Raw genomic sequence first — 41,349 nt, forward strand, 5'->3', positions numbered from 1 at the left:
GGCCCTTGGCTACAGTGAAAATCAAGCACTTGGTGTGCTGCGGGTTTCCACGGGTTTGGAAACTACCGTAGAAGATATTGATGCTTTTCTTTCGGCACTTCCCGCCGCAATCCGAGCGGGACAGGCATTGGATGAACGAGACAGGATGGATGCATGAGGGTTCTTGCGGCTCTATCGGGTGGAGTGGACTCTGCAGTCGCGGCAGCGAAGGCTGTAGAGGCCGGACACGAGGTCGTAGGAGTGCATATGGCCCTATCGTCTCAACCTCAAGAATGCCGTTTGGGTTCTCGCGGCTGCTGTTCGGTTGAAGATGCTGCTGATGCTGCTCGTGCTGCCGAAATCATGGGGATTCCATTTTATGTGTGGGATCTTGCCGAAGAATTTGAGCAGACAGTCATCACTGACTTCGTTGAGCAGTACAAGGCCGGACATACTCCGAATCCTTGTGTTCGTTGCAACGAATTCGTCAAGTTTAGGGAGCTTGCCCAGCGTGCGCGGGCACTGGGATTTGATGCGGTTTGTACGGGCCACTACGCGCGTATTGTTCAGACAGATTTGGGTCCTCAGCTCCATCGTGGACGTGACGAGGCAAAAGATCAGTCCTATGTGCTTGCAATTATGGGACCCGAAGAACTTCCACGTGTAATTTTCCCCCTGGGAGATGCTCCATCGAAATCATGGGTGCGTTCTGAAGCGGAAAGAATGGGGCTCGGAGTATCAAATAAGCCAGATTCTTACGATATCTGCTTCATTCCTGATGGAGATACGCAGGGCTTTTTACGTTCACACCTCGGGAGCAACCCGGGTGACATTGTTGATACTGAAGGTCATGTTGTAGGTCGTCACGATGGCTACTGGAATTTCACCGTTGGTCAGCGACGAGGGTTGAACTTGGGCAACCCGGCAGCCGACGGGCGGCCTCGATATGTCGTTGAGACGAAGCCTCAGCTCAACCAGGTTGTTGTTGGCGCTTCTGAATTGCTCTCTGTCGACCATATTGATTGTTCTGAACTTGTGTGGCTCGCACCTGATGATTCGGGAGAGATCAATGAGGGTGCCACACGCGAGTTTGGCCCAAGTCTTGGCCAGCGCTGCCTGAATGAAGTCGATGAGGGAGTTGTAACAGCTCAGATTCGTGCACATGGGGTGCCCAGCGTCGTGACGGAGCTTGTTCGAGAGAATGATGAAGACGGAAGCTCACGGCTGTCCGTGGCTTTGGCGCAGCCAATCCGCGGTGTCGCTGCTGGGCAATCTTTGGTCCTGTACCGGGGGACTCGAGTGATTGCCGAAGCGACAATCGAGCGCGCGTATCGCGGGTAGGCAGGTGCGGCCTCGTAGGGGCAAAGGAATTTATCAGTGCGCAAGATGGGACTCGAACCCACACGTCAAAGACACTGGAACCTAAATCCAGCGCGTCTACCAATTCCGCCACTCGCGCAACAGCACAGAGTTTACCTTATTGGAAGGGGTAAATGCTGAGGATCTATCTTGGATGGGCGCGCCGATGGAACCCCAGCTAAGCTCAGCTTATGACTCAACTTCAGGTGGGGGAGAAAGCTCCCGATTTTACTCTTGAAACAACTCACGGCACGCTTTCCTTGCACGATCTGCTGGGACAGGCGAAGTCAGGTGTGGTTGTTTATTTCTACCCCAAGGCATCGACCCCCGGGTGCACGAAAGAAGCATGCGATTTTCGCGACAGCCTCAACTCGCTTAAAGGCGCAGGGTATTCGGTAATCGGCATTAGTGCCGATTCGATGACTGCTCTTGAGAACTTTGCGTCGCGTCAAGATCTGAATTTCCCCTTGGCTTCGGATCCCGAAAAGGAAGTTCTCACCACGTGGGGCGCCTTTGGTGAAAAGAAGAACTATGGAAGGGTTTTTCAAGGGATTATCCGCTCCACAGTTGTCCTTGACCCCTCTGGAACCGTCACCCACGCCCTGTATAACGTGAAAGCAACGGGGCATGTCGCACGTGTGCGGAAGCTGCTGGGATTGGATCAATAACGCTGCTTAACAGGGAATCGGGCCAAACCGCTTCATTGCGATTTGGCCCGATTACTCTGTGGTGTCGGGATAATCTTTGGGGACCTCTGATAATCCGCGAAGTAGCTTCCCAATCAGTGAAAAAACACTTGCTGTGAAGCTGGAGCTTTCGCTTATAGAGAGGTCGCCTGAATCTCCGGATCGAAAAGCGGCACCGGTGAAGGACGACGTTCCTCTGCGGTAGCAAAGGCTTCAGCTGCGCCGACTATGGTGTGTAGATCGTGCCCATCGAGCATCCACTGTGCCGGAGTTGCTTGCTCTAAGACCTCGATCGGACGCTGGAACCATGTTGCCGCAGTTAATTGATGCACGCGTCCACGCAGGCGCCCGAGCACTTCGGACATTTCATCGATAACCGAGTGGTTGGCCATGAGCTGCCAGGTGGGGTAGTACCACATAGTGGTGGGCGACTGAACTGCAAGAATACGGTTTGTTCGCACGGCCTTGTTGATGCCCTGACGCGAGATACCCAGCCAGGCAACGATGTCTGAGGTGGTACATACGGGGCCAACGAGCTCGTGAAGACCCGGACGCGGGTCTGTCATAGAACGGATCAGGTGAGTCGCTTGTTCGACGATATCTGGGGTAATCACCGTGCGGCGACGGGCGCTGAGCTGTTGTTCAATCGATGCGAGCAGATCTTTCTCAGAAGAAGTAAGACGACGCATAAGAAGCTCCGAGGATAGTAGGGCACGAATACTCATAGTCGTATCCGACCATTGGCGCCGCCTCGGCAATGGGTGCGTCATGGGGGACTTGAACCCTCAACCCGCTGATTAAGAGTCAGCTGCTCTGCCAATTGAGCTAATGACGCTTGGGTTATGTGTTTACAGTAGCACATCTATCAACATGCTGCGTGCGTCATGAGGGAATTGAACCCCCAACCCGCTGATTAAGAGTCAGCTGCTCTGCCAATTGAGCTAATGACGCGTGTCCTTGGGACAGGAGAAAACAATACATACGTTTTGGGTAGTTCGCAAATTCGCTCTGCCTTTCTCAAGTCTCAAGGCGGTAGGCTAGGGGAGTGCAAGCAGCTGACATTTTTATGAGCGATAGTCGTTCAGTACGTGAGAATGCCGTTACTCAGGACTATCTCAAGACGATCTGGAGCGCTGAAGAGAACGGACAAGCCGGTATTGCGGTCCGTCTCCTTGCTTCGCGTGTCGGCGTTGCTGTCTCCACGGCCTCGGAGAAGGTCAAGCGTTTGGTTACTGAAGGGCTTGCTTTCCACGAGCCCTATGGAAAAGTGACCTTGACTGAGCAAGGACGCCGACGCGCACTGGAAGTGGTCAGGCGCCATCGCTTACTCGAAACCTATCTGCATGATGCGCTCGGTTTTGAGTGGGATGAAGTTCACGAAGAAGCGGAAATCCTTGAGCATGCGATCTCAGACCGCCTGCTCAATCGAATCGATGAACGCTTGGGTCACCCGGTGCGCGACCCACATGGAGACCCTATTCCTTCTGCCGACGGTAGTGTCGAGCTCGTAGCAATGATTCCTCTTGTTGAGGTCATCCCGGGGAACAGAGTGTGTATCGCGCGTTTTAGCGACAGCGACGCAGCGAGCTTGCGTTCGATTGAAAATAAAGGGCTTGGTCTTGACGACCAGGTTGAAGTTCGTGAACGTGGTGAAAATGGGGAGCTTGTGCTCAGCGTTTATCCGCCTAAAACTCGCAGTGGGGCCCAAGAAAAAGAGCGACGCCTTGAGCTGAGTGCCCAAGAAGCCGCACTTATTTCTGTCGTGGGAACGCTTCCTAAGTAGCGTTTGTGAATTGTATGAGGCTAGTTCAGCGTGTTCATCGACGCTGGTACCTGTGAGCCGTAGCCCTCATTGATCAGCTCTTGACGAAGCTTATCCATGGCCTCGTGAAGCTCGGTATCACTGGCCGGAGCAGCATTGCTGAGTAGGACGTCGCTTTCTTGACGCAGGGGAATGACGTGGAGGTGGGTGTGTGGCACCTCAAATCCGGCAATCACCAGGCCGGAGCGCTGTACTTCAAAAGCGGCTTCTTGGGCACGTCCAATAAGCTGCGCAACCTTCATGAGATGCTCGCACGTTGACGTATTCAAGGCTGTCCATGAAGGGACGGGCTCGCGCGGAACAACTAGGACGTGCCCGGGACTTGTCGGCTCGATTGTCGCGAATGCGACGCAGATGTCATCGGCCCACACAAAGCGTCCGGAGAATTCTCCGGAGATGATTTTTTCAAAAACGGTACTCATAGCTCTATTGTCTAGCCCCCGGCTGGTTTTGCCTAGTGGGAATAAACAGGCAAATTCGCGCCAATGCACTAACCTATATAAGGCATAGAACGAGCCTGAAGATAGTGAATTTTCAGGGTAAATGGAGGCAAGGATGAGCGAGATCTCGACAGGCGAGCCCAATTTCCGTTATACGGCACAGTTGGCCGGTGAGATCGAAAACAAGTGGCAGGACCTATGGGACGAGCGAGGGACCTTCTTTGCAGATAATCCTGAAGGAGATCTTGCTGGAGACCTTGCCTCGCGTGATCCTTTCTTCCTCCTCGATATGTTCCCCTACCCCTCAGGTAAGGGCCTGCATGTTGGGCACCCGCTGGGCTATATCGCGACTGATACGGTTGCTCGTTTCCACCGCATGCGTGGCGAAAATGTTCTCTACACAATGGGATATGACGCATTCGGTCTTCCTGCCGAGCAATTCGCTGTTCAAACCGGTCAACACCCGCGTGTGACGACCGAAGAAAATATCGCCAACATGCGACGCCAGCTGCGTCGTCTGGGCCTTTCTCATGATCGTCGTCGTTCGTTTGCAACCACTGATGTCGACTACGTTCACTGGACTCAGTGGATCTTCCTGCAGGTCTTTAATTCGTGGTTTGATCCCCAGGCACCCCGTCGCGATGGCCGAGGCCTGGGTGCTGCGCGCCCGATTTCCGAGCTTGTTGCGCAGTTTGAGTCGGGAGAGCGTGAGCTTCCAGAAGAATTCTCCGCTCGATCATGGAATGAGCTGAGTCCGCGTGAGCGTGCGCGCGTTATTGACTCCTACCGACTGGCCTACATTTCTGAGGCTCCTGTTAACTGGTGCCCCGGTCTGGGTACTGTCTTGGCGAATGAAGAAGTCACCGCTGAAGGACGTTCAGAGCGCGGTAACTACCCGGTCTTTAAGCGCTCGCTGCGCCAGTGGATGATGCGCATTACTGCTTACGGCGATCGCCTGATCGAAGACTTGGACACCATTGATTGGCCTGAAAAGGTGCGCACCATGCAGCGCAATTGGATCGGGCGCTCGCACGGTGCAGAGGTCGATTTCCGCGCCGTGGGTGATGGCGTGTCAGATAGCGAGTTCACCGTTTACACGACACGTCCCGATACGCTCTTTGGAGCGACCTTCGTGGTCTGGTCTCCCGAGCACCCCCTGCTTGGTGGAACCACTCCCGGTTCATCCTCTGACCAGGCTGCGCTTAAACTTCCCGCATCTTGGCCGCAAGGAACGCGCCCCGAGTGGAGTGCGGGCTATGCAACTCCTGCAGAGGCAGTGGCGGATTACCGTGCACAGGCTGCTGCAAAGACCCCGGAACAGCGCGCAGAGGATGCGGGAGAGAAGACTGGTGTCTTCACTGGGCTGTGGGCAATTAACCCTGTGAACCAGAAGCGTATCCCTGTCTTTATCGCTGACTACGTTTTGATGGATTATGGAACCGGCGCCATCATGGCGGTTCCTGCGCACGATGATCGTGACTGGGAGTTTGCGCGTCGTTTCCAGCTGGACATCATTCGCACGATCGGTGATGCTGAGGACCCCACTGCCCACGATCTGACTCAGAGCGCCTATACCGGTGATGGTGTTGCTGTCGACTCAGCCAATGAGGAAATTAGCCTCAATGGCCTCGATAAGGACGCTGCAAAGGCAGCGATGACGAAGTGGCTGGAATCCAAGGGCCTGGGGCGCGCCGCAACAACCTATCGCCTGCGCGACTGGCTCTTTAGCCGTCAGCGTTACTGGGGTGAGCCTTTCCCGATCGTGTGGGATGAGGATGGCGTTGCGCACTCACTTCCCGAAGATATGCTTCCCATTGAGCTTCCTGAAATCAGTGATTATTCACCGCGTACCTTCGACCCTGACGACGCGGATAGTGAACCCGAGGCTCCTCTGGGACGCGCTCAGGAGTGGGTCAATGTCACCCTCGATTTGGGCGATGGTCCCAAGCAGTACCGCCGTGAGACAAACACCATGCCTCAGTGGGCAGGTTCGTGCTGGTACGAAATGCGCTATACCGATCCGACTAACCCCACGACCTTCGCCGGTGCAGAAAATCTGAGCTATTGGATGGGGCCGCGTGAGGGCAAGATCAGTGGTGGAACTGATCTGTACATTGGCGGTGTCGAGCACGCTGTGCTCCACCTACTCTATGCGCGCTTCTGGCAGAAGGTTCTTTTCGATCTGGGATTTGTTCCCGATAGCGAGCCCTACCACACGCTGTTTAACCAGGGCTACGTGCAGGCTTATGCGTACACCGATGCTCGCGGGCAGTACGTTCCGGCTGACGAGGTCGAAGGCGAGGAGACAAGCGGCTTTACCTGGAAGGGACAGCCTGTCAATCGCGAATACGGCAAGATGGGCAAGTCGCTCAAGAATATCGTGACGCCTGACGAGATGTACGACGCCTACGGTGCGGATGTCTTCCGTGTCTACGAAATGAGCATGGGGCCCCTGGATGTTTCGCGTCCCTGGGATACGCGTGCAGTCGTCGGCTCGCAGCGCTTCCTTCAGCGCTTGTGGCGCAATGTCCTTGATGAAGAGACGGGTGAGGTCACCGTTAGCGATGAGCCGATGGATAAGAAGACGGCGCGTCTGCTGGCACGTACGATCAGCGAGGTCACCGTTGAATACGAGAACCTGCGTATCAACACGGCTATCGCCAAGCTGATCGTTCTGAACAACCACCTGACCTCTTTTGATCGCGTCCCTCGCGTTGCCGTTGAGGCCCTCATTCTCATGCTCTCTCCTGTTGCTCCGCACATTTGTGAGGAACTGTGGCAGAAGTTGGGGCATGAAGAATCGCTTGCTCGAGTACCTTTCCCGGTCGTGGAAGACGAGTCCTTGCTTGAAGACGACACCGTGACCGCGATCGTTCAGGCTAATGGCAAGCTCCGCGCGAAGCTCGAGGTTCCCGTGTCGATTAGCGAAGATGATTTGCGTACCCTTGCCCTTGAACAAGCTCCGATCGTCAAGCTTCTTGATGGACGCGAGCCCTTAAAGGTCATTGTGCGTGCTCCGCAGCTGGTCAACATCGTTCTTCCGAAGTAACCATGCCTGAAGGAGATGCGATCCATCGGATCGCCAACACGTTTTCTGTTCTCTTCCAGGGCAGTGAGGTCGAAACTTCGTCACCGCAGGGGCGTTTTGCCTCATCCGCACAGTTGATTAACCACCATAAGGTTGTTGCTGTGCGGGCGGTGGGCAAGCATATGTTTGTCGGTTTTATGCCAGCTGAGGCTGCTGACTCTTGTGCTGAGCAAGCGAAGTCTGCGGAGGCTGAGTTTGCCGCTCACTTGGGCAGTCCCGAGGCCGAGGCCGCATTGCCCTTTACAGGATCATCGCCGCTGTGGGGAGAGCAGGCTTTCCCCTGTGATGAGCAGCTCCAGTGGCTCCATATTCACTTGGGCCTGTATGGGTCATGGCGTTTTGATGCGGATGAGCATGCTTTTGATGTCCCATCCTCCATTGGTGCACCACGCACGAATTGGGTGGCGACAAAAGGGCACCGACATGCGGCTCTGAAGTGGGCGAGCTACGCGGAAGACACTCTGTACGTCGAAGATAATTTGGCGTCTGGAAATATCCAAAAGCGCGGTGAAGAATGGAATGCTCCCGATCCTGTTGGGCAGGTTCGCCTGCGGGTATTGTCGGAGCATGCAGTCGCTGATGTCACCGGTCCGAATCGGTGCGAGCTCATTTCCGATGAGGATAGACGTGTTGTCGAATCCAAGTTGGGGTGTGATCCACTTCAGCCGGGTGCCGCGCAAGATCCAGCGACCCGTAGGCGTTTCATTGAAATGATCCGCGGACGTAAACGTCCAATCGGTGAGCTCTTAATGGACCAGTCGATCGCTGCTGGAGTGGGGAACATCTATCGAGCGGAAGCGTTGTTCCTGGCTGGTATTTCACCGATGAGGGCTGGAAATCGCCTCTCTGTGCAGCGTGTTGGCCACCTGTGGGACACCGTGTGCGAACTGATGATACGAGGCCTAGAGATTGGACGTATCGATACGATTCGTCCCGAGGATCAGCCTGATCCAATTCCTGAAGGTGATGAAGAATTGGCGCGATGGTATATCTACCATCGCAGTGGACGGCCATGTATTAAATGCGGGACGACGATCAGTGAAAAGCTCATGCAAAATCGCCGTCTTTTCTGGTGCTCGAATTGTCAGAACTAAGGCAGTAGGAAAAGCCTCGCGTGAGAGGGGATAGCGCAGCTATTCGCAGTTCAGCATTCCCTGCGCTTTAAAGCAATTCTGCTTAGCTTGCGGGGGATTTGTCGCTTTCTTGGAAGATGTCGTAGATCTGAGGAAGGTGAACATTTGCCTCGTCAATTCTGACGACAAGGGAAGATGCTCCCCAGTCTTTACAGCGACGTGCGCACTCTGCGACCAATGCGGTAGCAATTCCGCGGCCCCGGAACTTCGGGTGAACCATCAGGTCGATGACCTGTGGAAGTCCACTGGGTTCTTCAACGGGGGGATCGACAACGACGATAATCGCGGCGATTAGCTCTCCTTCGATCCAACCACCTAGGAAGGATCCCTCCAATGGGGTGCCGAAAACCCCGTCAAAGCACAGCCGCATCTCGTCTGTTGCTTCAATATGTGCCTCGATAGTTGGGCGGATACCGTATGCGGCTAAAGAAAGCTCAGCAAGTTCCGGGATATCGAAGCGCGTCAGTACGCCGATCTCACACTCTGTTGCACCGTGAAGGCGCGTCAGTGCGTCAATCTGTGCTTGTAGAGAATGCCTGTCCATAAGGACAGAATATGTGATCTGTTACACGGGTGGCGGCACGTGAGAAGGTGTGCGAACTCACAGAGTTATTTTTGGGAGTTTGTTCGAAAGCTTGACAAATGCGAGGAACTTAGATGTACCAAGTCGGATCATCTTCCCAGCAATTTGGATCGATGATGAGGTCGCGATCATCCTCCATCATTCGTTCTTCCGGTTTCTGACGTAACTTTGCTGGGACGCCGATTGCAACAGCATCTTCGGGGACATCCTTGGTGACGACGGCATTGGCTCCAACTTTGGCGCCATCGCCAACTGTGATGGGGCCAAGAATCTTTGCGCCAGCACCGATCATGACGTGATTACCGATGGATGGATGCCGTTTCCCGGGGTTCATAGCGACGCCACCCAAGGTCACCCCGTGGAAGATTACAACGTCTTCACCGACCTCGGCTGTTTGCCCAATGACGACCCCCGTCGCGTGGTCAATGAATACACGGCGCCCGATAGTAGCCTCGGGATGGATGTCAACCCCTGTCGCCATCCTTGCAATTGAGGAAAGGACGCGAGCGGGCGTGCGTAGCGCGGGGTGAGACCACATTGCGTGTGTTACTCGATGAGTCCACAGCGCATGGACGCCGGGATAGGCGAGTGCGACTTCAAGAGTTGAACGGGCCGCGGGATCGCGCCGTTTTGCCGTTCGAAGATCCTCGGCAAGAAGCTGAATGATCTTGCGTGGAGACGAGGCCATGGGTAGTTCTCCGTCAGTCGCTTGTGGGTAGTTGTGCACTGTTATGCGGGTGAAGTGCTCGTGGGTTTTGATTGTCCTGTGCGCTCTCATCCAAGGACGCAGAAATGGGGTGGATGAGCATGTATCTCATCCACCCCAGACCTGTCAGTCGCGCAGGTTTTCGAAGAGCGCTGTCGAAAGGTAACGCTCACCGGTATCGGGGAGGACCACGACGATTCGCTTACCTTCGTTTTCAGGGCGCTGCGCCACCTGGATTGCAGCGGCAAGTGCTGCGCCTGAAGAAATACCAACAAGCAGGCCTTCTTCCGCGGCTGCTCGCCGCGAAGTTTCCAGTGCTAGTGGAGTTTCAATATCGATTACTTCGTCAACAACGCTGGGATCGTAGGTCTGAGCAACGAAGTTTGGGCCGAGTCCCTGGATACCGTGCGGGCCAGCCTCGCCACCGGTAAGAAGCGGGGACTCTGCCGGTTGAACCGCGATGACCTTGACGTTGGGCTTGAGTTCCTTGAGGACAGCACCCACACCAGATACTGTTCCACCCGTACCGACACCAGCAATGAAGATATCAACGTTCTCGTCGGTATCGCGAAGAATCTCTTCTGCGGTCGTACGGCGGTGCACGGCGGGATTTGCGGGGTTGGTGAACTGGGAGGCGATGATGGACCCGGGACGCGAATCACGGATGCGCTCAGCTTCTGCGACAGCGGCGGTCACTCCACCCTTGGGGTCGGTAAGGACCAGTTCCGCACCAAAGGCGCGAATAAGAATGCGGCGCTCGAGGCTCATCGAGGAAGGCATGACAATGACAACCTTGTAACCGCGTGCTGCACCAACCATTGAGAGTGCAACGCCGGTATTTCCTGAGGTGGCTTCGATAATAGTCCCGCCTGGCTTGAGTTCCCCGGAAGCCTCTGCGGCATCAACGATGGAACGAGCAATACGATCCTTGACGGAAGAAGCAGGGTTGAAAGCCTCGACTTTCGCGACGATTTCCGCGCCACCTTCGTTCAGGCGGTTAATTCGAACCAGGGGAGTGCCACCGATGAGGTCGGTGACATCTGTTGCGATGTTGGTCATGATGTCTCCTAGATGTCGCTTCGTGCCATGCACGTAACTGCAACTCTATGGGGAGCCGGATTATTCCGCGATTTCTATGTAACGTTGTCCCAGAGGGCGAAAAACATACTGGCCTGAACTGAGCGTGGCGAGCAGATTTTCAGCTATTTTCAGCTGCTGTGGACTCATTGCCACGGTGAGTAATACAGTGGATCCCCACTGAGCATCGACTACGTGCCCGCCTAAACGACGTAACTCGCCTTCAATTCGTCCAGCATCAACGGGAGCGAGTTCAGTCTTGACAACTGACAGCGCCTCCAAGCGCGCGAAAGGAGCCTGAGCAAGCGCCTCGCTGGTTGCGCTTGAATACGCCCGCACGAGGCCACCGGCTCCCAAGAGAATTCCCCCAAAGTAGCGCGTCACAACGACTGTCACATTCCATAGCTCATTGCGCTTAAGAACATCCAACATGGGAGTTCCAGCGGTGCCTGAAGGCTCTCCGTCATCCGAAGAATGTTGAGAAGGTGAATGGCCTTCTTCCGCGATCATCCATGCTGAGCAGTTGTGGCGTGCCTGCGGATGAGCGTCTTTGACTGAATTAATGAACTCACGGGCTTCTTCGGGTGTATCCGTCCTCGCGATCGATGCAAGAAAGCGCGACCGTTTAATTTCAATCTCATGGGACAGGCGTGTGCCTGAAGCAAGCACTCGAAGAGAGGACATAGTGCCTTCATTGTTGCATGAGTGTTTGTGAGGCTGGGAATGAGACGAGCTTCGCACGAATAATTCCTTTGGAATATGCGTACTTTTGGCCCGTCGTGCTACAGTGGTCAGGTTGTCGAAAGTCATATGTCTATGGCTGCGTGTCTGAAAGATACGCATCGACGCGGTAAAAACGTCAGAACTAGAAGAGGAGCGGTAGGGTCATGGCAGTTCCCAAGCGCAAGATGTCCCGAGCAAACACCCGCACTCGCCGGTCCGCATGGAAGGCCGATCTCACTGAGCTGAACACCATCAAGGTGGGCGGCCGTGAGGTGCGTGTTCCCCGTCGTCTGGCGAAGGCGTACAAGAACGGCCTGCTGGACGTCGAGGACTGATTCCTCCGTTCGCAAGTTTTTGTGGGGTCCGGTACCAACAGGTACCGGACCCCACACTGTTATCAGTTAGTCCGTGTTCTATTGTTGATTTATGTGGCACGAACTCATCCTTGACGCGCACTCGATTTTCCGACTTTTCATCGGTATCGTGATTATCTCTGCTCACCTCACTCTGACAAAGAAACAGAGCCTTACCCAATTCACTTCTATTGACTTCATCGGAAACTTTATTCTCGGTGGGATCATCGGCGGTATTATCTACAACCATTCGGTTTCGACTTTCTCCTACGTTGTACTGCTGCTTGCAACTGTGGGCATGATTTCGTTTTTCAACTTCATTGCCTCCCGCTTTATGCCCGCGCGGCAAATCCTCAAGGGCAAAGCGGTGACCATCATCAATCACGGCCACTTCGTCATTGATTCTCTCGATGATGAAAGCAGTAATTTTGACATCATTAATTTCACCGAAGAGCTTCGCTCGCGCGGGATCTTTTCAGTTGAAGATGTTGAGTTTGCACAGTATGGATCCAATGGCTCTTTGACCGTTGTCAAGAAGAGCGATGGAAGCATGAGCTACGTCTTAGTCTCGAAGGGGCAGATTGTTCAGGATCAACTTGAAGCCTCTGGTCAGAGCGAGGAATGGCTGACGAAGGAACTCGAACACCAGGGAATTAAGCTCGAAGACATTTTCTTTGCTGAGCTCGAGGGGCGCGAGAAACTTTATGTCGTGATGAATGATATGACGGCTCGTTCTTTCGCATTCAGCCTTGAGAACTCGCAGGAAAATGCGGAGCAAAAAATGGATTAGGCGACTTCGTTAAGTCAGCTCTTTGCTTCTCCTTTGAACAAGGAAAGTTAAGTGGTGGGGCGGTCCTTTCGGAACCTCCCCACCACTTAATTACACAGTGTCAGTCGTGTACTGCTTAGTGTGCGATGATCACTCGCAGGTGGCGAGGACCGTGAACGCCATTGACACGAACCAATTCGATATCCGAAGTTGCAGAACCACCGGCGATCCAGGTTGTTGGGCGCTCGGGATGCTCGCCTAAGATATCGACGGCCTGTGGCACGGTTGGAACGATTGCAGAGCGTTCCAGAATTGCCACATGAGTATCGGGAACAAGAGTGATCGCACGGCGTCCTTGATCAGGTTCACCGTCCAAGATAATCGTTCCCGAGATGGAAATCCCGACGCGAGTGCGAGTCACGACGGCATCGATTGCATCCAATTCCAATGTCGGAATAGCGTTCTCGCGCGAATCCTCACGTACCTTTCGCTTATCGCGTCCAGCCGCCTTCTTGAACTGATCATCGAGGCCTGTGGGAACGACAACCGAGGAAGCCTTGGCCTCGGAAAGGAACGTTGCAATCGCATCTTCGATTGCCTGATCATCGCGTGCCTCGACAACCTGCGCTGAGTAGTCCTCAAGCTTCTCAATCATCTCAGCAACGACTTCATCCGAACCGGGGGCATGTTGGCCTTCGCGGATGTAGTTACGAGGAATCTCGCGGACGGGACGTCCCTCTTGCGAACGCTCAATGGCCTCGCGCGCACGGGCGAGGATAGCGGTCTTCGCATCCATAACCATCTCAGGCCTCCTCAGTATTCGTGTGAGTAGTCATTCCGTGCTCACTTGCCAAAGGGATATCCTTTGCCGGCGCATCGGAGCGTGGAGCCGAGGCATCTGAGTCGGGGTGAGTACGCCGCCACCACTGGCGGAATGTTTCCTTCGGAGCGACCGGAAGATCGCGGGCAGTAGTCCACAGCGATGCCGGGAAGGGAAGAGCGCCGATCTTTCCCTTCTTCTTGGCAATGCGAGTTGCCTTGACGCCGGTCGTAGCCAGCTCCCATGCCTTTGAATTGGACATGACAGGGGCTGAAGAATCCATCGCCAAATCCCAGATATCAGGCACGATGTTGTGCTTAACGTCCACGGTGCGGGCACGCATATGGATCAGAATGTTCGGAATCTTGATCTTGACCGGGCAGACCTCACCACACGCACCGCACAGAGAAGACGCGAAGGGAAGGGTGTGGACAGGATCCTTCTCATCCAAGCCTTGAGTCAGCTGCGGCGTGAGGATAGCGCCGATGGGGCCGGGGTAGACCGAACCGTAGGCGTGACCCGAAGTGTGTTGGTAGACGGGGCAGATGTTCATGCAGGAACCGCAACGGATGCATGCAAGGGCTTCGCGGCCAATGGGATCAGCAAGAGTCTTGGTGCGTCCGTTATCCATCAGGATCAGGTGGAATTCCTGCGGGCCATCACCCGGAGTCACGCCCGTCCACATCGAGGTGTAGGGGTTCATGCGCTCACCCGTAGCAGAGCGGGGGAGAAGCTGGGAGAAGACCTCGATATCTTGGTAACGAGGAACCAGCTTTTCGATACCCATCAATGTGATGAGCGTATCGGGAAGGGTCAGGCACATACGTCCGTTACCCTCCGATTCGAAGACCGACACTGTTCCAGTTTCAGCGACACCCATGTTGGTGCCTGAAACCGCAACCTTGGCGTGTAGGAACTTCTTACGAAGGTGTGCGCGTGCGGCGGCAGTCAATTCCTGAGGATCATCAGAAAGATCACGCGGCGCATCTTCCATTCGATCGAGGAAAATGCCACGAACCTCGGAACGGTTACGGTGAATCGCAGGAACGACAATGTGGCTGGGCATATCGTCAGCAAGCTGAACGATCATTTCTGCCAGGTCGGTCTCGCGTGCGGAAATACCTTCGTCCTTCAGGAATTCGTTGAGGTTCGTTTCCTGGGTTGCCATCGACTTAATCTTGACGACTTCGTCGACGCCCTTGGACTTAATGATGTCCGCGATGATGCGATTCGCTTCATGCTTATCTCGTGCCCAGTGAACGATGCCTCCACGTGCGGTGACATTGCGCTCGAATTCTTCCAGAAGTTCAGGGAGTCGGGATTCGACCTCAAACTTGATCGCTTCTGCAGCGTCACGCAGATCTTCCCAGTCGGGCATTTCTGCGACGCGCTGACCACGCTTAGCGCGAATAGTGCGGGTAGCGTGGCCCAGATTGCGACGCATCTGGGTGTTTGCAAGGGTCTTATGCGCGGCCTCGGGGAAAGTAGGACCCCAGCGAAGAGTGTCTTCGGGGATCTCAACTGTCGTTCGCCATCCTCCGGTGTGAACCGCAGCATTGGACTCATCGCTCGAGGCTACCCCGGGCATACCGATGAAGGTCTCAGACATTTCAGATCACCTGTGCGCTTTCTGGAGCGAATGAAATGTTGCCAAGGAAAGGCTTGTCCTTGGTGGATGCAAGAATCTCTGCGAGGTGCATCGGGCGGATACCCGAGTTCAGTCGAGACAGGCCGCCACCGACGTGCATCAAGCAGGAGTAATCACCCATGACGAGGACCTCGGCGTGCGTTGACATAACATTCGAGACCTTGTCGGCAAGCATCGCAGTCGAGGTTTCGGAGTTCTTCATGGAGAAGGTGCCACCAAAGCCACAGCAAACCTCAGCGTCGGGAAGGTCAACAAGGGTGAGACCTTCCACTGCGCGAAGCAGGCGGTAAGGGCGATCTCCCACTCGTGCGATGCGCAGAGAGTGACAGGTTGGATGATATGTCACGGTGTGGGGGAAGTATGCGCCGACATCTTCCAGGCCCAAGACATCGGTGATGAGCTCGGTGAGATCGTAGGTGTGTGCGGCAATCTGCTGGGAGCGCTTTGCGAGCTGATCGTCGCCAACGTGCTCAGCGACGAGTTTTTGCTCGTGTCGGGCGGCACCCGTGCAAGAGCCAGAAGGAACCACAATTGCGTCCCATTCGCCGTCAAGGACGGGTTCGAAGGTTCGAACGTGGTTGCGAGTGATCTTGGCGGCATCTTCGAAGTAGCCGGTGTTGGCATGCATCTGGCCGCAGCAGACCTGACCTTCCGGGAAGACAACTTCGTGGCCCAGTCGTTCAAGCAGCGTGACCGTTGCTTGCGCGGCCTGGGGGAACATAGTGTCTGCAAGGCAGGTCGCAAATAGTGCGATTCGCAAGGTAGGACCTCCGTCCGTGTGACTTTTGTCCTCACTGTATTGATAAGAGACAGCCCCGTCAGGTAAAAGAAGTAAAACTGCGAAATAACGCAGAAAACTCCGTGTCTGACGGGGCGCCCAATTGGGCTGAAACTTGGTTAATTCGTCATATTCGTATGATCGAATTAGCGAAGACGCTCCCAAATTGGGGTTGATTTAGTTTGCAAAACTGGCCGGGTCAGGCATATACGAACCGAGGTACCCCTGCGATGCAAGGAAAATAAGAATGCAGAGGATAACTAGGAGAGCGATCGAGTATGGCGCTGCCTTCTTGAGGATCTCCGCTTCGCTTCCGGGTTCGTTAATTGCAGTTGCTGCAATCGTGAGGTTCTGGGGGGAAACAATCTTGCCGATGCCGCCACCGATAGTGTTGCCAGCTAGCAAAGTTGCAGGGTCCAGGCCCGCGATTTGAGCGGCGGTGGATTGCAGGTTTGCGAAGAGCGCACCAGCGCTTGTTGCCGAACCAGCGACCGCCGTTCCCAACCACCCTAAGATCGGGGAAAGGAAAGCGAAGAGAATACCCGTCGTCGCAAGCGCCGCACCGATTGCACCGGTCTGGCCAGACATATTCATGACGTACGCAAGCCCCATTACCAAGCAGATTGTGAGGATTGAAATCTTCAAGGTTGAGATCGTCTTGAAGAGGGTCGCAATCCCCTTTCCGAAGGTCATCGGGAAGCGTCCACCAGAGCTGGTCCTTCCATAAATGAAAGCAACGGCAATCGCGGTGACAAAAATCCATGTTCCGGGGTTGGAAAGGAATTGGAAGGTGTAGATGGTAGAGGACACAGCCTGGCCTTTGGCGTCGACGAGGACGCCGTGTAATCCGGGAACAGGGATTTTAATGTCGGTTGCCTTAAAGACGCTGTCGATATCAACCCCGATCTTCCACAGTTTGGTCAGTGCAATAACGACAACGACGAGGACGTAGGGGAGAAGCGCCAGAGTGATGCGGGAGCCATCGGGGCGGTCTTCCTGAGCGTCATCGGAACGATATTCGTCCGGAGTCTTTGGGGTCCAGACCAGAAGGAATACGTAAGAAGCCGCAAGACCAATCAATGAAGCCAAAACCGCGGTGAGTTCGTAGGAGAAACCGGTCGTGACAAAATGCCCCACGGCGGTTGCGATTCCTGAAATTAATGCCAGTGGCCACAATTGGGCGACGCCACGGCCGCCATCGAGAATCCACAGCAGGATCAGAGGCACGAAGCAGGCGATGATCCACGAAAGGTGGCCCATGTCAGCGGCAACAAGCAGGGGGTTTTGTCCGCCCAGTCGGCCGGCAGTAGTTGCGGGAATAGCCATAGCGCCGAAACCGACATTGATCGCGTTACCGACGATCGTTACGACAGCCGCCTTGACGGGGCGAAGGCCTAGAGAAACGAGCATTGCGGCGACGATCGCGACGGGGGCACCGAATCCGGCTAAGCCCTCAAGAAGACCACAGAAAGAGAAAGCAACGATGAGAGCCTGAACTCGAATGTCGCCCTTGCCGATCGTATTGAAGACAGCACGGAGATCTTTAGAACGTCCCGAAACCTCGGTGAGGTTGTACAACCACACCGCGGCAATGATGATGTAGATGATCGGGATGAGCGCGAAGACAATTCCTTGCCCCGCAGCAAGAAGGCTTAGAGTGACGGGCATCTTGAAGCCAACAACTGCGATCAAAATGGCAGCAATCAATGAGATCAGAGCACACCAGTGCGTTTTCACCTTGAATGCGCCAAGAAGGACAAAGAACAGCAGGAGGGGGAGGATCCCGGCAAGTGCTGTCATAAAAACATTTGAGCCAATCGCCGTTGTCGACGGTGTAAAACTTGCGCTCACTGATAAGAACATGGCTACTCCTGCATCGGTGCCTGTGGGGGTCCGTAGCCAGATTGTAGGCCTAAAATCCTATACAGGTAGGAAATTTAAAAGAATTTCATTGTGCGCCCCCGACAGGATTCGAACCTGCAACCTCGGGATTAGAAGGCCCTTGCTCTATCCATTGAGCTACGGAGGCATGCCTGCCGCAGTGCGATCAGACCTTCATAGTGTACATGTCGTCGCCCGTCACACTTTCCCAAGTTGTGGGCCGCGTGTGCGCAAACGTGGGAAACACTAGATAATGGCTTCATGCTTGAAAGAATGTCTGGCCTTGGAGGCCCCGTGGGGTCAATTCGCTCACGAATGTGCAACTGAACCGTAATCAGCTGCCGGGGCGCGTATAGCGCCAATCTTTCAAGGAAATGTATGTCTCAGCCTTCTGACTGTTCTTCTGATCTGACCACTCTGTCTTTCGAGGTCATGCCGCCTCGCAAAGAGAGCCTCGTTAAGCCGTTTTGGCAAACCGTTGAGCGCTTGCTGTCAGTCTCTCCCGATTTTCTTTCGGTGACCTATGGTGCTGCAGGTCAGGATCGCGACAGTGCGCGAGGCGTTGTGCGTAAGCTTGTGAAGGACAGCCCGGTTCAACCAATCGCTCACCTTACCTGTGTGGGAACGACTCCCAGTGAAGTGAGCGAAGTCGTCACCGATTATCTCAATGCAGGTGTTCGAACCTTCCTTGCTCTTCGTGGTGATCCGCCGGTGGGGCGTCCAGATTGGCAGCCCTCTCCCGGGGGAGTATCCTCGGCAACTGAGCTTGTGACCTTGATTCGTTCGATTGAGGCTGCTCGCTGTGCGCAGTATCCCGGTGCAGCCTTGCGCGCCGCTTTCAAACCTTTGACGATTGCGGTTGCCACTTTTCCCGCGGGTAATCCCGCGGCAGGAACTTCGCCGACCCAAGAGGTTGAGCGCCTTCTGGTGAAGCAATCTGCGGGTGCCTCCTTTGCGATCACTCAACTTTTCTGGGAAGTCGACCCCTATGTGAACTTCCTTGAGAAGGCACGTTCCAATGGCGTGACGATTCCCATCGTGCCGGGAATTTTGCCGCCAACCGATATTCGGCGAGTAAACCGCATGACCGAACTGACCGGAGTTGTATTCCCCGAATACCTTCGTCGCAAGCTCGAGTCAGCATCCTCACCACAAGAAATGTATTCCATGGGAGTCGAAATCGGAGGTCGTCTTGCTCGCGACCTGCATGATTCTGGTGCTCCCGGAATCCACATGTATACCTTCAATAAAGCGGCTCCTGCACTCGATGTGCTCGATGCTGCAGGCCTTGTTTCTGCAAGCCAGTGTTGACCCGTCCATTTCACGATGAAAAAGGATAACTAAATGACTCAATTCCCTACGGCGACCATCTTGGGTTACCCGCGCATCGGTCGTGGCCGCGAGCTGAAGAAGGCGCTCGAAGCCTACTGGGCGGGCCGTATCTCCGCCGATGAGCTCCGCGCGACGGAAGCCCAGCTCCGCAAGACGACGCATGACCGCCTCGCCCAGCTCGGCCTCGGCAAAGATGATGCGTCGATCCCTGAAACTTTCGCGCTCTACGACCAGGTTCTGGATGCGATTACGCTTCTGGGCGCGGTTCCCGAGCGCTACCGTTCCTTCGAAGGACTGGATCTGCACTTTGCCCTGGCTCGCGGCAATGCGCAGGTTGCCCCGCTGGAAATGACCAAGTGGTTCGATACGAACTACCACCACTTGGTTCCTGAGATTGGCCCCGATACGCCGATTTCTTTCGCTGATCACACCATCGTCGATCGTTTCCTTTCAGCAAAGGAAGAGGGCACCATCGTTCGCCCGGTTCTCGTTGGTCCCGTGACCTTCCTTGCTGTTGCGAAGGCTGATGAGGCGACTCCGGATTACAACCCCTTCGAACGCCTTGATGACGTCGTTGCGGCCTACTCTGAGGTTCTTGCCCAGCTTGCCGAGGCAGGAGCACCTTGGGTCCAGATCGATGAGCATGCGCTTGCTTCCGATAACCTCCACGTTGAGCGCGCGACTCTTATTGAGTACTCGACTCGCGTTTTTGCTGCCCTTGCCAAGCTCGAGAAGCGTCCCGCAATCTTCGCGGCCATCGGTTATGGCAATGGCGCACAGGCTGCAGCCGCTCTTGCCTCCACCGGCATCGAGGCCCTGGGACTGGATCTGTGCCGTGGTTCTCTTCCCGAGGCCGGCTCAGTTGACCTGTCCAAGGTCGCTCTGGTTGCTGGTGTTGTTGACGGCCGTAACATCTGGCGAACCGATTTGGAGAGCGCGATCGCTCGCCTTGATGCAGCCAAAGCATTGAATCCCGCATCGCTCGCCGTTTCGACCTCGACCTCTTTGCAGCACGTACCCCATGACACCGCACTGGAGAAGTGGGATGACCCCGTACTCGACGCGAACCTTCACGCATGGCTGGCCTTCGCAGACCAGAAGGTCGGGGAGGTTGTCACCCTCGCTCGCGGTGTGAACAATGGCTGGGATTCTATTTCCGAGGCCGTTGAAGCAACCCGAGAGGTTCTTGCTCAGCGAGCAGCTGCACCCGGCGTGGTTCGCCCCGAGTTGCGTGAGCGCGTCGCGCGCTTGACCGAGGCCGATCGTGAGCGTGAAGACTTTGCAGTCCGCGATGAGCTTCAGCGCGAGCGTCTTGGTCTGCCCCTCATTCCGACCACTACTATTGGTTCCTTCCCTCAGACGAAGGAAATTCGTCGTGCCCGTGCCGCTTGGGCCAAGGGTGAGCTCTCTGACGAAGACTACGCGCAGCGTATGCGTGAAGAGATTGAGTCAGTGATTCGCCTTCAGGAAAACCTTGGGCTGGATGTTCTGGTCCACGGCGAAGCAGAGCGTAACGATATGGTTCAGTACTTTGCTGAACAGCTTGAAGGTTTCGCCGCAACGAAGAACGGTTGGGTCCAGTCTTATGGTTCGCGATGCACCCGTCCGTCGATCCTGTGGGGGGATGTTGTCCGTCCTCACGCCATGACTGTTGAATGGGCGCGTTACGCGCAGTCGCTGACTGATCACCCGGTAAAGGGCATGTTGACTGGTCCCGTCACGATCATCGCATGGTCCTTCCCGCGCAATGATTTGCCCTTGGCGGAGGTTGCTGATCAGATCGGTCTGGCTCTGCGCGACGAGGTCACCGATCTTCAGGACGCCGGAATTGCTGTTGTTCAGGTCGATGAGCCAGCACTGCGTGAACTGCTTCCTTTGGATCAGGCCCGTCACGCTGATTACCTCAAGTGGGCTGTGGACTCCTTCCGTCTAGCAACTGCCGGAGTGCGTCCTGATACTCAGATTCACACTCACCTGTGCTACTCGGAGTTTGGTCAAATTCTTGATGCGATCTTGGGACTGGATGCGGATGTCACCTCAATTGAGGCTGCACGTTCGCGCATGGAGGTCCTTCCTGAGCTTGCAGAACAAGGCTTCAGCCATGGCGTTGGACCCGGTGTCTGGGATATCCACTCGCCACGTGTGCCTTCGGTTGAGGAACTCACCGAGCTCTTGACCTTGGCTGCTGACTCGATTGAGCTGCGTAACTTGTGGTCGAACCCTGACTGTGGCCTGAAGACCCGAGGCTATGCGGAGACCGAAGAGTCCTTGAAGAACCTTGTTGAGGCGACTCGGATTGTTCGTCAGCAGCTTGCGAACTGAGTAGTCTGCCTGTGTGTGAGGGTGGAAATGCGGGTGTGGTTCCCGTGTTTCCACCCTCACATTCTTTCGTTTTGACACATCTGTATCATTCGATAGACTGAAGCCATGACTTTTCACGCGACCATGACCTGCCGCCCCATGTGCGGCTCCATGTGCTCGCGAATGTGTATGTGATTGACCTTTCAACCCGTCAATCGCTACCGCTTAAGGAACCACGCTGACTGTGGTATGTGCGGTACCAAAATAGTTTGGATACATCATGGCTCTTGTTTACACCCCTGAAACCGTCACTTCGTCTGCTTCCACTTCTTTCGAGGAATTCCTCAATATTTTGGCAGGACTGAAGCTCTCACCGGCATCAACGCATATCGATCTTGATCACCGTCGCCTAGAGGTGTACGGGAATTCGGTCAAGCTCTCCAACAGGGAATACGAACTCTTGGCCTACCTTGCAGCACATGCCGATGAAATCGTTTCCCGAGAAGAACTGCTGGAATCGGTATGGTACGGCGAAGGTCTTGAATCCCAAACTCGCACTATCGATGCGCACATCCGTCGCCTTCGTACCAAGCTTCCGGAAGCTGATCTCATCTCGACCTTGCGTGGCCAGGGCTATCGCTTCAACTCGACTCCTAGCGTCCGCGTCAGCAATACCCGAGTCCATACCCTTGCAGCATAAAAACACCCGGCTAGGAGGGTGTTTCCCTGAGATCCTGCCGGGTGTTGAGGGTGTAATGCTTAGATCACCAAACGATAAATTTCAGAGTCGGGACGCAGCTCTTCAACGTGGAGGGGAGAAGCCTCCATGCGTGCACGCAAACCTGTAATATCTTCTCGATCAGCCAAGTCGATGCCGACCAATGCCGGTCCCGAATCACGGTTGTTTTTCTTCGTGTACTCGAAGTGAACAATGTCGTCTCCAGGCCCCAAAACATCTTCGAGGAAGCTGCGAAGCGCACCGGGCTGTTGGGGGAAAGTGACGAGGAAGTAGTGACGCAGGCCCTCATGTCGCAGTGAACGTTCCATGATTTCCGCGTAGCGCGTCATATCGTTATTTCCACCGGAAACAATTGCGACAATCGCTCCTTCTTTTCCTCCCAAAAGTTCATTGCGTTGCTCTGCATCGGAGAAATACATGCGTGCCGCAGCAGAGGCCAATGCGCCTGCCGGTTCCGCGATCACGCCGTCGGAATGGTACAGATCAAGCATCTCCGTACAGACAGCCCCTTCGGGAACAACCAAAATATCGTCGACCAGCTCCTTAACAATCGAGTACGGAAGCTCGCCAGCACGCCCAACGGCGGTTCCGTCAACGAATGGATCAACAGTGGGCAAGGAGATAATTTGGTCCGCTTCCATTGCTGCGGCCATAGAGGCGGCTCCTGTAGGCTCAACGCCGTAGATCTTGATATCGGGGAAACGTGAACGGATCCATGTTGCGATACCCGAGAGCAAGCCACCGCCACCGACTGGGACCAAAACTGCCGCTGCCTCGGAAAGCACCTGCTCTTCCAATTCAACAGCGATTGTGCCCTGACCGGCAATGGTGCAGGGGTCATCGTAGGGATGTACGTAGGTGCGTCCCGAATGACGCGCGGCCTCTTGAGCCTGCGCATTGGCACGGTCGAATGTTCCATCGACAATGACTTGTTCCACCCAGTCGCCACCAATGGTTTCAATGCGCTGGCGCTTCTGCTTGGGTGTGTTCGAGGGAAGGTAGATGGTTCCTCGCACCTTGAGCTGCGCGCACGCATAGGCCAGGCCTTGTGCGTGATTACCTGCGGATGCGCAGACAACACCTCTGCGGCGTTCTTCTTCGCTCAGGGTACTCATTCGGAAATAGGCGCCGCGTACCTTAAAAGAACGGCACTTTTGCATATCCTCGCGCTTGAGGTAGACCGATACGCCGATAAGGTCGCTGAGTCGCTCTGAAAGCATGACCGGTGTTTTCTCTACGACCTCACTCAGAATGTCTGAAGCCTGAGCGATGAGATCAGGAGAAAGAGGAAACTGGTCCGTTGTCATGCGTACTCCTAGTGTCGTAGTCAGGTTTATCGTAGCTCAGTGAAGTGGTGCGGACTTTGAGAAGCCGGACAGTGAAATCCTATTCATGCGCTTACACTTAAAGCTGTGAGTGATTTGAAAGAACCATTGGTATGGATCGATTGCGAGATGACTGGATTGGATGTCACTCGTGATGCTTTGATCGAAGTAGCAGTTGTGATTACCGATGCGGATCTCAATATTGTCGATCCCGGTATTGACGTCTTGATTACCCCTCCGGCTGAAGCCTTGGAGGGAATGAATGATTTTGTTCGCCAGATGCACACGTCATCCGGCCTCTTGGATGAGCTCCCTTCCGGAACCACTATGGAGGATGCTCAGAAGCAGGTTCTTGACTATATCCGACGTTTTGTTCCCACCCCGAAAAAGGCACTGCTTGCAGGAAACTCAGTGGGGACAGACAAGATGTTCCTTGAAGCCAATATGCCCTTGGTGATTGATCACCTCCACTACCGTCTGGTTGATGTTTCCTCGATTAAGGAATTGGCTAAGCGCTGGTATCGAAAGGCTTTTGAGGAAGCTCCCGTCAAGCACGGCGGACACCGCGCCTTGGCAGACATCCTTGAGTCAATCCAAGAACTTGAATACTATCGCCGAGTTCTTTTCCCGCATGAGCCAATTACTCGCGAACACGCACGTGAGGTTGCGCATGAAGTGGTTGAACTTGGGATTCCAAAGGTTGGCGAAAAAGAGGACTAATCACCAAAGTTATCCACAGAATGTGCCGGTATCGGCGTTTTCCACAGACGCTGCTACCGGTCTTTCTTTAGCTCCTCTTCCCCTGCACAGTGGATGCATCCCCATGTTGGGGGCTATAAGGAAAGGACAAATAATGGATAACCAAGGAAGCGTTGTTCTTCGAGGTCGGATCGGCTCGGATCTGAGCAGTATGAGTGCGCAAAATGGAACTAAAGGCTTGCGCTTTCGGATGGCTGCTCCGCAGTGGCGCATCACGGATGCAGGCCAATACGAAGAGCGTGAGCCGAAGTGGTACACAGTGTGTGTATGGGATCGTTTAGCGCAAAATATTGCGCGAAGTGTCCAGAAGGGGACTCCCGTGATTGTGTGTGGGCGACCCAGTGCTCGCGGGTGGTTAGGTCCAGATCAGCAGGTCCGGAGCGAACTGGTCATTAACGCCAGTTTTATGGGGATCGATTTGGTGTTCGGTCCGGCTGTTGCCCTCAAACCTCAACATCCAAGTAACAATGTCACCGAGTCTTCAACTGCTCCAGCACAAGAGTTTGCGGCGGATACCGAAGAATCAGAGCAGGTTTCTCCTGAAAGTCAACATATTCTGGCACAAGACGATGATCTGACTCATGATCGCTGGGAGAACTTGCAATCAGCCGATGAAAGCGACGCAGCATAGTCTTCGTAGATGTCAAAAACACGCGCCGTGCCTTAGCATTAAGGGGTCTGCCGCATAGCCGGCGTTATGTCACGTGATCCTGAACGGAGTATCCATGGCGGAGTTCATCTACCAAATGATTAAGGCTCGTAAAGCCATTGGTGACAAAGTCATCCTTGACGATGTCACCATGGCTTTCTACCCGGGTGCGAAGATCGGTATGGTCGGACCTAACGGTGCCGGCAAATCCTCGATCCTCAAAATTATGGCTGGCTTGGATGAGCCCAGTAATGGCGAGGCGCGCCTGAGCCCCGGTTACACCGTCGGAATCCTCATGCAGGAGCCCGAATTGGATGATTCCAAGACTGTTCTTGAGAACGTGCGTATGGGTGCGGCTGATACCTTTGCCAAGCTCGCCCGTTTCAATGAAATCTCTGAAGAAATGGCCAATCCCGACGCCGATTTCGATGCCCTCATGGAAGAGATGGGCAAGCTTCAAACAGAAATTGATGCTCTCAATGCGTGGGATATCGATTCTCAGCTCGAGCAAGCGATGGATGCATTGCGATGCCCGCCGCCGGATCAGCCTGTCAGTGTCCTTTCCGGTGGTGAACGACGCCGAGTAGCTCTGTGTCGTTTGCTTATCGAGGCTCCCGATCTTCTGCTTCTTGACGAACCAACAAACCACCTGGATGCCGAGTCAGTGCTCTGGTTGGAAAAGCACCTGTCGACCTACCCGGGCGCAGTGATCGCTGTGACCCACGATCGCTACTTCCTCGACCACGTTGCACAGTGGATTGCTGAAGTTGACCGCGGTCACCTGTACCCCTACGAAGGTAACTACTCGACGTACTTGGAGACGAAGGAAAAGCGTCTCCAGATTCAGGGCCAGAAGGATGCCAAGCTCGCTAAGCGTCTGAAGGAAGAACTTGAATGGGTTCGAACCAGTCCTAAGGGACGCCAGGCAAAGTCAAAGGCGCGTCTGGAGCGCTACGAAGAAATGGCTGCCGAGGCCGAACGCAGTCGAAAGCTTGACTTCGAAGAGATCCAGATTCCGCCGGGGCCCCGCTTGGGTAACATCGTCATCGAGGCGACAAACCTTAAGAAGGGTTTTGGGGATCGCGTTTTGATCAATGGCCTGTCGTTCTCGCTGCCGCGAAACGGTATTGTCGGTGTGATTGGTCCTAACGGCGTGGGTAAGACCACTCTGTTCAAGACCATTGTTGGTCTTGAATCTCTCGACGGAGGAGAGCTCACCATCGGTGAAACCGTCAAGCTCAGCTATGTCGACCAGAACCGCGCGGGTATTGATCCCAACAAGACTCTGTGGGAAGTTGTCTCTGACGGCTTGGACTACATTCAGGTGGGCAATGTCGAAATGCCCTCGCGTGCTTATGTTTCTGCCTTTGGCTTCAAGGGTGCAGACCAGCAGAAGCCTGCGGGTGTTCTTTCCGGTGGTGAGCGTAACCGACTGAATCTCGCGCTCACTTTGAAGCAGGGGGGAAACCTCTTGCTGCTGGACGAACCGACCAACGACCTCGATGTTGAAACTCTGTCCTCTTTGGAAAACGCGCTTCTGGAATTCCCCGGTTGTGCGGTGGTCATCACCCACGATCGCTGGTTCCTTGACCGTGTGGCAACCCACATCCTTGCGTGGGAGGGAACCGAAGAGAACCCTGCCTCGTGGTACTGGTTTGAAGGTAACTTCGAGTCCTATGAGAAGAACAAGATCGAACGTTTGGGCTTGGATGCAGCAGCGCCTCACCGCGTGACGCACCGTAAGCTCACTCGCGACTGATCCTAGGATTAAAACTCAGTAGGAGGGGACGGCTTAGCCGCCCCCTCCCACGGTTTTTAAAGTCAGACAATAAACAAATCCGTGTAGTTTCTGCCGTTGGCTGTGCGTGTGCCGGTGCCTGTGGCTGCTAGCCCTATGCCATTCCACTCATTGGTTTGCCAGTCTTGGGATCAACGCCAAATCCCCAGTGGCTTGAAGTGTGCCCTTCACTAGGAACGCGGAGCATCGCTTCTTGAGTAGCGTGGGCAACAAGGACGCCCGCCTCGGTGAAGATTGAGCATTCGACCAGGACTCGGCCGTTCACGACTTGGGTGCAGCGCTGGTCGAAGAGAAGCCAGTCATTAATGTCAACATCGTGATGGAACCACATCGCATGATCTAAAGATGCGGCAACCAGTCCGGGGGTCATCCATGACATTCCCAGAACACGTAGCGCAGGTTCTAGCATCACTTGGTCGACGACATAGGTAAGAAGCGCACGATGAACGTGCTGAGTTGTTTCGGCGGGAACCTCGGCTCGAGGCTTCATCCACAGTCTCTGCGTTGGAAGCTTGTGTGGGTCTGCTTTTGTGTAGAGACTCTGGCCGATATGACGTACGTCGAAGGCAGCAGTTTTCCCAAGGAATTTGCCAACGGGATGATCCATTAGACGGAAGATCTCTAATGCTGATCGACACTCACTCGCGGCAGGTACCTCAGGCGCATCGGGGGAATAGGAGGGCGCAGCTTCGAGGCCTTGGAATGAGACACTCATTGTGAGAATTTCGCGAGTGTCTTGGAAGCAAGATACGGAACGGTTGGAAAATGACCGGCCATCAAGAACACGTGTGACGTCTAGGCTGAATGTATTTTCAGGATCTCCACCTCGAACAAAATAAGCGTGGAGAGAATGGGGGAGCCTCTCAATTGGGACAGTTGCGCTTGCTGCCAGCAGTCCTTGTGCCAAAACCTGGCCGCCGTAAACCCTGCGTACTTGGGGGAGTGAACGTGCAATAAACGAATCATCGCCGTTTTCCTGCAGGCTGAGAATTCTTAAGACTGAAGCGACCGGTTCAGTCGAAATTGCGGGAATAGGCAGCGGCGTAGTCATGGCTATATTGTCTCTAATTTTGCGTCTAAATAGCAGTGCATTTCTGTATCACAAGTTGCAGAAAGTGACGTATTGCACCAAATTGCTTCGCTCGTATATATTGTGAGTGATAGGTCACTTGTTTCTGAAAGGGAATTAGGCGTGGAAACGGCAGCGCTTCTTCTCGAGTCTCTGGGGGGAGCATTAAATATCCAAGATATTGAACCGTGCATGCTGCGTATTCGGATTGAAGTGAAGTCGCCTGAAAAGGTTGATGACATGGGCCTTCGTCTTCCTGAAGTTCTCGCAGTTGTGCGTTCGGGACACGTGATCCAAATTGTTCTCGGAGCAGGGGCTGGAAAGATCGCCTTGCAGATGCTTCACCTGTGTCTACCGCAGGATGTGTCTGCTGGCACACAAAGATCGGTCTCACCTGCTCTTCTTTAGCCCATAAAATAGAAGGGCATTGCTGTATTTCAGAGGGGACCTTATGGCAAGTCAGACGGTAACAGAACGCCTGCGTGAACTCGCTGAGACCGTGGGGGTCTCTACCGGTTTCTGGGATTGGTATGGGAACTGGAAGCACGTTGAAGATGTCTCCCTTGTTGCAGTGTTAAATTCGTTGGGTTTCTCGCTCTCTACAGAACCTTCGCAGAGTGAAATTGATGAAGCTTTTCGTCACAATGAAGATCTTGTCTGGTTGGCACCCCTTCCTCCCACTACAGTGTGTCGCCAGGGAAACGAGGCGGAGATCCCTGTTCACGTTCCTCACGGGATGGGCGTCTGGTGCCACGTTGAGACTGAAGACGGACAGCATCATGAGCTTGGGCAGCTTGACCGTTGGATTCCGCCGCGGATGGTCGACGGTAATCTGATTGGGCGTGCCACGTTTAAAATTCCGAATTGGCTACCTCTTGGATGGCATCGGATTGTTGCACGTCACGAAGATGGAAGTGAATACTCGTCAACCTTGGTTGTTGTCCCTCAGAGACTTTCCAGCCGCCTCGATGATGGCCACAAGCGCTGGGGAGTTGCGGCTCAACTGTATTCGACCCGCTCAAGCGGCTCTTGGGGAATGGGGGATACGCAGGACCTGGCGGATCTAGCTGCGATTGTTGCGCGTGATGGTGCAAACTTCCTGCAAATCAATCCTCTACATGCCCCGCAGCCGGGATTCCCGCAGGAGAATTCGCCTTACCTTCCCGTGTCGCGTCGCTGGGCCAGCCCCCTCTACATTCGTCCTGAAGCCATCGATGAGTATGTGCACATGGACAGCAAGGATCGAGGGGTAATTACACGCTACGCGCATGCGTCCCGTAGTCATGAGGATGTTGTCGACCGTGACCTCTCATGGAAATCAAAGCTCAAAGCGCTGCGTAAGATTTTTGAACTCCCTCGATCGATTAGCCGTCAGGCGCAGTTTGAACGCTTTTGTGCTCAAGGCGGGGAGTCTTTAGAGAATTTTGCCCTGTGGTCCGCTTTGGTCTTTGAAAATGGCGATATTGACCTTCCACAGCGCTACTCCTCGATTGATGCTCCGGGTGTCGAACAAGCGCGTCAGCGTCTCGCCTCTGAAATCGAGTTTTGGCAGTGGTGCCAGTGGATCGTTTTTGACCAGCTGATCCGCGCTCAAGACGATGCTCGTCGCATGGGAATGGATATGGGGATCATGTCTGACCTTGCGGTGGGAGTGCACTCAAAAGGCTCGGAAATTTGGTCGATGCCGGATGCCTTCGCTCCTGGTATGAGCGTTGGGGCGCCTCCGGATATGTACTCTCAGCAGGGACAAAATTGGGCGCAGCCTCCGTGGTCACCTCGCTCCCTTGCACAAATGGGCTATGCACCACTTCGGGATATGTTGCGCTCTGTGCTCTCGTACGCGGGTGCAGTGCGTATTGACCATATCCTTGGTCTCTTCCGTTTGTGGTGGATCCCTGAAGGGATGGGTGCGCAGGCCGGTGCCTACGTGTCCTATGATCACGAGGCCATGGTGGGCATTGTGCTGCTCGAGGCCCAGCGGGCCGGCGCGGTCGTCATTGGCGAAGATTTGGGAACCGTTGAGCCTTGGGTTCGCGGTTATCTCAATGATCGTGGAATCTTGGGTACTTCCGTTCTGTGGTTTGAGAAGGAAGGCAGTGGATGGCCCCTCTGGCCGGATCACTACCGTCGATCGTGCCTTGCGGCAGTAACAACGCATGACTTGCCTCCGACATTGGGATATCTAGAAGGTGCTCACACCGAACTGCGCCATAAGTTGGGACTCTTGGTTGAGGACCTCGATCAGGTTCGCGATGCGGATCGCATCGAGCGTGAACGAATGGTCTCGCGCCTGAAAGAAGGTGGCTTCATTCACGAAGATCACCCCAGTGATGAAGAACTACTTCTTGCGATGCACGCCTACCTTGCTGCATCTCCTGCACTTCTTTTGGCTGTTTCTTTGGTGGACGTTGTTGGTGAGAAATTGCCGCAGAACCTACCGGGTACCAATGCCGAGTATCCGAATTGGTGCGTTCCACTTCATGCGTTTAATGGCAAAGAAGTCTTGATTGACGACATGGCGCATTGTGAGCGTGTTAAGCGATTCTTGACCAGTGTGGATCGCTACATTCGCTAGAAATTAGCTACTTTTTGGTGCCCTGCGTACAAGTGCGCAGGGCACCATAGTATCTAGGCGTGAACCGGGTACGGTTAAGAGTTCGCAAAGTGTCTGTGGCGGTTGCATTGCAATCACAACAACGTCAAGGTCATATCCTGCTTGGCGTGCTGGACGAAGATCCCATGTAATGAGCGGGTCTCCAGCATGAACGAACTGTCCTCGTTGATAGTGGGTTGAAAAGCCCTCGCCTTTGAGTAGTACTGTGTCGATCCCCGCATGTATCAAAATGCTCAGGCCATCAGGCGTTGAAAGAGCACAGGCATGAGGAAGCTGATGAGTGAGCGTCCCATCTATGGGCGCGAGTATGTTGAGAGTGTCAACCTCGTCGGGGGAAATCGCGAAACCCGGCCCCATGATCTCTTGGGCGAAAACTTGATCTGAGAGCTCGACTAGGTTTCGCAGGATTCCAGGGGTGGGGGAGAGGAGCTGAAGACTCACTTCAGCGTGTTGATTTCCTCTGCGATTTCCTCTGCCTGCGGCCCCATGATGATCTGTGCGTGTGAGCCAACGACTACGACACCGAAAGCGCCGGCCTTGCGCAACCCGGCCTCGTCGATCTTCGAATCATCTTTAAAATCAACGCGGATTCGGGTGATGCAATGCTGAAGGTCGGTCAGGTTGTCCCAGCCCCCCAGTGCATTCAGGATTTCTTGTGCTTGGCTCATAATTGCCTCCCCATTGCGAATTAGCCCTTAGGTCAAGGATAGCCCGAAAATGGCCATGTTTTCATAATCTTTCGCTCAGAAATAGCGCTTCATGCACTATCATTCAACAGGTGGAACCAAGTTTTGTGCTCACCGTTGTTATTCCTTCGTATAACGCTCAGGAATACCTTGATCGTGCCGTTTCTTCAGTGCGTGGATTTGACCAGGTTGAGGTGCTCATCGTTAATGATGGATCAACCGACGCCACGGCTGCGATTGCTGATGGATTGGTCCAATCGGATCCAGATCATATCCGTGTCATTCATCAGGAGAATGCTGGCCACGGTGGTGCTGTTAATGCTGGTATTTCGGGAGCTCGAGGGCGCTACCTTAAAATTCTCGATGCAGATGATTGGTTGGATCGCTTAGCGCTTAAGCGTGCTCTTGAGCGCTTGGAGCTTCGCGAAGCTCAGGGTGAGCCCTTGGATCTTTTGCTTGCCAATTATGTGTATGAGAAGCAGGGGAAGAGCCATAAAGCAGTGATCCGCTACGGGAATGTGATGCCTAGGGATCGCGTGATCTCTTGGGATGAGATTCGTCGTTGTCGCTATGACCAGTATCTGATGATGCATGCCTTAATCTTGCGGACAGATTTGGTGCGTCGCTCTGGTCTGGTGCTTCCTGAGCACACCTTCTATGTTGATTTCATTTACTCTTTTGTCCCGGTTATTGATGTCCGTACTTTTGAGTATCTCGATGTTGATCTTTACCGCTATTTCATTGGACGTGATGATCAATCGGTCAACGAGCAGGTCATGATTTCGCGTGTTGATCAATTGCTGCGGGTGAATGCGGCGATGGTTGATGCGATTCCAGCTCCTGATGAGGTTCCGCCTCATCTGTACCGCTATCTTGTCCATTATCTGCGTATCAACTGCGTCATCTGCACTGTGATGCTGTTGCGCTCGGGAACTGAGGAGAATGTCGCCCGTAAGGATGAGCTCTGGGTACAGCTTCAAACGAAGAAGCCGGAAGCCTATGACGCAGTACGTAAGGATCTGCTTGGACGACTGATTGGGATGCGCTCAAAGGCGGGACGCGGAGTGATTATGGCTGGTTATCACATTTCTCAGTGGGTGTTGGGATTTAACTAGAGCCAGGCGGTCCATTTGACTTGAGGCGTGACCACCCTCTTTAATGGGAATGAGAACGATTATCATTCTAGAGAGTTGGTCATGTCATTTTTGTGCCGCAGGACTACACGTGCCCTGTTTTCGCTATTGATCACTGTTGCGGTGATGAGTGCGTGGATTCTTCTTCCAGCCCCGACTCAAGCGGAGGCTCTTTCCTCCTCCCAAGACAAGCACCTGTTAAGCGATAATCTTCAAGTCTCGACGTGCCTGGGGGATAACAATGAGGCGCTGAAGTCTCTGTGTACTACTGGAGAAAATCGGGAAGAATTTCCCCTTCATGATGGCGCGCTTCGACTTCGAACGACCCCGGTCGCTCGTGACACAGATCGCGATATCGATGGGGGATATGAGCTCGATATTAACCTCAACCCTTCTGTCTTTACGCTGGATTCGCGCTATTCCGTTGAATTAAGCGCACGAACAGGCACTGCAGATGTGGAAAATATTGCTCCGCACTCACTTGGTTTTGAATCCCACGAACATCTCGGCCGTGGAGCTGCGTTTGAAGAAGAGATCGACGGAACCGAGGAATTCTTCCGAGGATTTGTCCTCGAGGCCAAGGGAGAGGACTTCGCAGCTCACCCCCTGCATGCACGTTTTGCTGAGCTAGGTATTCGCTCACTGCGCCTTCGCCTTCAGGAACTAATCCCGGGGCAGGAGCCTCGTCTCGTTGCCGAGGCTGAGTTTAGCGCGAGCATTGAAGCTCCCCAGTCCCAGGTGGAAAAGTCCACGCAGAGCGCTGATCTCTCGACCCCAAAGAACGAGCACAATCGAGAATCGGCACAAAGTGAGGGGGCAGCGGTGCTCCCAGAGGCCAAAGAGGCTCGCGAAGCTTCAGTGGCCTCGTCGATGAGTGCGCCCACCCAAGCGGCTCCGCGCGCGAACTTTGGCGAGCGCCGTCTTGTTCTTGACCATGGGCACATTGACCTCTTCTACATGACGCTTGATGATTTGGGACTGCCCGTATTGAAGGTGATGGAAGATGTCACCGGATCGGGAGTCCAACACGAAGCTGAGGAACTTCGCCTGATCATTCCTTCCTCGGCACTCAAGCATTCTCTTCCCCAAGAGATTGTCCCTGGGGGAAGTGGATACTTCCTTCCACAAACTCAAGATCCAACTTTGCCGTGGCCCGGATGGGATGTTCTCTCTCTCGCGCCAGCAGGATTTGAACGCGTTGAATTTGATGTCAGCTATACCCATCCCAACGGAGGACGTATTTCACTGTGGACCGAAGACTTCCTTTCGGGTCGTAGTTCGCGACTGCGCTCGGGGGGATTTGAGCTAGATCCACATGGCTCAACAATTGCTCAAGATTATCTTTCACACACGCATGCAAATTGGGTGTTTTCTCAAGCAGGAAGCTATGAGCTGAGCGTTCAAGCGCGTGCGTATCGAAATGACGGTTCTTTTGAAACGACACGTAGCGCCACGTACCTCATTGAGGTAGGAGGCTCCCAAGGGGTCTCGGGCCCGCAAAACTCACCTGTCCTAAGCGGCGGGGTGCTTCCCCCAGCGGTTGAAGAAATCCCAGCTGGTGACGAAGAAGAATCGCTCACGCGTGATGCGCCCCAGCGCGTAGGTGCTGAGCGCTGTATCCCCACCCGGATTACTCGCGAAGCAAACGAGGATGAAGTCTCACGTATCCGCAGCGATAGCGAAACTCCAAATCAGGCAATCACGACCCTGAACGTTCAGGTTGGTAGCGAAGATGGAATTACTGACGGTCACTTTGATCTGGGACCCGCGATCGAAAACGGTCAGTTAGTTGCTCGAATTAAAGATGACCGATCTGTGCCCGCGGTGTGGAAAGATCCCGCATCAATGACCTTTGCGCTGGGAGATAAGGCAAAGATCAAGGCTCCCGAAGCTCTGAGCTATGCAGCGGCTACCGGGCAAGATGTGTGGATGATTCCCGCTACCCAGATTCGAGGTGTCCCGTGGCTTGGAATGAATTCGCAACGCGAAGAAATCGTCACTGAAACCAGCGGGCAGGTCCGTTTCTCTCTCCTTGATGTTCAAGGCCCCGGAAATGTCGCAGTATTTGAGTCGGGAAGCCTAGGTGCGGGAATCGGCACTCACGTTTTTGACGGCGCAGGAACGAGCTATACCCTGTCTGCCAACACTCATGCGCACCAAAACTGGGTCTTTACTGAGCCAGGCTCCTACCAACTGACGATCGCTATGAATGTCTCGCCTCGTGGCGAGGACTTGCGCGGAAGTGGGAGTGGAACGGCTGGATCCTTGATCGCGGCCGGTGGCACAGGGGAACACGGACGTCCTCTGGTATACGCAATCGTCGGCCGCACGGCCTCGGGACAACCGTGCAGCCTGGCATCAACGGGTGCGGGCGCAACAGAGCTCGCTCCCATAATCCTTGCGGCCCTCCTCATGGGATGTGGGTGCATCCTTGCCTCGACTCGCATGCGGGTGAGGCAGTGAAGATTGCACGAATTGCAGGAGTAGCCCTTACATGCGTACTTGCTGCAGTATCTGGAGGCTGCGCACCACATCTCGATGCCGCATCACAGCGCCCGAGCATTGTCGCGACAACGGGGATCTTGGCTGATTTAGCACGAAATGTCGGTGGTGATTACGTTGATGTTCACCAGCTGATTCCCAACGGTGCAGATCCGCATTCTTGGGAGCTGAGCCTCAGGGGAATTCGCGATATTGCCTATGCGGATATCGCTGTTACAAACTACCTGATGCTCGAAGACCATTCGGTGATTCGCGCGCTCGATGCGAATCTTCCCAAGGATGCTATTTCACTGTCACTGGCGGAAGAAAGCGCAAAGTTTGGCGGCAGCTTGATTCCTCTTGTCGAAGATCGCTCCCTAGACACGCCCTGGCTTGGAATGCGAGTCTACGGCGATGGCAGCCAGAGTGAAGCAAAGCGCTCGTCCCAGGTTGAACTCTCTGTCACTGATGTTGAGGGGCCAGGACAGGCATGTGCTTACATCACAACGAGTTTTGGAAGTCCCGAGATTGCCTTTGCTTCTCGAGATGGTTTTAACGCCGGTAATAATTGGCAGACAGATACTTCGATTCTGCCTGTCGGAGCGCACCAACATATGAGTTGGGTCTTTACTCAGCCCGGTGTCTACACGCTGCATCTACGTGCCCGCCTGCGTATCGCTCCCGGATCTGAACCTATAGAGCTTCCTGCCTCGCAGGTGACTTTTGCAGTGGGAATTGATTCAGAGAAAGTTGCCCGGGAACGTGGTCTCTTTCTTTTGCGACGAGGCCACAGCGACATCACCGTGGACCTGAAGTCTAACGCGTTAACCCTGATGGTTGACCGAGAAAAAGACGGTGGAGTACCTGAGGGTGCACCACTACGCGAAGGTGTGGAGGAGAGCAACGGTCTACCTTCAACTCTTGCCTCTTTGAATATCGAGCGAGTGCTGATTGATGTTCCCTCACGTACTTTGCGTGAGATTCCCAAAGGCCGGGGATGGGAGTTTATCGGCTCAGGTGATGGGCAGGCCTATGTTCTGCCCCAGGCTGTGCTTGGTAAACATGTCCACGGTGATATTGATCCACATGCGTGGCATGACATTCATAATGCGCAGGCCTATGTGCGAGTTATAGAGAATGCGTTATCAACACGCGATCCCGAGCATAGTGCGCAATACGCAGCCAACGCCTCGGCCTATATCGCGAAACTTGATGAGACTGATCGCGAGGTTTCGCAGACGATTGCGGGGATTAATCCACTTGACCGGAAGCTCGTCACTACGCACGATGCCTATGCCTATCTTGCGCGCGCCTATGACTTTGAAATCGCTGGTTACCTGAGTGCTCAGGACGGAAGCGAGGCTTCGATTGCAGATCGTAAACGCATCGCTGAAACCCTGAAGAACATGAAAATTTCCGCGGTTTTCTTGGAACCGCAAAAGCGCAACCGTCACCCTGTGATCGCACAAGTTGCAGAAGAAAACGGTGTTCGAGTCTGCGGGCTATATGGCGACACTTTGGATGATGATGCATCGACGTATATCGACATGATGAAAGCAAATGCTCGCTCACTGTCGCAGTGTTTGGGAAAGGATCACACATGATGAAGAGGATGAGTGCGTTCAATATGGCGCGGGGTCTCTCAGCGCTTTTTGTCGGTATTGCTGTGAGTGTCGCTGTTCTACTGCCAGCATTCGCGGATGATCCTCTCACTCAGCACGTCGACTCCTCAGAACAGGTGGTGCGCGAAGAAGCCACAATTGAACGCGGTCACGTTGACTTGGGTCCAAAGATTGTTGATTCGAAACCGGAAATTCTGGCACGTGATGACTCAGGAGAGACACCGATCTGGCGCCCTTTGCACACTCTTGTCTTTCGTGTGAGCGATTCTGGCAAGCTTCAGGTTCCCTCAGACCCCAGCTATTCGTTCCTGCACGCACACGAGGGAGAGTCATACTGGGTAATTCCCCAGACTCAAAACCCTCGCGTTGTTTGGCTGGGATGGAACACTCAAGACCCGGAACTCATTAAGGTCATGGGCAGTGGTGCAACGATGACTCTGGGGAACCTTCAAGGACCCGGTAAAGCCTGGCTTTTCCTGCAAGACGGGGCTTTCGGGGCGCCGACAGTCTTGTATGACTCGTCTGCCTCCTCCCAATCAGATATCTGGGTTGAAGCTAATACACACGTTCACGCGAATTGGGCGTTTTCTGCTCCGGGAGCTTACGCACTGAGCGTGCGCTGGTGCTTTGGGGACAAAGAAACACCGCAATGTGTTTCGGATACTCTCCGATTCGTTGTTGGCGATGGGGTAAAGGTTGAAGAAGCCCGCGCGCTCACGCCAAACGCGCTCGCGGCCTCGTCGAAAGAGGGGTCGGACACTGCCAAGCCGCAGGAACCGCGTGAACAAGGCGGAAATAGTGAGTATTTGATCTATGGAGCGATCTGCCTGGCTTTGGGCGTGCTTGCCTTTATCGTCGTTTCCCATCGAACAAAGAAGTCAAAAAAGCAGATTGAGGAAGCACGCGAGGATGTTCTTCGTGATTTCGGCGCGGAAAGTGATGTCTGATGGATACTGAGAATTCGGTTTCAGCACTCGATATCAGTGGCTTGGACGTGTCCTACCCTGGGCGTGAGGTACTTAAATCGCTCTCGCTCTCTGTTGCTCCCGGTGAGTTCTGTGCGCTCATTGGCCCCAATGGTGCTGGAAAGACGACTCTCTTGCGCGCAATACTCGGCGTGATTCCCTCTCGCTCGACTCACATTACGTCAATGGGCCTCCCGCTTCAGCCTCGATCAGTCGGTTATGTTCCGCAGCGTCATGAGTTCGCCTGGGATTTTCCTATCAGCATCCGTCAAGCAGTCCTTAGCGCGCGAGCTCGCCGGATCGGATGGGGGCGTCGGGCTAAGATCGACGACCATCGCGCCGTCGAAGAGGCACTGCATCAGGTTGGCCTAGCGCAGCTCGGAGATCGAGTGATCGGGGAGCTCTCGGGTGGCCAACGTCAGCGTGTGCTGGTGGCAAGGGCTCTTGCTTTACGTCCACGATTGCTTCTATTGGATGAACCCTTTACCGGACTGGATATGCCGACTCAAGAAAGCCTGATGGATGTCTTCCGAAGGCTCGCTCTCAGTGGTTGTGCCATCCTCATGACAACCCACGACATTCTTGGGGCCATTGATGCCTGTGATCAACTGTTCTTGCTGAACTCGACTGTTGTCGCCTCGGGGAAGCCGGAAGAAATTCGCGATCCTCAGGTGTGGATGCGCACCTTTGATATTCGCCCGTCGAATCCGTTGCTCAAGGTCCTTGGGGTGATCTAAGTGCTGAGTATCATTGACTTTTTTCGTGATCTGACGAATCCGGCATTGGCATTCTTACCCCGTGCGATTCTTGTTACCTGCGTTGCTGCCTGCGTATGCGCGGTTGTTGGCTGTCATGTTGTCCTGCGCGGGATGTCTTTCATTGGAGATGCCGTCGCTCACTCGGTTTTCCCCGGTCTTGCAATCGCTTTTGTATGTTCAGGTTCCCTGGTATTGGGAGGAACGCTTGCCGGTGTGGGTACTGCTGTGCTCGTTGCACTTCTTTCCCAAAATAGGCGTTTGAAGGAAGACTCAATCATTGGTGTTCTTTTCGTTGGGGCCTTTGGTTTGGGACTGGTCATCATCTCGTGGGCGCCGGGATATGCTGGTTCTCTTCAAGACTTCCTCTTTGGCTCACTGACAGGTATCCCTGCTTCTGAAGTACCTTTTGTGCTGCTTGCATCTGCACTGATCGTTGGGGTCTTTGCCTTCTTTTACAAAGAGGTCGTTGCGGTGAGTCTTGATCGAGAAAGCGCTCGAGTAGCTGGATTGCCGGTGATGGCTCTGGATCTTTTGGTCTATATCAGTGTTGCCGGCGCTGTCGTGATCTCCGTCCAGATCATTGGCAACATTTTGGTTCTTGCCCTGCTCATTACCCCCGCCGCAAGTGCTCGGCTTCTGACAAATTCGCTGGGAGCGATGATCGCAAGTGCGCTCGTCATCGGTGTGCTGAGTTCGCTGTGTGGTATTTACCTCTCCTGGTCTTTGGATCTTCCGGCGGGAGCATCAATTGTCTGCGTTGTTACGCTCGTTTTTATTGGTGCGTGGGTGTATCGATCCTGGCGAGTCCGTTTCGCATAGTGGAAAAGTATTGCTCGTCTCCTGAGACGTTACTAGGTTTGGGCCTGTATTAGGAAGGAACGTTTACATGAGCACGGCAGCATCTCCTGCGAAACGTCGCACGCGCGACACATGGACCAGCCAAACTGGCTTTTTAGTGGCGGCTATCGGTTCCGCGATCGGATTGGGTAATATCTGGCGATTCCCAGGTGTTGCATACACCAATGGCGGGGGAGCGTTCCTCGTTCCCTATCTCGTTGCTCTGCTTTTCGCCGGTATCCCGATCCTTTGGCTCGAGTACGCCGTCGGCCATAAGTTCCGTGGAACCCCTCCCTGGGCCTTCCGCCGTATGAACGCCAAGGGAGAGTTCCTTGGTTGGTTGTGCGTCTTCATTTGCTTCGTGATTATTACCTACTACGCCGCAGTTGTTGCGTGGTCGGGAAGCTACGTCGTCTATTCGATTACCGAGGCCTGGGGTGAGGATTCAAAGACATTCTTCCTTTCTTCTTTCCTGGGAACCGTCGGTTCTGATGAATTCTCGTGGACTCCGGTAGCGGCAGTTGCTATCCCGCTTGTCTTGGTATGGGCCTGCATTTTGCTCATTGCCTCTTTTGGCATCGCACGAGGGGTCGAAAAGGCCAATAAGATTTTTCTTCCTCTTCTGGTTGTCCTCTTCCTCGCTCTTGTTGTGCGTGCGCTCTTTCTGCCCGGTGCGTTGGAAGGCCTGAGCGCTTTCTTCACACCTAATTGGAGTTCCCTCGCTCAACCCAAGGTGTGGCTCGCCGCGTTCGCTCAGATCTTCTTCTCGCTCTCTGTTGGCTTTGGAATCATGCTGACCTACGCCTCGTACCTCCACAAGAAATCGAACGTTACCGGAACTGCTTTGGTCGCTGGCTTTGCTAACTCGTCCTTCGAAATTCTTGCTGGTATTGGTGTGTTCTCAGCGCTGGGGTTCATGGCGCATTCGCAAGGAATCGCTGTTTCTGAGTTGAAGGGACTGACCGGTCCGATTCTTTCCTTCGTGACCTTCCCGAAGATTATTTCGATGATGCCGGGCGGTCCGCTTTTCGGAGTCCTGTTCTTCTCTTCGCTTGTCCTCGCAGGCGTCACCTCTTTGCTCTCGCTCTTGCAAGTGGTTTCTGGTGCAATTCAAGATAAGTTTGCCTTGACCCCCGCGAAGGCTTCGCTCGTCATGGGAATTCCAACAACGATTATTTCTTTGGCGCTTTTTGCGACACGTTCTGGTCTGAATACCTTGGATATCGTTGATAACTTCATCAACAATGTGGGAGTTGTTGGGTGCGCGATTGCCATGGCGCTCTACAGCGCACTCGTGCGCCCCAGGCTTCGGGGTCTGCGTACGCACCTTAACTCTGTTTCAGCGCCGTCGATTCCTCCCGTATGGGACTACCTCGTTGGTATCGTCATTCCCCTGGTACTGGCATTCATGATGGTGACCTCAGTGATTTCAAGTATCAGTGAAGGATACGGCGGCTATGCCGGGTATCTTGTGAACATCTTCGGGTGGGGATCTGTCGGTTTCGCGCTCCTGGCATCCGCAATCGTTACCCTGATGCCATGGTCGCATCCTCAGCGCTCAAGCACCTCGTCAACATCTAAGGAGATCGCATGAACCCCGCTGCTATCATCATGATGATTGTGACGATCCTTCTGGTATGGGGAGGGCTTGTTGCATCCATGGTTATGCTCAGAATCCTGCCAACTCCGGATGGCGATGAGGAGCATGAAACTCTTGCTTCGCAAAAGGCCGAAGTTCCGACACGATAGGGGAAGATGTGCGCCTCGTCGCCTTTGATCTTGATGACACCCTGGCACCGTCGAAGTCTGCACTTCCGGAGCCGATGGCCAATCAACTTCGTGCACTGCTCGACTGTGTCCCAGTGTGCGTGATCTCTGGCGGAGAGTTTGGACAGTTTCGCACCCAGCTACTGGACAACCTCGGCGCTTCTTCTTCTCAATTAAAGAACTTGCATCTCATGCCCACCTGCGGGACGCGCTACTACCGTTGGGATGAGCGGGATGCTCAGTGGGAACAGGTCTATGCCAATGACCTGACTACAGAGCAGCGTGAGCGCGCAATCGCGTCGCTCGAACGCCATGCGCGTGAGCAAGGGGTATGGGAATCCCATCCTTGGGGAGAAATCATTGAGGACCGAGGTTCGCAGATTACCTTCTCAGCGCTGGGGCAGAAAGCTCCTCTAGAGGCAAAGCGCGCGTGGGACCCGACAGGTGACAAGAAGCGGGCTCTTCGCGATGCGGTTGCAGGGGATCTTCCAGACCTTGAGGTCCGTGGGGGAGGATCAACTTCAGTTGATATCACGCGTCACGGAATCGATAAGGCCTACGGGATGGGCAAGCTTGTTGAAATCACTGGAATCGCACCAGAAGACATGCTCTTCATTGGGGATCGGCTAGACGAGGGCGGCAACGATTATCCAGTGAAGCGTGATGACA

General features: G+C 54.3%; 38 protein-coding genes, 4 tRNA genes and 1 pseudogene. 25 read left to right on the forward strand and 18 right to left on the reverse strand.

Annotated elements, in window-relative coordinates; all coding sequences use genetic code 11:
- Together QZR18_RS05080 and mnmA are read left to right on the forward strand one after the other, a co-directional pair.
- A pseudogene (locus QZR18_RS05080) lies at positions 1–157 on the forward strand (aminotransferase); the annotation flags it as partial.
- Positions 154–1,320: a tRNA 2-thiouridine(34) synthase MnmA gene (gene mnmA, locus QZR18_RS05085; protein WP_295910535.1), complete on the forward strand. Its 1,167-nt coding sequence runs from the start codon at positions 154–156 to the stop codon at positions 1,318–1,320. The pseudogene QZR18_RS05080 and the gene mnmA, both read left to right, overlap by 4 nt.
- A 37-nt stretch (positions 1,321–1,357) precedes the next feature.
- Here the strand turns inward: mnmA and QZR18_RS05090 are convergent.
- Positions 1,358–1,438, reverse strand: a tRNA-Leu gene (locus QZR18_RS05090).
- 91 nt (positions 1,439–1,529) lie between these two features.
- Here QZR18_RS05090 and QZR18_RS05095 point away from each other — a divergent pair.
- Positions 1,530–2,006 carry a peroxiredoxin gene (locus QZR18_RS05095; protein ID WP_295910537.1) on the forward strand — a complete coding sequence of 159 codons (477 nt, stop codon included), beginning with the start codon at positions 1,530–1,532 and terminating at the stop codon, positions 2,004–2,006.
- A 152-nt stretch (positions 2,007–2,158) separates the two neighbouring features.
- Here the strand turns inward: QZR18_RS05095 and QZR18_RS05100 are convergent, their stop codons facing one another.
- The 3 genes from QZR18_RS05100 to QZR18_RS05110 all read right to left on the reverse strand — a co-directional run bounded on the left by QZR18_RS05100 (position 2,159) and on the right by QZR18_RS05110 (position 2,975).
- Positions 2,159–2,749, reverse strand: a complete 591-nt coding sequence (locus tag QZR18_RS05100; RefSeq protein ID WP_295910538.1) for a hypothetical protein — start codon at positions 2,747–2,749, stop codon at positions 2,159–2,161.
- 37 nt (positions 2,750–2,786) lie between these two features.
- Positions 2,787–2,859, reverse strand: a tRNA-Lys gene (locus QZR18_RS05105).
- 43 nt (positions 2,860–2,902) lie between these two features.
- Positions 2,903–2,975, reverse strand: a tRNA-Lys gene (locus tag QZR18_RS05110).
- A 115-nt stretch (positions 2,976–3,090) separates the two neighbouring features.
- Between QZR18_RS05110 and QZR18_RS05115 the strand changes: the two genes are divergently transcribed.
- On the forward strand, positions 3,091–3,807 hold the full coding sequence (locus tag QZR18_RS05115) for a metal-dependent transcriptional regulator (protein ID WP_295910540.1): 717 nt from the start codon (positions 3,091–3,093) through the stop codon (positions 3,805–3,807).
- 20 nt (positions 3,808–3,827) lie between these two features.
- Here the strand turns inward: QZR18_RS05115 and QZR18_RS05120 are convergent, their stop codons facing one another.
- Positions 3,828–4,268 carry an HIT family protein gene (locus QZR18_RS05120; protein ID WP_295910541.1) on the reverse strand — a complete coding sequence of 147 codons (441 nt, stop codon included), beginning with the start codon at positions 4,266–4,268 and terminating at the stop codon, positions 3,828–3,830.
- 133 nt (positions 4,269–4,401) lie between these two features.
- Here QZR18_RS05120 and QZR18_RS05125 point away from each other — a divergent pair, with 133 nt between their 5' ends.
- Positions 4,402–7,335: a leucine--tRNA ligase gene (locus QZR18_RS05125; RefSeq protein ID WP_295910543.1), complete on the forward strand. Its 2,934-nt coding sequence runs from the start codon at positions 4,402–4,404 to the stop codon at positions 7,333–7,335.
- 2 nt (positions 7,336–7,337) lie between these two features.
- Positions 7,338–8,468 carry an Fpg/Nei family DNA glycosylase gene (locus tag QZR18_RS05130; protein WP_295910545.1) on the forward strand — a complete coding sequence of 377 codons (1,131 nt, stop codon included), beginning with the start codon at positions 7,338–7,340 and terminating at the stop codon, positions 8,466–8,468.
- Between the two features lie 82 nt (positions 8,469–8,550).
- Here QZR18_RS05130 and QZR18_RS05135 read toward each other — a convergent pair whose 3' ends face one another.
- The 4 genes from QZR18_RS05135 to QZR18_RS05150 form a co-directional block, all read right to left on the reverse strand.
- On the reverse strand, positions 8,551–9,051 hold the full coding sequence (locus QZR18_RS05135; protein WP_295910546.1) for a GNAT family N-acetyltransferase: 501 nt from the start codon (positions 9,049–9,051) through the stop codon (positions 8,551–8,553).
- 109 nt (positions 9,052–9,160) lie between these two features.
- On the reverse strand, positions 9,161–9,778 hold the full coding sequence (gene cysE / locus QZR18_RS05140; RefSeq protein WP_295910548.1) for a serine O-acetyltransferase: 618 nt from the start codon (positions 9,776–9,778) through the stop codon (positions 9,161–9,163).
- Positions 9,779–9,922: 144 nt separating this feature from the next.
- Positions 9,923–10,855: a cysteine synthase A gene (gene cysK, locus QZR18_RS05145; protein ID WP_295910549.1), complete on the reverse strand. Its 933-nt coding sequence runs from the start codon at positions 10,853–10,855 to the stop codon at positions 9,923–9,925.
- 60 nt (positions 10,856–10,915) lie between these two features.
- On the reverse strand, positions 10,916–11,557 hold the full coding sequence (locus QZR18_RS05150; protein WP_295910550.1) for a YigZ family protein: 642 nt from the start codon (positions 11,555–11,557) through the stop codon (positions 10,916–10,918).
- Between the two features lie 203 nt (positions 11,558–11,760).
- Here QZR18_RS05150 and rpmF point away from each other — a divergent pair, with 203 nt between their 5' ends.
- Positions 11,761–11,931 carry a 50S ribosomal protein L32 gene (rpmF, locus tag QZR18_RS05155; RefSeq protein ID WP_009409287.1) on the forward strand — a complete coding sequence of 57 codons (171 nt, stop codon included), beginning with the start codon at positions 11,761–11,763 and terminating at the stop codon, positions 11,929–11,931.
- Positions 11,932–12,022: 91 nt separating this feature from the next.
- Positions 12,023–12,739, forward strand: a complete 717-nt coding sequence (locus tag QZR18_RS05160; RefSeq protein WP_295910552.1) for a DUF421 domain-containing protein — start codon at positions 12,023–12,025, stop codon at positions 12,737–12,739.
- A gap of 115 nt (positions 12,740–12,854) precedes the next feature.
- On the opposite strand, the gene QZR18_RS05165 is transcribed toward QZR18_RS05160, so the two are convergent.
- The 5 genes from QZR18_RS05165 to QZR18_RS05185 form a co-directional block, all read right to left on the reverse strand.
- Positions 12,855–13,514, reverse strand: a complete 660-nt coding sequence (locus QZR18_RS05165) for an LUD domain-containing protein (protein WP_295910582.1) — start codon at positions 13,512–13,514, stop codon at positions 12,855–12,857.
- A gap of 7 nt (positions 13,515–13,521) precedes the next feature.
- Positions 13,522–15,147 (reverse strand): LutB/LldF family L-lactate oxidation iron-sulfur protein, encoded by a 1,626-nt coding sequence (locus QZR18_RS05170; protein WP_295910554.1) that lies wholly within the window; start codon positions 15,145–15,147, stop codon positions 13,522–13,524.
- Between the two features lies 1 nt (position 15,148).
- A complete protein-coding gene (locus QZR18_RS05175) occupies positions 15,149–15,946 on the reverse strand; it encodes a (Fe-S)-binding protein (protein WP_048711756.1) in 798 nt (265 codons plus the stop codon).
- A 195-nt stretch (positions 15,947–16,141) separates the two neighbouring features.
- Complete coding sequence (locus QZR18_RS05180; protein ID WP_295910558.1) at positions 16,142–17,827, reverse strand: L-lactate permease; 1,686 nt, start codon at positions 17,825–17,827, stop codon at positions 16,142–16,144.
- A gap of 93 nt (positions 17,828–17,920) precedes the next feature.
- A tRNA-Arg gene (locus QZR18_RS05185) sits at positions 17,921–17,993 on the reverse strand.
- A gap of 230 nt (positions 17,994–18,223) precedes the next feature.
- Here QZR18_RS05185 and QZR18_RS05190 point away from each other — a divergent pair.
- The 3 genes from QZR18_RS05190 to QZR18_RS05200 all read left to right on the forward strand — a co-directional run bounded on the left by QZR18_RS05190 (position 18,224) and on the right by QZR18_RS05200 (position 22,178).
- A complete protein-coding gene (locus QZR18_RS05190; RefSeq protein WP_295910559.1) occupies positions 18,224–19,156 on the forward strand; it encodes a methylenetetrahydrofolate reductase in 933 nt (310 codons plus the stop codon).
- A gap of 33 nt (positions 19,157–19,189) precedes the next feature.
- Entirely contained in the window at positions 19,190–21,499 is a 2,310-nt protein-coding gene (gene metE, locus QZR18_RS05195; RefSeq protein WP_295910561.1) for a 5-methyltetrahydropteroyltriglutamate--homocysteine S-methyltransferase, read from the forward strand.
- A gap of 259 nt (positions 21,500–21,758) precedes the next feature.
- Positions 21,759–22,178, forward strand: a complete 420-nt coding sequence (locus QZR18_RS05200; RefSeq protein ID WP_295910563.1) for a winged helix-turn-helix domain-containing protein — start codon at positions 21,759–21,761, stop codon at positions 22,176–22,178.
- A 59-nt stretch (positions 22,179–22,237) separates the two neighbouring features.
- On the opposite strand, the gene ilvA is transcribed toward QZR18_RS05200, so the two are convergent.
- The gene (gene ilvA / locus QZR18_RS05205; protein ID WP_295910564.1) at positions 22,238–23,524 is read right to left on the reverse strand and encodes a threonine ammonia-lyase IlvA; all 1,287 of its coding nucleotides are present in this window, start codon (positions 23,522–23,524) and stop codon (positions 22,238–22,240) included.
- Positions 23,525–23,629: 105 nt separating this feature from the next.
- Between ilvA and orn the strand changes: the two genes are divergently transcribed.
- The 3 genes from orn to ettA all read left to right on the forward strand — a co-directional run bounded on the left by orn (position 23,630) and on the right by ettA (position 26,709).
- Positions 23,630–24,262, forward strand: coding sequence for an oligoribonuclease (orn, locus tag QZR18_RS05210; protein WP_295910565.1), 633 nt, complete (start codon positions 23,630–23,632; stop codon positions 24,260–24,262).
- A gap of 133 nt (positions 24,263–24,395) precedes the next feature.
- Positions 24,396–24,932, forward strand: a complete 537-nt coding sequence (locus tag QZR18_RS05215) for a single-stranded DNA-binding protein (protein ID WP_295910567.1) — start codon at positions 24,396–24,398, stop codon at positions 24,930–24,932.
- Between the two features lie 94 nt (positions 24,933–25,026).
- On the forward strand, positions 25,027–26,709 hold the full coding sequence (gene ettA, locus QZR18_RS05220) for an energy-dependent translational throttle protein EttA (protein ID WP_295910568.1): 1,683 nt from the start codon (positions 25,027–25,029) through the stop codon (positions 26,707–26,709).
- Between the two features lie 133 nt (positions 26,710–26,842).
- Here the strand turns inward: ettA and QZR18_RS05225 are convergent, their stop codons facing one another.
- Positions 26,843–27,799 carry an acyl-CoA thioesterase II gene (locus QZR18_RS05225; RefSeq protein ID WP_295910569.1) on the reverse strand — a complete coding sequence of 319 codons (957 nt, stop codon included), beginning with the start codon at positions 27,797–27,799 and terminating at the stop codon, positions 26,843–26,845.
- 141 nt (positions 27,800–27,940) lie between these two features.
- On the opposite strand from QZR18_RS05225, the gene QZR18_RS05230 reads away from it, so the two are divergent.
- Both QZR18_RS05230 and malQ read left to right on the forward strand, forming a co-directional pair.
- Positions 27,941–28,225 carry a PTS transporter subunit EIIB gene (locus tag QZR18_RS05230; protein ID WP_295910570.1) on the forward strand — a complete coding sequence of 95 codons (285 nt, stop codon included), beginning with the start codon at positions 27,941–27,943 and terminating at the stop codon, positions 28,223–28,225.
- 43 nt (positions 28,226–28,268) lie between these two features.
- On the forward strand, positions 28,269–30,392 hold the full coding sequence (malQ, locus tag QZR18_RS05235) for a 4-alpha-glucanotransferase (RefSeq protein ID WP_295910571.1): 2,124 nt from the start codon (positions 28,269–28,271) through the stop codon (positions 30,390–30,392).
- Positions 30,393–30,395: 3 nt separating this feature from the next.
- On the opposite strand, the gene QZR18_RS05240 is transcribed toward malQ, so the two are convergent.
- Both QZR18_RS05240 and QZR18_RS05245 read right to left on the reverse strand, forming a co-directional pair.
- The gene (locus QZR18_RS05240) at positions 30,396–30,872 is read right to left on the reverse strand and encodes a PTS glucose transporter subunit IIA (RefSeq protein ID WP_295910572.1); all 477 of its coding nucleotides are present in this window, start codon (positions 30,870–30,872) and stop codon (positions 30,396–30,398) included.
- On the reverse strand, positions 30,869–31,099 hold the full coding sequence (locus QZR18_RS05245; protein ID WP_295910573.1) for a PTS glucose/sucrose transporter subunit IIB: 231 nt from the start codon (positions 31,097–31,099) through the stop codon (positions 30,869–30,871). The genes QZR18_RS05240 and QZR18_RS05245 overlap by 4 nt, the downstream gene beginning before the upstream one ends.
- Before the next feature lie 125 nt (positions 31,100–31,224).
- On the opposite strand from QZR18_RS05245, the gene QZR18_RS05250 reads away from it, so the two are divergent.
- From QZR18_RS05250 to QZR18_RS05290, 9 genes are all read left to right on the forward strand, one after another.
- Positions 31,225–32,232 (forward strand): glycosyltransferase family 2 protein, encoded by a 1,008-nt coding sequence (locus QZR18_RS05250; protein WP_295910583.1) that lies wholly within the window; start codon positions 31,225–31,227, stop codon positions 32,230–32,232.
- A gap of 144 nt (positions 32,233–32,376) precedes the next feature.
- A complete protein-coding gene (locus QZR18_RS05255; protein ID WP_295910574.1) occupies positions 32,377–34,713 on the forward strand; it encodes a TIGR03773 family transporter-associated surface protein in 2,337 nt (778 codons plus the stop codon).
- A complete protein-coding gene (locus QZR18_RS05260; RefSeq protein WP_295910575.1) occupies positions 34,710–36,335 on the forward strand; it encodes an anchored repeat ABC transporter, substrate-binding protein in 1,626 nt (541 codons plus the stop codon). Before QZR18_RS05255 ends, QZR18_RS05260 begins: the two co-directional genes overlap by 4 nt.
- A complete protein-coding gene (locus QZR18_RS05265; protein WP_295910576.1) occupies positions 36,332–37,300 on the forward strand; it encodes a choice-of-anchor M domain-containing protein in 969 nt (322 codons plus the stop codon). Before QZR18_RS05260 ends, QZR18_RS05265 begins: the two co-directional genes overlap by 4 nt.
- Complete coding sequence (locus tag QZR18_RS05270; protein ID WP_295910577.1) at positions 37,300–38,055, forward strand: anchored repeat-type ABC transporter ATP-binding subunit; 756 nt, start codon at positions 37,300–37,302, stop codon at positions 38,053–38,055. Before QZR18_RS05265 ends, QZR18_RS05270 begins: the two co-directional genes overlap by 1 nt.
- The gene (locus QZR18_RS05275) at positions 38,056–38,895 is read left to right on the forward strand and encodes an anchored repeat-type ABC transporter permease subunit (RefSeq protein WP_295910578.1); all 840 of its coding nucleotides are present in this window, start codon (positions 38,056–38,058) and stop codon (positions 38,893–38,895) included.
- Positions 38,896–38,962: 67 nt separating this feature from the next.
- A complete protein-coding gene (locus tag QZR18_RS05280; RefSeq protein ID WP_295910580.1) occupies positions 38,963–40,507 on the forward strand; it encodes a sodium-dependent transporter in 1,545 nt (514 codons plus the stop codon).
- Positions 40,504–40,662 (forward strand): methionine/alanine import family NSS transporter small subunit, encoded by a 159-nt coding sequence (locus QZR18_RS05285; protein WP_291459311.1) that lies wholly within the window; start codon positions 40,504–40,506, stop codon positions 40,660–40,662. Before QZR18_RS05280 ends, QZR18_RS05285 begins: the two co-directional genes overlap by 4 nt.
- Before the next feature lie 8 nt (positions 40,663–40,670).
- The coding region (locus tag QZR18_RS05290; RefSeq protein WP_295910581.1) for an HAD-IIB family hydrolase at positions 40,671–41,349 on the forward strand (679 nt) is incomplete at its 3' end.

Source organism: uncultured Actinomyces sp. (genome assembly GCA_900541895.1).
Lineage (GTDB): Bacteria > Actinomycetota > Actinomycetes > Actinomycetales > Actinomycetaceae > Pauljensenia.

Bases quoted from the DNA above. Each gene is read 5' to 3' on its own strand.
- mnmA (WP_295910535.1), top strand. From the start codon at position 154: ATGAGGGTTCTTGCGGCTCTATCGGGTGGAGTGGACTCTGCAGTCGCG.
- QZR18_RS05095 (WP_295910537.1), top strand. From the start codon at position 1,530: ATGACTCAACTTCAGGTGGGGGAGAAAGCTCCCGATTTTACTCTTGAA.
- QZR18_RS05100 (WP_295910538.1), bottom strand. From the start codon at position 2,749: ATGAGTATTCGTGCCCTACTATCCTCGGAGCTTCTTATGCGTCGTCTT.
- QZR18_RS05115 (WP_295910540.1), top strand. From the start codon at position 3,091: ATGAGCGATAGTCGTTCAGTACGTGAGAATGCCGTTACTCAGGACTAT.
- QZR18_RS05120 (WP_295910541.1), bottom strand. From the start codon at position 4,268: ATGAGTACCGTTTTTGAAAAAATCATCTCCGGAGAATTCTCCGGACGC.
- QZR18_RS05125 (WP_295910543.1), top strand. From the start codon at position 4,402: ATGAGCGAGATCTCGACAGGCGAGCCCAATTTCCGTTATACGGCACAG.
- QZR18_RS05130 (WP_295910545.1), top strand. From the start codon at position 7,338: ATGCCTGAAGGAGATGCGATCCATCGGATCGCCAACACGTTTTCTGTT.
- QZR18_RS05135 (WP_295910546.1), bottom strand. From the start codon at position 9,051: ATGGACAGGCATTCTCTACAAGCACAGATTGACGCACTGACGCGCCTT.
- cysE (WP_295910548.1), bottom strand. From the start codon at position 9,778: ATGGCCTCGTCTCCACGCAAGATCATTCAGCTTCTTGCCGAGGATCTT.
- cysK (WP_295910549.1), bottom strand. From the start codon at position 10,855: ATGACCAACATCGCAACAGATGTCACCGACCTCATCGGTGGCACTCCC.
- QZR18_RS05150 (WP_295910550.1), bottom strand. From the start codon at position 11,557: ATGTCCTCTCTTCGAGTGCTTGCTTCAGGCACACGCCTGTCCCATGAG.
- rpmF (WP_009409287.1), top strand. From the start codon at position 11,761: ATGGCAGTTCCCAAGCGCAAGATGTCCCGAGCAAACACCCGCACTCGC.
- QZR18_RS05160 (WP_295910552.1), top strand. From the start codon at position 12,023: ATGTGGCACGAACTCATCCTTGACGCGCACTCGATTTTCCGACTTTTC.
- QZR18_RS05165 (WP_295910582.1), bottom strand. From the start codon at position 13,514: ATGGATGCGAAGACCGCTATCCTCGCCCGTGCGCGCGAGGCCATTGAG.
- QZR18_RS05170 (WP_295910554.1), bottom strand. From the start codon at position 15,147: ATGTCTGAGACCTTCATCGGTATGCCCGGGGTAGCCTCGAGCGATGAG.
- QZR18_RS05180 (WP_295910558.1), bottom strand. From the start codon at position 17,827: ATGTTCTTATCAGTGAGCGCAAGTTTTACACCGTCGACAACGGCGATT.
- QZR18_RS05190 (WP_295910559.1), top strand. From the start codon at position 18,224: ATGTCTCAGCCTTCTGACTGTTCTTCTGATCTGACCACTCTGTCTTTC.
- metE (WP_295910561.1), top strand. From the start codon at position 19,190: ATGACTCAATTCCCTACGGCGACCATCTTGGGTTACCCGCGCATCGGT.
- QZR18_RS05200 (WP_295910563.1), top strand. From the start codon at position 21,759: ATGGCTCTTGTTTACACCCCTGAAACCGTCACTTCGTCTGCTTCCACT.
- ilvA (WP_295910564.1), bottom strand. From the start codon at position 23,524: ATGACAACGGACCAGTTTCCTCTTTCTCCTGATCTCATCGCTCAGGCT.
- QZR18_RS05215 (WP_295910567.1), top strand. From the start codon at position 24,396: ATGGATAACCAAGGAAGCGTTGTTCTTCGAGGTCGGATCGGCTCGGAT.
- ettA (WP_295910568.1), top strand. From the start codon at position 25,027: ATGGCGGAGTTCATCTACCAAATGATTAAGGCTCGTAAAGCCATTGGT.
- QZR18_RS05225 (WP_295910569.1), bottom strand. From the start codon at position 27,799: ATGACTACGCCGCTGCCTATTCCCGCAATTTCGACTGAACCGGTCGCT.
- malQ (WP_295910571.1), top strand. From the start codon at position 28,269: ATGGCAAGTCAGACGGTAACAGAACGCCTGCGTGAACTCGCTGAGACC.
- QZR18_RS05245 (WP_295910573.1), bottom strand. From the start codon at position 31,099: ATGAGCCAAGCACAAGAAATCCTGAATGCACTGGGGGGCTGGGACAAC.
- QZR18_RS05255 (WP_295910574.1), top strand. From the start codon at position 32,377: ATGAGTGCGTGGATTCTTCTTCCAGCCCCGACTCAAGCGGAGGCTCTT.
- QZR18_RS05265 (WP_295910576.1), top strand. From the start codon at position 36,332: ATGATGAAGAGGATGAGTGCGTTCAATATGGCGCGGGGTCTCTCAGCG.
- QZR18_RS05270 (WP_295910577.1), top strand. From the start codon at position 37,300: ATGGATACTGAGAATTCGGTTTCAGCACTCGATATCAGTGGCTTGGAC.
- QZR18_RS05280 (WP_295910580.1), top strand. From the start codon at position 38,963: ATGAGCACGGCAGCATCTCCTGCGAAACGTCGCACGCGCGACACATGG.
- QZR18_RS05285 (WP_291459311.1), top strand. From the start codon at position 40,504: ATGAACCCCGCTGCTATCATCATGATGATTGTGACGATCCTTCTGGTA.